The organism is Kribbella sp. NPDC050470, from assembly GCF_044458365.1.
GTDB lineage: Bacteria > Actinomycetota > Actinomycetes > Propionibacteriales > Kribbellaceae > Kribbella.
In genome coordinates this window covers 394992-452662 of the sequence record NZ_JBITHV010000011.1, presented here as the reverse complement: position 1 = coordinate 452662, position 57671 = coordinate 394992, and the positions used below count along the sequence as shown (strand labels likewise).

Here is a 57671-nt window from a genome sequence, read left to right as displayed (position 1 = left end):
TGCGGGACCGGCAACGTGAACGACAGCTGCACCATGCCGTCGCCCGTGGTGTCGCCGTACGGCCGGATGATGGTCACTGGGTCTCCTCCATCAGCTCGATCGCCGGGTTGTAGTACTCCCCCGACTTGCGCGCGACGCCATCCAGGCCGCGGCCCGCGTCGGAGGGGCGCTTCATCAGGCCGAAGGTGCCGTCGCCGATCGCGTTCAGCAGGCCGTCGTCGACGATCTCCTCCAGCAGCTCGACCGACTCGGCCAGCACCTGGCGGGCGCGGGAGGCGATGAACCCGTTCGGCTCCGGCCGGAAGTCCTCGTGAAGGTTGCCGGCGGCACCCAGCACGTAGCGGACGTTCTGCAGCGCGAGGTCGCGGTCGGAGATCCACGGCGTCACCACCGCCTCGGTCATCATGCCGACCAGCAGGATGCCCTGCCCCGTCATCGCCCCGACCAGGTTGAAGAACCCGTCCAGCAGGTAGCCGCGGAACACGTCGCCGGTCATGTACCGGGTCGGCGGCATCCACTTCAGCGGCGCGGCCGGGAACAGCTGCCGGGCCAGCATCGCGTGCGCGAGCTCGAGCCGGAACGAGTCCGGCAGGTCCGGGTTGATCTCGAACGCGTGCCCGAGCCCGAGCTGCCAGTCCTCGAGCCCGGCCTCCTTGGCGAAGTACTCGTTCAGCAGCTGCGACACGGTCACGGTGTGCGCGGCCTCGACCGCGTCCGCGGTGGTCAGGTAGTTGTCCTCGCCGGTGTTGATGATGATCCCGGCGCGGGCGTGGATCTGTCGGCTGAACCGTTGGTCGACGAAAGTGCGGATCGGGTTGATGTCGCGGAACAGGATCCCGTACATCGAGTCGTTCAGCATCATGTCCAGCCGCTCCAGCCCGGCCAGCGTCGCGATCTCTGGCATGCACAGCCCGGACGCGTAGTTGGTCAGCCGGACGTACCGCCCCAGCTCGCGCGAGGACTCGTCCAGCGCGGCCCGCATCAGCCGGAAGTTCTCCTGCGTCGCGTAGGTCCCGGCGAACCCCTCCCGGGTGGCCCCTTCGGGCACGTAGTCGAGCAGGGACTGCCCGGTCGACCGGATCACCGCGATGATGTCCGCGCCCTCGCGCGCGGCCGCCTGCGCCTGCGGGATGTCCTCGTAGATGTCGCCGGTGGCAACGATCAGGTAGATCCACGGCCGCTGCTCCGGATCCCCGTGCCGCTTGATCAGCCGGTCCCGCTCCCGCCGCCGCGCGTCGATCCGCTTCAGCCCGGCCGCCGCCGCCTTCCGCGCCGCGGACCGCGCCCGTACGGCGTCCCGCCCTTCAGGCAACCGGAACGTCACGGACCCCGAGGCCGCCTTCTGCGCAAGGACACTCAGGTCCTCGGCGTCACCACGCACCAGCGCGTCCCACACCGGGAGCGCGATACCGTGCTCGAGCCCTACATCTGCACGGACCGTGTCCGCGAGCCGGTTGACCCACGGGATGCCTTCGGAGTCGGCGCCGGCCAGCCCGGCCAGCCGCAGGACCGCCCGCTCGACAGACACCGTGGTGTGCTGCCGCGCCAGGTTGACGATCGGCCGCCCGGCCTTGCGCGCCAGGCTGCGCGCCTTCCGGACGGTGACCGGATCCAGGTCGAGCTTCTTCACTGTGACCACTTCTGGGACCATCCCTCGGCTTCGTAGACGACACGGCCACCGACGACCGTCCGCAGGCAAGTCGGAATTCCCGCAGTCAGGTCCGGGAGCACCGGCACGCCCGCCCGCGGATCAGTCGACCAGGCCGCGACCCGCGAGTCGGGTGTCTGGACGACCAGCTCTGCATCGCTCTCCCAGATCGCGTACGTCGCCGCGGTGCTGGGCGCGAGTACGCCGGCATCGTCGATACCGGCCGCCCGCCAACCCCCACGGGTGTGCGCCTGGAATGCCGCCCGCACGGTGATCCGCTCACTCTGCTCGTGGTGGAACGCGGCCGCCCGCACAGCCTCCCAGCCGCCGAGCTCGGTCACCGGCGCGTCCGACCCGAAGGCCAGTACGACGCCCGCGCGGGCCAGCGACCCGAACGGGTTCATCCCCTGCCACCGGTCCCCCACGCGCTCGGCGTACATGTCGTCCGGCCCACCCCAGTGCGCGTCGAACATCGGCTGCACGCTCGCGACGACACTACAGCGCGCGAGCGTCGCGATCACGTCCGCGCTGGGCATCTCGACATGTTCGAGCCGGTGCCGCGCGGCGACGAGAGCCTGCACGCCCACCTTCTCCGCGGCGAGCTCGAAGCCGCGCGCGATGTTGTCGAGGGCCTGGTCGCCGATGCAGTGGAAGCCCGCCTGCACGTTCCGTTCGGTCGCCGCGATGACGTGCTCGGCGATCTCCTCGGCCGTCAGGTAGGCATGCCCGCGGTGGTCGGCGCGATCGGCGTACGTCTCGCGAAGGGCCGCCGTACGTGATCCGAGGGCTCCGTCCGCGTTGAGGTCGCCGGCGAGACCGGCCAGGCCGTACGTCGCCACGTGCTCGAAGGCACCCGGCTCGCCCCAGTACAGGGTCGCCGACAGGCCGACCTCGTCGGCCACCTCGCGAATGATCGGCAGCTCCCACAGCGGCCCGATGTGCGGCGCGGCCATCTCGTGGAATGCCCCGATGCCGCGGGACGCCATCACCTGCAGCGCCGCCTTCACATCGGCACGCCGCTGGTCGGGCCCGATCAGCTCGCTCAGCAGATCACGAACGGCGTGATGCGCGTCGCGCTCCACGCGGCCGGTCGTGTCGTACCCAACTCCTGTTGCGGCGGGCACCAGAGCCGACGAGATCACGCCGGAGTGGCCGTCGACTCGGGAGACGTAGACGCGGCGACCGCCGGCCGCCCGGTCCAGCTCCTCCGCCGTCGGCGGGCGGCCCTCGGGCCAGTTGGTCTCGTCCCAGCCGGCGCCGTCGATCACCGCGTCGGCCGGCAGGTTGGCCGCGAACGCCGAGAGCTTGTCGAGCGCTTCGGTGAGCGACGCCGTACCGGTGAGGTCGAGGCCGGTCAGCAGCGCGCCGGTCTGGGCGGTGTGGACGTGGGCGTCGACGAAGGCCGGCGTGACCAGCTTGCCGTCGAGGTCGATCACCTCGTCCGCGCCGTCGGCGTACGACGAGGCGCCGGTGTCGTCACCGAGCCAGGTGACCACACCGTCGTCGAACGCGATCGCGGTCGCGTGCGGGTCGGCGGGAGAGTAGACGGAACCGTTCGTCAGAAGTGTGCGCACGGCTCAATCCTCCGCCAGCCTGCTTTCGAACAGTTCGCGGACACCCGGCTCACTGCGCAAGAGCTCCATCGCGTAGTCCGCATGCCCCGGCACATACCCGTTGCCGACCAGCATGGTCACGTCCGCGGCCAGGCCCTCCGCACCGAGCGCAGCGGCGGAGAACGACGTCGCCATCGAGAAGAAGATCACAGTGCCGCCGGCCGCAGTGGCCAGTATGGCGCCGTGCTCGCACCCTGGTACGTCGACGCACACCACGGTGATGTCCGCCGGTCCCCCGGCCTGCTCAACCGCTGCAGCGAGGGCCACCGGATCACGCGCGTCGGCAAGCGCGACCACGTCGGCCAGCCCTGCTGCGTTCAGCTTCTCGGCCTCGTGCTGGACCGGCACGATCCCGATAGTCCGGGCCGCACCCGCGTGCCGCGCTGCAGCAAGCGACAGCGACCCACTTTTACCTGCGCCGCCAATTACTGACACGACAGGCTTTGTGCCTTTGTCGACATACTGGCGCACCACGCGGGCGGTCAACGCCGGTGCGCCGCATACGTCCATGACAGCCAGCGACAGCTCCGGCTTCAGGTCGTCCGGGAGCTTCGCGACGATCGACCGGGCGAACAGAATCGCGTGTCCCTGGGCCGGCACCTGCTCGCTCTTGCCGTCCCAGCTCGCCAGTGCGTCGGTGATCTGCAGCGGCGTCAGCGTGAGCGAGACCAAGGTCGCGACGCGGTCACCGGGCGCGACGCCGAGCGGCGACTCCGGGCCGACCTCGTCGACCACTCCGACGAGCATGCCGCCGGACCCGGTGACCGGGTTCTGCATCTTGCCGCGCGCCTCGACGATGTCGAGCACCGCCTGGCGGACCGCCGTACCGTCGCCGCCGTGCGCCTCGGCGAGCTGGCGGTACGACGCGGCGTCCAGGTTCAGCCGCTCGACCGCGATGCGGACCTCGTCCGGCCAGATCTCGGGACGCGCGTCGAGTTTCTCCGCCGCCTGCGGCAACACGCCGGACGGGGTGATCACACGGTGCAGTCCTACCGGGCTAGACGACACGGGGCCTCCTTCACGAGTCAGGCAAAATACTACTCAGATCGCGGTATGACGAGAATTCTTGCGGCGTACTGTTGGATCTGAGGGAAGTTCTATCGCTATCCTCACACTAGACCGCATCGCCCCTGAAGCCCCGGAGGCCTCTGTGACCGACCTGATCAGCCCCGCCGTGCTGCCCGAGGGTGGCGCCGTACCGCAGCCGGACGACCTCGCCGGCCAGCCGTACGCGTACCGGCGAGCCGAGCTGGTGGAGCCGGACTGGACTCGCATCCCGGGATGGAAGGACGTGACCACCGAGGAGTGGCGGTCGGTGCAGTGGCAGCGCGCGCACTGCGTGAAGAACGTCAAGCAGCTGCGCGACGTGATGGGCGACCTGCTCGAGGAGCGGCTCTACGAGGACCTCGCCCGGGACCAGGCCGAGCGGGCGACGATGTCGATGCTGCTGCCGCCGCAGATGCTCAACACGATCGTTCCCGACGACGACTACGCGGGGACCTTCACCGACGCGTTCTACGCCGACCCGGTCCGCCGCTACATGCTTCCGGTGTTCAGTGACCGTCGTACCGACTGGCCGTCGCACCCGCACGCGACTCGGGACTCGCTGCACGAGCACGAGATGTGGGCCACGGAGGGGTTGACCCACCGCTACCCGACGAAGGTGCTGGCGGAGGTCCTGCCGACCTGTCCGCAGTACTGCGGTCACTGCACCCGGATGGACCTGGTCGGCAACTCCACGCCGGTCATCGACAAGCTGAAGTTCGTCGCCAAGCCGCAGGCCCGGCTCGACGCGATGCTCGACTACCTGCGCCGTACGCCGGGAGTCCGCGACGTCGTCGTGTCCGGCGGTGACGTGGCGAACATGCCGTGGCCGCGGCTGGAGGCGTTCCTCAGCAGCCTGCTGGAGATCGAGAACATCCGTGACATCCGGCTGGCCACCAAGGCGCTGATGGGGATGCCGCAGCACTGGCTGTCGGACGACGTCCGGGCCGGTGTCGAGCGGGTCAGCCGGACGGCGCGCGAGCGCGGCGTGATGATGGCCATCCACACCCACGTGAACGCGGCGCAGTCGGTGACGCCGTTGGTGGCCGAGGCAACGAAGGCGATGTTCGAGGCCGGCATCCGGGACGTACGCAACCAGGGCGTGCTGATGCGCGGCGTCAACGACTCGGTGCCGCAACTGCTCGACCTGTGCTTCGCGCTGCTCGATGGCGCGACGATCACGCCGTACTACTTCTACATGTGCGACATGATCCCGTTCTCGGAGCACTGGCGGGTGTCGGTGCGCGACGCGCAGCGCCTGCAGCACGGCATGCTCGGGTACCTGCCCGGGTTCGCGACCCCGCGCATCGTGTGTGACGTCCCGTACGTCGGCAAGCGCTGGGTGCACCAACTGTCCGAGTACGACGAGGTCCGCGGCATCTCGTACTGGAAGAAGAACTACCGCACCGGGATCGAGCACCAGGACCCGGAGGCACTGAACCGCACCTACGAGTACTACGACCCGATCGACTCCCTGCCCGCCGCCGGCCAGGAGTGGTGGAAGCAGCACGCCGGCACCTCCCTCGCCGAAGCCGAGAAGCGCGCCGCCGCCTCCCGCGAGGCCGCCGAGTCCCAGAAGCTCCTGCAGATCAACTAACCCGATCCCGTCTTCGGTGCCACCAATGCAGGGGGTGGCACCGGAGGCGTTCCGCTGGGCGCGGCAACTTCCGGCGACCCGAGACCCGAACCGCTCCAGTGCCCTGCACAACCGCTAGCATCGCGGCTGGTCAACCGTCCGGCCGGCCTGGGGCTTGCCGCGATCTCGGGAGTTCGTGTGCGGGTAGTCCGCTCTGTTCTTGGTGTCCTATTCGCCCTGCTCGGCCTGATCATCGGTGCCGCCGGAGCTGTTGCCGCCTTCTGGCTGGTCGGTCCGGACGACACGATCTACTCCGGTGAACAGCACCTCACCAGCAAGGGCCTGGCCATCGCCTCCGCTCCCTCGCTGCTGGACCGGCACGGTCCCACACTGCACGTCAACGCACGGTCGACCGACGGCAAACCGGTGTTCGTCGGCGTGGCTCGCGACTTCGACGCCGCCAGCTACCTCAAGGGGCGCGCCCACACCGAATTGGTGCAGGTCGAGTACCCGATCTCGCTCTCCACCCAGGACGTCAAAGGCGCCGCCGGTCCGCTGGCGGCCCCCGACACTCTCGACTGGTGGGTCGCCAAGGCCTCGGGCGCCGGCACCCAGGAGCTCACCTGGCCGATCGCCGACGGACCGTACTCCTTGGTGATCATGAGCGCCGACGGGAAGACCGCACCCGACGTCCAGGCCGACCTGGGCATCGAGATCCCGGACGCGTTCCTGACCTCCCTGGTCGTGTTCGCGGTCGGGCTGGTGCTGCTTGCCCTGGGCATCTTCCTGATCCTGTTCCGCGGCCGCCGTACCTCCACCCCGAACCCGGTCCCCGCCGCGCCGGGCGGCTACGGCCCGCCGCAGCACGGCCCGCAGTCGCCCGGTCCTTGGTCCTCCGGCCCGCAGCACCCCGGCCCGCAGCACCCCGGCCCGCAGCACCCCGGTCCGCAGCACCCCGGCCCGCAGCACCCCGGTCCGCAGTACCCCGGCCCGCAGCACCCCGGTCCGCAGTACCCCGGCCCGCAGTACCCCGGTCCGCAGCCTCCGCCTCAGCAGTCGCCGGCCGGTCCCCTCCGCCGGGGTGTGGCGCTGACGGCGGTGTTCGCATTGGTCAGTGGTTGCGCGGCGATCCCGGAGCCGAACACCGTCCGGACGCTGACCCGCCCGGCGGTCACCGACGAGACCGCAACTGCCGTCATCGAGCACTACAACGAGGTCAACAACGCCGCCAGCAGCAAGCGCGACGGCAAGCTGATCGCCACCGTCGAAGGCGGCAACGTGCTCCGCCAGAGCCAGGCCAGCTTCACGATCAGCCGGGCCCTCGACAAGGCCGGCAAGGAGCTGACCACGCCGTACCCCTACACCGAGCCGGTGGTCGGTGCGCCGTCCTTCGGCAGCTACCCGATGCGGTTCGTCTCCTCGGCCGAGATGTCCGGCACCTCGGAGTACAGGCACCTGGGTGTCTGGGAACGCGAGACCGCCGGCAGCCCCTGGCTGCTCACGTTCTCCGCGGGCCCGAAGAAGGCCGTCCAGCTACCCGACCTCGCCGGCGTCCGGCCGGCAACGAAGTCCGACGACGCCACACTCGTCGCCGCTCCACAAGCAGCCGCAAAGGCCCTCGCCGAGTACCTGACCGCCGGCGCCAAGTCCGCCCGCGCCGCGTCGTTCGCACCCTCCACGGAGATCACCGAATACCTCGCAAATGTCGCGCGGGACAAGGCCGAGGCGCTCGACGAGCCGCAGTACTTCCGCACCGCCACCGTCACCACCACCGTCAGCGAACCGCCGACGTCCTTCGTGACCAAGTCCGGCACCGCGCTGGTCTTCGTCTATCTCACCAGGGACTACCTCGCGACGGCTCAACCGAACTCCTGGCTCAGGTGGGTGAGCGGGCCGGTCGTCGCGTTCAGCCCGAGCACGGTGCGGCACGACAACGCCTTGACGAAGAAGTCCCTCGTCGATGCCGCGCTGCTGATCCCGCCGAAGGGCGGCGGCAAGATCCGGCTCGTCTCCCTCGAGTCCCAGCTGATCGACGCCGGCGGCTACTGACGGTCCGCCCCGTGGGACGACGTGAAGCCGGGCGAACTGGGTGAGAACATCACCACCCGCGGCATCGACCTCCTCGGACTCCCCCAGGGCACGCGGCTGCGCATCGGCCCCGCGGCAGTCCTCGAAGTCAGCGGCCTCCGCAGCCCGTGTCAGCAGATCAACACCTTCACCCCCGGCCTGCTCAAGGAGCTCATCCACACCGACCCCGACGGCGCCGTCGTGCGCAAAACCGGCATCATGTCCGTCGTGGTGACCGATGGAGTCATCCACCCCGACGACCCGATCGTGGTGGACCTACCCGCCGCCCCGCACGTGCCGCTCGACGTGGTCTATCAGCCGACTCGTTCCAGTGCAGCCTTGAGGGCCGTGTCGAGTGCGTGGTCGGCTGGGACGGGAACATCGGGGATCACTCCGACGCCTTCCCAGTTGGTGCCGGTCACGCTGTTGATGGTCCGGGCAGTCGGCACGGTCACGAGGATGTGTTCGGTCACCGCGTGGCGGGCCGTCGGATGCGCGCCGCCGCGTGTCGTCTCACCAACGATGACGGCTCGGCCGTGCGCTTGAAGGGTGTACGCCACGTCCTCGCCCCCAGAGAACGTGATCTCGCTGGTGAGGACATAGACCGGGCGGTCCACATAGCGCGGCGCAGGAAGGTGCGCGCTCGTCCAGTACTGGCGGGTGGTGCCGGTGGACCGCTCGTAGATGTCGTTGAGGTGCACCTGGTCGTCGCGGAAGAAGTAGCTGCACCACATCGCTGCCCCTTCCGGCGCACCGCCGTGACATGCGCGCAGGTCCAGGATGAGTGCAGCGCTGTGGGCGACCAGCTGCATCGCCGCGCCGATCGCGCCGGCGCCCTCGTCGGCGAACGCGATGCGCCTGACGTCGATGAGCCCGACGTTCCCGTCCAACTGCTCGACCCGGCGGATCCCCTGGTTCTCTGCCCTGAGGAGCGCAAGGAACGCGGCTCGCCCTTCATCTGCGTCCGCCGGATCCAGTGACTGCGGCTCGTCCACCCAGAGCAGCCGCAGATGCTTGTCCGGGCGCACCTCCTGAAGGTGCGTGGTCACCAGCTCGCAGAGCACCTGTCCGTCCAGGTTGTCGTACTCCCCAGCCGCGAGACGGTGCCGGATCGCGGCGTCGATGTCCGCGGTCAGCTCAGGAAAGACATACCCAGCCTCGATTCTGTCCAGAGCCTGTCCGACGATCTGTTCGTTTGTTAGCACGGCGAGCCACGCTAGACCGCGAACAAGCCGTGCAGCCACCGAATTTCCTTGAAGGTCAGGCAGGTGCGCCGATCAGGCTGGGCAACTCGGTGAAGGACCTGATGGTGGGTCCGGTCCAGGCCGGGTCGCTGTTGGAGTGTTCGGTGGTGCGGATCGCGTGCATACCGAGGGCCGCGGCGCCGGGGAGTTCCTTGTCGTTGCCGTCGCCGATGTAGATGCAGTCGGTCGGCTCGACTTCGAGGGCGTTGCAGGCGGCCAGGTAGATCTTGGGCTCCGGCTTGGCGGCGCCGACCTCGGCGGAGAAGGCGGTGGTCTCGAAGTACGGCGGGAGTGGACTGTGGGCCCACTGGAGCTGGGTCTCCGACGTGATGTTGCTGACCAGACCGAGCCGCCAACCCGCTGAACGCAAAGCCTCCAACGCAGCCAGGGTGCCCGCAGGGGCGGCGCTGAGCAGGCGCCGGGACAGGTCGCGGCGCATGGCGGTGGCGTCGAGCACCTGCTTGTCCGACGGATCGGCGCCAGTGCGGCGGGCGATCACGCGCAACGTGCTCGGCAGGTCGCCGTACGCGCCGATGAAACGCTCGTACGACGTCGCGGCGAACTCCCGCGTGAACGCCTCGGCGTCCACCCCGAGCACCTCACACATCGCCTGGTTCACCACCTCGCGCTCGGCGTCCCCACCAGGCACGAGCGTGCTGAACAGATCGACCAGCAGCGCCTTCACAGCGCCGGGGGACGGCGTTCGTACGGCGTGCTGAGGACGATTGTGGTTGTGGTGGAGACGTTCGCGCGGGCGCGGATGACGGCCAGCAGGTTCTCCAGGGCGGCCGGTGAGGCGACCCGGACGACCAGGATGTAGCTGGAGTCGCCGGCCACCGAGTAGCAGGACTCGATCTCGCGGACCTCGCGGAGCCGCTCGGGCGAGTCGTCGGGCTGGGAGGGGTCGATCGGCCGGATCGAGATCAGCGCGGTGAGCGGCAGGTCGAGAGCGGTGTGGTCGACCGTTGCCGCGTACCCCTGGATGATGCCGCGCTGCTCCAGCCGCTTGACCCGCTGGTGCACGGCCGAGGTGGACAGGCCGGTCGCCTTGCCCAGGTCGGTGAAACTCATCCGGCCGTCGGTCGCCAGCAACCCCACGATCTTGCGGTCCAGGTCCTCCACGGTGATGACCTTACTGGAGCAAGGCGCCCGCCCGCAGACGTTCTCACCGGGACAGGGTCAGCACCACCCCGGCGTGGTCCGATGGCCAGAGCCCGGTGACCGGATCCTTGGCCGCGCTGGTGGCCCCGGTGACCTCCCCGGCGACGACCCGGACCTGTTCGCCGGGCGCCGGGCGGGCGAAGATCATGTCGATCCGGTGGTCGAACGACGGTGGCGCCGGTTCGTCGACGGTCTCGTTCAGGCCGGACGTCCACCCCTGCTCCGCAGGTCGCCAGGTCAGCCAGAGATCGGTGAACCCGCCCGGTCCGGTGATGAAGTTGTACGGCCCGTTGTGTGGCGTGCCGAGCGGATCGGTCGGTTTGACGGTGCTGTTCAGGGGATCGGAGTTGCAGTCGCAGCCGATGATCGTGGTCCGTCCGCGGTCGCCCGCCGGACCGCTCAGCATCTCCATCGCCTGGGCCAGGGCCAGGTCGGAGCTGAAGGCCTCCAGATGGGTGTTGACGAACCGGAACGACCGGCCCGACCCGTGCGCGACGTCGACCCAGTTGAAACCACGAATGGTCGTGGCCGGCAGACCCGCGACGTCGAGCACGAGCCGGGCGTCGTACTGTCCGCTGCCCGAGTCGATGACGCGGAGATTGCTGGAGGCCCGGAGCAGCACGACATCGCTGACCGTGAGTCGCACATCGCGCCCCTGGGTCGCCATACCTGTGAACGGGTTGCCGACGAAGGCGGGCGCCTCCACGTCGGACTCCCGCTGTACGACGACAGCCTTGTAAGGTACGCCGGCCTGGCGGAGATCCTGGAGGAGGATCGCCAGGAAGTCGTAGTCGACCGTTGTGGCGTTGAGCGCCCCCGGGCTTCCCGCGCCCGGCAGTTCGAGCGGCCCGTGCCGCCACAGCGCGACCTCCTGGACGCCGATCAGGTCCGGCTTCGCGCCGGCGATCTCCGCCGCGAGCAACTCGCTGCGGCGCGGGAAGTTCGTGCGGTCGACGATCTGCCGGGTGACGTGGTTCGCGTTGCCGAGCGCGACGAACGCCGCGGCCCCGGTGAGTCCGGCGGTGGCCCGGATCGGCCGCTGGATGTCCGCACCCAGGTAGATGTTGCGGGTCATCACGGTGACCGGCTTGTTCGGCTCGGCCAGGGCGGGAGCGGCGTGCAGCGGTACGGCGAGCAACGCCAACGCCGACGCGAGCCCGATCAATCTGGACGGCAACGACCTGTGCATGCGATCCCCTCCCCGGACACCCTGAACTGATCCTTGGGGCGTCGCGGCGTTCTGGCAAGGGCTCGTGGCGGTGATCGCGGTCTGTCGGAGGGCTGTGAAAGCATCACCCCATGGCTGAGACGGCGCAGCGCCTGATGCTGCTGGACACCGCGTCGCTGTACTTCCGCGCGTTCTTCGGCGTGCCGGACACGATGAAGGCCGCCGACGGGACGCCGACCAACGCGGTCCGCGGCCTGCTCGACTTCATCGCCCGGCTGACCGAGAACCACCGGCCGACCCACCTGGTCGCCTGCTGGGACGACAACTGGCGGCCGTCCTGGCGGGTCGCGCTGATCCCGTCGTACAAGGCGCAGCGGGTCGAGTTCGTCACCGCGAAGGGTGAGCAGGTCGAGGACGTGCCGGACCGGCTCGAGGTCCAGGTGCCCTACATCCGGGCCTGCTTGGAGGCGCTCGGGATCGCGGTCGTCGGCGCCGCGGACCACGAGGCGGACGACGTGATCGGCACGCTGTGCCACCAGGCGACCATGCCGGTGGACGTGGTCACCGGTGACCGCGACCTGTTCCAGCTCATCGACGACAGCCGCGGCATCCGCGTCGTCTACACCGCCGCACGCGGCGTCGGCCGGGCGGACGTGTACGACGAGAAGGCGCTGCTCGCCAAGTACGAGATCCCCGCCAACCGGTACGCCGACTTCGCCACGCTCCGCGGCGACGCCTCGGACGGCCTGCCCGGCGTCAAGGGCGTCGGTGAGAAGACGGCCGCCTCCCTCGTCACCGCGTACGGCGACCTGGACGGCATCCGCGCGGCGGCCGCCGACCCGAGCACACCGATGGCGCCGTCGGTGAAACGGAAGATCCTGGACGCGAGCGACTACCTCGATGTCGCCACGAAGGTCGTCGCGGTGGCCAAGGACGCCCCGGTCGGGACGTTCGACGCGACCATTCCGCACGAGGTGAAGGACCCCGAGCGCTGGCTCGACCTGGTCGAGCTCCTCGAGCTCGGCAGCAGCGCGCAACGCGTGATGTCCGCGCTGAAGCTGGGTCCCAAGGCATGACTGTGCTGATGCCGCGACTCCGTCGCGGCGGGTCATGGGGCTGGAACTCCCGGCCTTCCCTCGTCTCTCCGGTCGCTTCGCTCCCTCCGTTCCTCAGTCCAGGCCGGGAGGCCCCATGACCAGGCGCCAGCTCGCCGAGCAGTTCCGCGGTGAGATCGTCGAGTTGCGTCGTGCCCTGCATCAGGTCCCGGAGTACGACCTCGACCTGCCCAAGACGCAGCAGCTGGTCCTGAACGCGCTCGAGGGCCTGCCGCTCGAGATCACTCTCGGCAAGGAGCTGTCCTCGGTGACGGCCGTGCTGCGCGGCGGAGGTGGGCCAGGGCCGGTGGTGCTGCTGCGAGGCGACATGGACGCGCTCCCGGTCACCGAGCGGACCGCCGTTCCGTACATCTCCCAGCACCCCGGGATGATGCATGCCTGCGGCCACGACCTGCACGTTGCCGGCCTGGTCGGCGCGGCGAAGATACTGTCCGCGTTGAAGGACGAGCTCCCCGGCGACGTCGTGTTCATGTTCCAGCCTGGTGAAGAGACCAGCGGCGGCGCGCCGATCATGATCCGCGAAGGTGTCCTCGACGCGGCCGGACGGCGTGCGGACGCGGCGTACGGGCTGCATGTCGGGTCCGCCAACCAGCCGCTGGGGATGTGGAGCAGCAGGCCCGGCCCGTTCATGGCCGCGGCCGACCAGTTGCACGTCCGCGTCGTCGGCGCCGGCACGCACGGCGCGACGCCGTACCGCGGCAAGGACCCGATCCCGGTGCTCTGCGAGATCGTCGGCGCCTTGCAGGCCATGGTGACGCGGCAGTTCGACGTGTTCGACCCGGTCGTGCTCACCGTCGGGCGGATCGCGGGCGGGACGAAGGAGAACATCATCCCGGACGACGCGTTCTTCGACGCGACGGTCCGGACCTTCTCCGAGGCGGCCCGGACCAAGGTCCAGCAAGCCGCGACCCAGCTGGTCGAGGGGATGGCGGCCGCGCACGGGCTGACAGCCGAGGTGAAGTACCAGCTCGGCTACCCGGTGACGGTCAACAACGCCGCGGAGTACGAGTTCGCCCGGAGCACGATCGTCGACCTCTTCGGCGCCGACCGGTTCCGCGAGCGTCCCAATCCGCGGTGCGGCGCCGAGGACATGTCGTACGTCCTGCAAGAGGTCCCCGGCGTCTACCTCAACATCAGCGCCTGCCGGTCCGCCGACCCGGACGCCGCTCCCGACAACCACTCGCCGCTGGCCGACTTCGACGACTCGATCCTCCCGGACGCGTCCGCCCTGCTGGCCGAGCTCGCCGTACGACGCCTCGCCCGCGGCTAACCCGCCTTCGCGCGAGTCCAGGCCAGCGCGGACAGGCCGATGCCCAGCACCGTGGTCAGCGCCGCGGCGAGGTAGACCGTCGACAGCCCTGGCCCGCCGATCACGCGTCCGCCGAGCCACCCGGCGAAGGCGGCCGCGACCTGGTACGCCGAGGCGTTGACGGCAATCGCCAGCGTCGGCGCCGCGACTGCGGTGGCGAGGACGCGTGTCTGCATGCCCGGGATCACGGAGAAGCCGACCGCCCCCGCGGCGAAGACCAGGACCGCCGTCATCGTCGTGCCGGTGGTCATCCACAGCCCGAGGAAGATCGCGACGAGCACGGTCAAGGCACCGAGTTGTGACGGCAGCAGAGCACGATCGGCCAGCCAGCCGCCGACCAGGTTGCCGACCGTGGCGCCGACGCCGTACAGCAGCAGCATGGGAGCGATCGCGCCGGCGCCGAACGAGCTGACCTCGGTCAGCAGCGGCGAGAGGTAGGTGAACACCATCAAGAGCCCGATGTTGGCAACCGCGGTCACCGCGATCGCCAACTGCAGATCGCGGTGGCGGAAGGCAGCGAGCTCGGTGAGTGCACCACCTCGCGTCCCGGGCTGATCCGACGGCACGAGCCTGCTGACCAGCAACAGGCCGACCGCGCAGACGAGAGTGATCCCTCCGAAGGTGGCTCGCCAGCCGAAGGCGGCACCGATCCACGTGCCGAGCGGCGCACCGAGGATCATGGCCAGGTTCATGCCGAAGGCAAGCTTCGCGACTGTGGTGCCTTGCTTCTCCGGGGGTGCGGCGGAGACGGCGATCACGATGGCGTTGGCGAAGAAGGTCGAGGTGACCAGCGCGGTCACGATCCGCGCCGCGAACAGGACGCCGTACCCGGGAGCGAGCGCCGAGAGCAGGTTGCCGGCGACCGCGACGGCCAGCAGGGCGAGCACCACCGGCTTGCGTGGCCGACCTGCAGTGAGGGCCGTGAGCAACGGTCCCCCGACGATCATGCCGAGCGCGTACGCCGTCACGAGCAAGCCGGCGGCGGGGATCGACACCGCCAGGTCGTCGGCGACCGCGGGCAGGATCCCGGCCAGGACGAACTCGCCGGTGGTGACGCCGAAGACGCAGACCAGCAGTGCCGGCAGCGGGCCGCGCATCAGAGCGCTGCGACGGTGCCGTCGACCACGTCGAGCAGCGCCTGCCGGTCGTCGGTGACCTTGGCCAGCACGCGCAGGCCGTAGTACGCGCTCTGGAACATGCGAGCGACCTGCGTCGGCGACCGGTCCGCCGACAGCTCACCGGACTCCTGCCCGATCGTGATCAGGGCGACAAGTGCCTCCTCGAGGTCCTTGAACTGTCGATGGACCAGCCCGGCGACCTCGCCGGTCCGGCCGCTGGTCTCGGTCGCGGCGTTGAGGGCGAGGCAGCCACGCCGACCGGGATCGTTCAGGTCGAGCTCGACCATGCTGAGCATCAGGCTCCGCAGCCGGTCGCGAACCGAGCCGTCGGTGGGCGCCAGCTCGTCCAGCTGCTGTGCTGCGCGCGTGGCGGCGTACCGCTTGATCGCCTCTTCGTAGATCGCGTGCTTGCTCGCGTAGGCGTTGTAGAGACTCCCCCGCTGCAACCCGGTGCGCTCACACAGGTCCTGGGTCGTGGTCGCTTCGTACCCCTTCTCCCAGAACACGTCCATCGCCGCGTCGAGGACGGCACTGTCACTGAACTTCCGAGGTCTGGCCATGGCCCGACGCTAACCCATTCTTGACTGCTCAGTCAAAAACTCACCGAGTAGCCGCGATGAACGAGGTGATGGCCGCGGCGAACTCGGCCGGCCGGTCTTCCTGCACGAAGTGCGCGGCGTTCGGGATGGCGACGTGCGGCTGGCCCTGCGCCCCTGGGATGCGGCCGGACAACGCTTCATGGTTGCCGCGGCTCACGTGGTCCTGCGCGCTGAAGGCGCACAGGAACGGTGTCCGCAGCTTCTCCAGCACCTTCCACGCGTCCACGATCAGCGAGTTCGATTCGTCCTGGGCCGTGATCGGGATGAGTACGGCGAACCGGCGTACGCCGTGCAGGTACTCGTCGCCCGGGTACGGCGCGTCGTACGCCGCCCGCACGGCCGGTGCCAGCGCGGTCTGCGCGAAGCCGTCGACGATCAGGCCCGGCTGCAAGTCCCTGGTGCGCTGGGTGTACTGCAGCCACTCGGCGACGGACCGCCAGCCCGGGCCGAGGTCGCCGCCGCCGGCCCGGAGACCGGTGTTCGACGCGACCACACGACGGAAGCGGGTCGGGTTCTGCGCGAGCAGGAGCAGTCCGAGCGTCCCGCCCCAGTCGTGGCACACCAGGGTCACGTCTCGCAGCCCGAGGTGGTCGAACAGGGCCTCGCGCAGCCAGCGGACGTGGTTCGCGTAGGTGTAGGCGAACCGGTCGACCACCTTGTCCGACTTGCCGAAGCCGATCAGGTCGACGGCTACACAGCGATGCCCGGCCGCGACCAGGGGCGGGATGACGTGCCGGTACAGGTAGCTCCACGACGGGTTGCCGTGCAGCAGCACCACGGTCTCGCCCGATGCCTCTGCCGGATCGCTCGGGCGCTCGTCGACGTAATGCATCCGCACCACGTCGCCGGACCCATTGCCGAGCCTCACCTCTGCGTAGTGCGGCTCGAACGGGTAGTCCGGCAATTCCGCGAACCGCTCTTCAGGTGTACGCACCACCGTCATCATTTCGCTTCCCTTCTCTCAGTTGACGCGTCCTGAGAGGGAAAACGGCGGCCCGGTGTGACATCGCCGGGCCGGCTTGTGACGCAGCTCGCACCTAAGGTTGTCGTCAGCAACCCTTCAGTGACCCAGTCCAGCGTCGCGGGCCCGGATGATGGCCTCGGCGCGGTCGGCGACGTGCAGTTTGGCGAAGATGTTCGACACGTTGTTGCGGACCGTCTTCGGCGACAGGTAGAGCTCGGCGGCGATCTGAGCGTTGGAGCGGCCGGCCGCGACGAGGGCGAGGATCTCATGCTCGCGTGCGGTCAGCTGCGGGAACGGACTGCCGGGCGTCGCGGCCGGGGCGGCCGAGAAGAACTCGGCGACCCGGCGGGCGATGGCCGGGCCGAAAATCGCCTCGCCCTGCGCGACCGCGGTGATCGCGCGGACGATCTCGGCCTGGTTCGCGCCCTTCAGCAAGTAGCCGCGGGCCCCGGCGCGCATGGCGGCGAACAGGGTCTGGTCCTCCTCGGCCATCGTGAGTACGACGATGCCGATGTGCGGACTGTCCGCCGTGATGGCACGGGTCGCCTCGATCCCGTCCAGCCGCGGCATCTGCACGTCCATCACCACGACATCGGGCTGCAGCTCGCGCGCCCGATCCACGGCCTCCACGCCGTCGGCCGCCGTACCGACGACCTCGACGCCGTCCAGCGAGCCGAGCAACGCGGCCAGCCCGTCGCGGTAGACGGGATGGTCGTCGGCCAGCAGCACCCGCACCGGCTCAGCCATGGACGACCTCCGGTACGGCGTCCAACGGCAAGGTCACCTGGACGACGGTGCCACCACTCGCCGGGCACGTGACGCTGCAGACTCCGCCGAGCTCGGCGGCCCGTTCCCGCACCGACAGCATCCCCACGCCCGCCGCCACCTCCGCACCGATCCCGACTCCGTCATCGCTCACCGACAACTCCAACGCCGTCCCGTCCACCCGCAGCGTGATGTCACACCGGCTCGCTTCGGCGTGGCGGGCAACGTTCGTCAACGCCTCCGAGGCGATCCGGTACGCCGCCACCTCGACGCCGGCCGGCAACGGGCCGAGCGCATCCGCGTCGACCGACACAGCCAACCCGCCGAGCCGGAAGCGCTCTGCCTGCTGCTCGATCGCGCGTACCAGCCCGAGCTCGTCCAACGACGGCGGACGCAGGTCGTAGACCAGCCGCCGTACGTCGGCCAACGCGGCCGCAACCTCGGTCGTCGCCTGGTCGAGCATCCGATCGGCCTCCTCCGGCGCGGACTTCGCCAGGTTGCGGGCGGTCTCGATCCGCAGCGCGACCGCGCCGAGGCTCGGCCCCAGGCTGTCGTGCAGATCGCGGCGCAGCCGGCGGCGTTCCTCCTCGCGGGCGGCGACCAGGCGACTCCGGCTCTGCTGGAGCTCGGTGCTCAACTCACTGGCTCGCGCCGCCGCGGCCGCCTGCCTGACCAGATCACCGAGCAGTCGTTGGTCCCGCTCGGACAACGCCGTACCGCCGCCGGGAGAGAACACCAGCCGCCCGACCGGCTCACCGCGATAACCGACCGGCAGCGCGTGCAGCGGTTCCGACTCCCGTCCGTGCTCCACGATGGCGAACCCTTCGATCTCCACGCGGACGTACGGCAGCCGGAACGCCTCGGCCAGCGTGCGGGCGACCGCGCGGAGCTGCTCGTCCGGGTCGGCGGCCGACTCCAGCCGCTCGGCCAGCGTGGACATCGTGGCGTACGGGTCATCGCGTGAGCCCCGGACGAGGCGCCGTACCCATCGCCAGAGCCGGCTCCGCAGCGGTGCATAGACCACGGCAACGACCGCGATTGCGACCAGGGCGGCATCCCGCTCGCCGAGGACCCCACCGGCGATCGCGAACACAGCCAGGTCGACGCCGACCACGAGCACCGCGAGGACGCCGTACAGGAACGTCGCCGAGAGCAACCGATCCACGTCGTACAGGCGGTGCTTGGTGACCGCGACGACGATCGCGGCCGAGGTGAGCGCGATCGCCAGGCCGAACATGATCGCCGGGACCGCGGGCGGGTTCTCGAACGGGACGAGCAGCACGATCATGTCGACCAGCGCGGCCCACATCAGCCAGCGGATCTGCGCCCGCCGCTCCCGCGCGGCCGCCCGGTAGCGGTGCACGGTCACGGCGAACGGTACGACGAGACTCACGAGCACGGCCGTGTAGGCGACCTGCAGCAGCGGCTCCCAGACACCGTACGGCAGGTCGATGCTGAACGGGTCCAGTGACAGCTGGGTGATTTCGGGCGGTAGCGCGGCGTTGTGGTAGCGCTCCAAGGTCTCCATGGGCGCGACCAGCAGCAGAAGCGGGAGCAGCACGGTCAGCGCGAGGCTGACGATCGACAGCCACCGCCAGAGCCGAGCGGTGGGCAGCCTTCCATCCGGGAAGAGCAGGATCAGCAACGGCAACCCAAGCAGCAGGAACGCACCGAAGCGCGAGTAGAACCAGTACGCCGCCGACGCGCCGGGCAGCCCTGGAGACGTGTAGATCGCGTACGTCGCCCAGCTCGAGGCGAACCCGTCGATGATCCACAACAGGCCGGAGCCGGTCAGGATCCAGGCGATCGGGTGCCGCGGGAGACGCTGCAGGAGCAACAGACCGGGTATGAGCTGCGCGAGCCCGGACAGGGCGGCGGTCCAGCCCGCGTCCAGCTCGGCCGCGGGCGGAGGATCGGCGTTCCGGAGGTCGAGCGCCACCGTGGCAGCGACCAGCAGAAGCGCGGCTGCCCCGAGTACAGCCGGCCCCCATCCCCTCCGTGTGTCCTCCCCCACCGCTGCATTGTCACCCAGAGTGTGTCCCGCCGTCGCGGGTCAGCTGTCCCGTCCCGACTCGGGACACCGCCGGGGACCGCAGGCCCTGCCTCCCGGGTCGGCCGGCCCCGAAGACTCGTTGGCAAGACAAACCTCAGGGGGAGGAACTGCAATGACTACCACGCCTGCCAGGGCTCGCACCGACGTAGCACCGACGCTGCGCTCGACCACCGGCCCAGCAGAACGGTCGATCCGGCGACTGGGTCTGGGACTGACCGCGGGGACGCTGACGTGGGCCGCGAGCATCTTCGCGTTCACCACGGTGAACGACGGGGTGCCCGAGCGGATCGGGGACCTGACCGGGCTGGCGTTCCAGCTCGGCGTGTTCTGCCTGCTGGCGATCCAGTTCAAAACGCGCGCCACCGGCCGCTCACTCGTCCTGCTCAAGGTTGAGGCCGTCATCCTCGGGATCGCGAGCGTCTGGTCGCTGCTCCACGGGGTGCTGCCCGAGCCGCACCAGGACGCGGCCTGGCTGGTGCCGCTGGACATCTGCTGGCCGCTCTCGATGCTCGGAATGGCGGTGATCGCCGTGAAGATCGCCTTCGCCGGCCGCTGGCGCGGCGTACTCCGGTGGTGGCCCCTGATCGCCGAGAGCTGGGCGGTCGTGACGGTCCCGTCCATGATCCTCTTCGGCGACCAGGCCTCCCGCTGGGTAGGCGGTACGCACCTGCTGATCGGCTACGCCACCCTCGGCATCCTGATCGCCCTGAAGCCCCACCTCGTCGTCCCGAAGTAAGCCGAAGGGGGTGCCACTCGGTGGCACCCCCTTCAGCCATCAGACCCGGACTGCGCCGCCGGGTGGGGCGGCGGGCGCGGGGGCTTCCTGGTCGATGTCGACGACCGCTCCGCTGAACTGCGCGTTGTAGAGGCGGGCGTAGGCGCCGTCCACTGTGAGGAGCTCCTGATGGTTGCCCTGCTCGACGATCGCGCCGTCCTCCATGACCAGGATCAGGTCCGCGTCGCGGATCGTGGACAGGCGGTGGGCGATCACGAAGCTGGTCCGATCTGAGCGCAGGGCGGCCATCGCCCGTTGCACCAGCACCTCGGTGCGGGTGTCGACCGAGCTGGTCGCCTCGTCCAGGATCAGCAGCTGCGGGTCGGCCAGGAACGCCCTGGCGATGGTCAGCAGCTGCTTCTCACCGGCGCTGACGTTGCTGCCCTCCTCGTCGATCACCGTGTCGTACCCGTCCGGCAGGCTGTGGACGAACCGGTCGACGTACGTCGCCTTGGCCGCAGCGAGCATGTCCTCCTCGGTCGCGTTCAGGTTGCCGTACAGCAGGTTGTCCCGGATCGTGCCACCGAACAGCCAGGTGTCCTGCAGCACCATGCCGATCCGCGACCGCAGGTCGTACCGGGTCAGCTCGGTGATGTCGACGCCGTCCAGCGTGATCCGGCCGCCGTTCAGCTCGTAGAACCGCATGATCAGGTTGACCAGCGTGGTCTTGCCGGCCCCGGTCGGGCCGACGATCGCAACCGTCTGGCCGGGTTCGGCGACCAGGCTCAGGTCGGTGATCAGCGGCTTGTCCGGGTCGTACGAGAACGAGACGTGCTCGAACTCGACCCGGCCACGGGCGTCGGTGACCTTCTCCGGCGTCTCGTCGTCCGGCACCTGCTCCTTCGCGTCCAGCACCTCGAAGACCCGCTCGGCCGACGCCACCCCGGACTGCAGGAGGTTCGCCATCGAGGCCACCTGGGTGAGCGGCTGGGTGAACTGGCGCGAGTACTGGATGAACGCCTGGACGTCGCCCAGCGACATCGTGCCGGAGGCGACCCGCAGACCGCCGACCACCGCGATCACCACGTAGTTCAGGTTCCCGATGAACATCATCAGCGGCATGATCAGGCCGGAGATGAACTGCGCGCCGAACGCGGCCTGGTACAGCTCCTCGTTCTTCTTCGCGAAGTCCGCCTCGATCTCCTTCTGCCGGCCGAACACCTTGACCAGCTCGTGCCCGGTGAACGCCTCCTCGATCTGGCCGTTCAGCGCGCCGGTGTGCCGCCACTGCGCCACGAACCGGGTCTGCGACCGCTTCGCGATCGCCGCGGTCACGATCATCGAGATCGGGATCGTGACGAGCGCGATCAGCGCCAGCAGCGGCGAGACCACGAACATCATCGTCACCACGCCGATCACCGTCAGCAGCGAGGTGAGGAGCTGGCTCAACGTCTGCTGCAGGCTGGTCGAGATGTTGTCGATGTCGTTGGTCACCCGGCTCAGCAGCTCACCGCGCGGCGCGCCGTCGAAGTAGCTCAGCGGCAGCCGGTTGAGCTTGTCCTCCACCTCGGATCGCAGGTCGAAGATGGTGCGCTGGACGATCCCGTTCAGGATGTAGCCCTGCATCCAGGACAGCACGAACGACCCGGCGTACAGGCACAGCACCAGCAGCAGGACATTGCGCAGGGCATCGAAGTCGATGCCGACGCCGGGGATCAGGTCGATCCCCTGCAGCAGGTCGGCGAGCCGGCCGTTGCCGGAGGCCCGGGTCTGCTCGATCACCTGCTCCTTGCTCATTCCGCTCGGCAGCCCCTTGCCGATCGCGCCGGCGAAGATGATGTCGGTCGCCCGGCCGAGGATCTTCGGGCCGAGCACCGACAGCGTGACGCTGCCGATCGCGAGCAGGATGACGCCGAACACCTGGGTCCGGTGCGGGCGCAGCCGGGCCAGCAGCCGCTTCGCCGACGGCAGGAAGTCCAGCGACTTGTCCCCCGGGATCCCGCCGGGCGGCCCGAACGCCCGCCCGGTCGTCGGCCGCTCGGTCGCCTTCACCGTGGCCGGCCCCTGCCCATTGGGAGACGGCGGTGTCGTCTTCTCCTCGCTCATCGACGTCCTCGCTTCGCTCCGGGCGCCGATGAGGCTCGAGGCGCACTGTGCTCAATGGTGAACTCGCTCCGCTCCTTCACGCCGCCTCCTCCGCGGATCGCTGGGACTCGACGATCTCGACGTACGTCGGGCAGCTCTCGAGCAGCTCGTCATGCGTGCCGGTGCCGACGATCGCGCCGTCCTCGATCACGACGATCTGGTCGGCGTCCACGATCGTCGACACGCGTTGCGCCACGATCACCACGCATGCCTCGGCCGTGACCGGTCGCAGCGCTGCCCGCAACCGGGCGTCGGTGGCCAGGTCGAGAGCGGAGAACGAGTCGTCGAACAGGTAGATTTCCGGTTTGCGGACCAGCGCCCGGGCGATCGCGAGCCGCTGCCGCTGACCGCCGGACACGTTCGTGCCGCCCTGCGCGATCGGCGCGTCCAGCCCCTCCGCCATCGCCTCGACGAAGTCCTTGCCCTGGGCAATCTCCAGCGCCGTCCAGAGCTCCTCGTCTCCTGCGTCCGGGTTGCCGTAGCGCAGGTTGCTGGCGACGGTCCCAGAGAACAGGTACGGGCGTTGCGGCACCAGGCCGATCCGCTCCCACAGGGCCTCCGGCTCGATGTCGCGGACATCGATTCCATCCACCAGGACCCGGCCCGCGGTCGCGTCGAACAACCGGGGAACCAGCGACAGCAGCGTGGTCTTGCCGGCGCCGGTGCTGCCGATGATCGCAGTCGTCCGGCCCGGCGAGGCGACGAAGCTGATGTCGCGCAGCACCGGCTCGGCCGCGCCCGGATACTGGAACGAGGCGTTCTCGAAGACCAGCTGCCCGCGACCGGTGAAGGTCCGGATCGGGGTGACCGGCGGCCGCACCGAGGACTCGGTGTCGAGCACCTCGCCGATCCGGTCCGCGCACACCGAGGCGCGCGGCACCATGATCATCACGAACGTCGCCATCATCACCGAGAACAGGATCTGGATCAGGTAGCTCAGGAACGCGGTCAGCGCGCCGACCTCCATCGTCCCGTTCTCCACCCGGGAGGCGCCGAACCACAGCACCGCGATGCTGGACAGGTTCAGGATCAGCATCACCACCGGGAAGACCAGCGCCATCAGCCGGCCGGCCTTGATCGCGGTGTCGGTGAGGTTCTCGTTCGCCTCGCCGAACCGCTCCACCTCGTGCGGCTCGCGGACGAACGCGCGGACCACCCGGATCCCGGTGATCTGCTCGCGCAGCACCCGGTTCACGCCGTCGACGTTCTTCTGCATCCGGCGGAACTGCGGGACCATCCGGCTGGCGATGAAGCCGACCGACGCCGCCAGCAACGGCACCGCGACCGCCACCAGCCAGGACAGGCCGACGTCCTCGCGGACCGCCATCACCACGCCGCCGACCATCGTGATCGGCGCGGCCACCAACAGCGTGCAGGTGGTCACCACCAGCATCTGGATCTGGGTGACGTCGTTGGTGCTGCGGGAGATCAGCGTCGGCGCGCCGAACTGGTTCACCTCACGGGCGGAGAACTCCCCGACCCGGTGGAACACCGCGGAGCGCAGGTCCCGGCCCAGCAGCGCGGCCGTCTTGGCGCCGAAGTAGACGGCGAACACCGTGCAGATGATCTGCACCAGGCTGACGGCAAGCATCCAGCCGCCGGTCTCCATGATGTAGCCGGTGTCGCCCTTGGCCACGCCGTTGTCGATGATGTCGGCGTTCAGGCTGGGCAGGTAGAGGGAGGCGATCGTCCCGATCAGTTGCAGGACGACCACCATGGTCAGGTTTCCCGCGTACGGCCGCAGGTGCGTACGCAAGAGTCGCAATAACATCAGGCATCCCCAGAGTCGTTGGTGCGAGGGCCGTCGAGTGCGAGCTCGGCGACCTCACGGGCGGCCGGCCGGTCGCTGTCGCGCTGCCGAAGACCGTCGAGGGCGAAGTCGACGATCTCCTCGGCGGACAGCACCGTGCCGCCCGAAATCATTGGGTGGGTTGCCGAGAAGGTGATCAGCCCGATCCGGCGGACCACCTCCTCGGGCGGGAAGCGCAACTGGTCCGCGTCCGGCCGGAGCAGGTCGGCGAAGGCCAGGTTGGCCAGGTCGGACTGCCGTTTGCGGCGAGCCTCGTCGAACGCCGAGCCCTTGAACTCCGGCGGGCGCCGCATCCGCAGCGCGAACAACAGCTTGAAGACACTCCGCAGCCGGTTCTGGCTGATCTCGACGGCGGCAACCATCCGCTCCCGCAACGGCAGCGAGCGGTCGACCTGCTCCAGCGCGGTGATCAGGTCGGAGCTGTCGAACGCGGTCGCCATCGCCGCGTCGACGAGCGCGTCCTTGCTGCCGAAGGCACGGAAGATGGTGCCCTCGGCGATCCCGGCCGCCTCGGCGATCTGCTTGGTGCTCACCTCCACGCCGAACTCCTCGAGCAACGGCAGCGCAGCTTTGACGATGGCCGCGCGTCGCTCGTCCGGTGGCAGTGGGGTCGCTCGTGGTGTCACGCGTTCGAGGTTAACTGAGTGAGTACTCACTCACAACTACAATTACTCTTTCGGCCCAGACCGGTTCTCCACCAGCGCGGATACGCCGTCCAGGAGCCGCGCCAGACCGTACTCGAACGCATGATCGGAGTCGTACGGCGCCTCGAACTCATTCCCGACCGCGGTCCCGACCCGCGACGCGAGCGGGAACTTCTGCGCGTCGCCGATCTTGTCCAGGTGCGGCACGTGCGCCAGCCACCACTCCTTGTCGGTCATCCCCGACCGCTGGATCACCTGCCGCGCCTCCACCGCGGTCCGTACGGCGCCATGCACGTACCCGTTGACCAGGGCGACCGTGTCGTCCATCTCGATGTCGGTCAGGCCGATCCCCTCGACGACCGACAACTCGTACTCGTACTTCGCCATCACGTGCGGGCCGAGCGGTGGCCGGCTGATCGCGACCTGGAGCAGCCACGGGTGACGCAGGTACAGCTCGCGGTTCTCCCGGGCGACCTCGTCGAGCTTGGCGCGCCAGTCGCCGTCCACGTCGCGTCGCGGCAGCTCGCCGTACACGGTGTCGAGCATGACGTCGAGGAGCTCGGCCTTGCCCGGGACGTAGCGGTACAGCGTCATCGCGCCGACGCCGAGCTCGTCCGCGACCCGGCGCATCGACATGCCGCCGATCCCCTCGGCGTCGGCTATGCGCAGCGCGGCCTCGACGATGCCCTCGACGGTGAGCGCCGGCTTGGGTCCGCGGGTCGGCTGCCGGCGGCGGCGCCAGAGCAGCTCGAGGCTCCTCGCCGGGTCGCCGCTGCCGCTGTGCTCGGTATTCATGTGCGTGGCTCTCCCGGACCGGCTACAGTTACTTCGTACAGTGTACCCAGTTAGGTCCCGAGTTGACCTCAAGGATTATTGAGGTTCTAGCGTCGGAAACTGTCGGTGGTCCGCGAGATCATCGGCACTCCCCCGACCACCGAGCTGCCGGAGTCTCGCCGTGAGTATGGAAATGACCGCGTGGACGTCGATGTACCACGCGATGCACCGACAGGACGAGAAGCGACCCTTCTCGCGCGCGACGCTGAAACGGATCCTCGCGTTCGCGCGGCCGCACCGGCGCGCGCTGGTCATGTTCCTGCTGCTGAGTGTCGGCGCGGCGGTCCTCGCGGTCGCCACGCCGGTGCTGGCTGGGCGGGTGGTCGACGCGATCGTCGGTGGGGAGGCCGTCAGCACGGTGCTGTGGCTGGCCGTCCTGATCGCGATCATCGCCGTCGCCGAGGCCGGGCTGGGCCTGCTGACCCGGTGGCTGTCCGCGCGGATCGGTGAAGGGCTGATCCTCGACCTGCGCACCGCGGTGTTCGACCACATCCAGCGGATGCCGATCGCCTTCTTCACCCGCACCCGGACCGGTGCGCTGGTGTCGCGGCTCAACAACGACGTGATCGGCGCACAGCGCGCGTTCAGCGACACGCTCTCGGGCGTGGTCAGCAACCTCGTGATGCTGGTGCTGACGCTGGTCGTGATGCTGCGCGTGTCGTGGCAGATCACTCTGCTGGCGCTGGTGATCCTGCCGATCTTCGTCGTACCGGCGCGCCGGATCGGGAACCGGCTGGCCGCGCTGGAGCGCGAGGCCGCGAACTACAACGCCACGATGAGCACGCAGATGACCGAGCGGTTCTCCGCGCCGGGCGCGACGCTGGTCAAGCTGTTCGGCCGGCCGGCGCGGGAGTCGGCAGAGTTCGCGATCCGGGCGCGGCGGGTGCGGGACATCGGCGTGCGGACGGCGATGGTGCAGTGGGTCTTCGTGACCTCGCTGACGCTGGTGTCGGCGCTCGCGCTGGCCGTGGTCTACGGGCTGGGCGGGTTCTACGCGTTGCGCGACCAACTGGACGCGGGCGCCGTGGTGTCGATGGCGCTGCTTCTGACCCGGCTGTACTCACCGCTGACCGCGCTGGCGAGTGCGCGACTCGAGGTGATGACCGCGCTGGTCAGCTTCGAGCGGGTCTTCGAGGTGCTCGACCTCGAGCCGCTGATCAAGGACAAGCCGGACGCCGGGAAGGTGCCTGCCGGCCCGGTCTCGGTCGAGTTCTCGCACGTGCGCTTCGCGTACCCGTCGGCCGACAAGGTCTCGCTGGCGTCGCTCGAGGAGGTCGCGAAGCTCGACACCCGCGGTGGTGTCGAGGTGCTGCACGACGTATCGTTCCGCGCCGAGCCCGGTCAGGTGGTCGCGCTGGTCGGCTCGTCCGGCGCCGGCAAGTCGACGATCGCTCAGCTCATTCCGCGGTTGTACGACGTTGACTCCGGGTCGGTGAAGCTGGCAGGCGTCGACGTACGGGACGTGAGCGCGGAGTCGTTGCGGGAAACGCTCGGCATGGTGACTCAGGACGGGCACCTGTTCCACGACAGCATCCGGGAGAACCTGCTGCTCGCACGGCCGGAGGCAGCCGAGGACGAGCTGTGGGACGCGCTGTCTCGGGCCCGGTTGGGTGACCTGATCAGGTCGTTGCCGGATCAGCTGGACACGGTCGTCGGCGAGCGCGGGTACCGGTTGTCCGGTGGTGAGCGGCAGCGCTTGACGATCGCGCGGCTCCTGCTGGCGCAGCCGCGGGTCGTGATTCTCGACGAGGCGACCGCGGCGCTCGACTCGACCAACGAGGCTGCTGTCCAGGCGGCGCTCACCGAGGCGCTGGAAGGCCGGACCGCGGTGGTCATCGCGCACCGGCTGTCCACGATCCGTGCCGCAGACCAGATCCTCGTGATCGAGGCCGGGCAGATCGTGGAGCAGGGCACGCATGCGGATCTGCTGGCTGCGGGCGGTCGGTACGAGGAGCTGTACCGCACCCAGTTCGACCAGCCGGGCGCCGGTCCGACCGACGCGGAGGTGCTCACGGTCTGAGGTACGGCGGGATCCGGTGTCAGGAGTGCCATGAGCTAGGAGGGTGTTGGGGTTGGCGGTAGCGGGACAGCAGGAGCTGGCGGGTTGTGCGGTGGTCTTCAAACCGGCCGACCCGCCACGAGAAGGCCGAGTGTGCTTCTGGGACCCGGACGGCGGTGAGCTCCCACTCGGTGTCGGCGAGCAGACCCACCTCCAACTGGTCGTCGACTCCGAGCTGCGCTCGGTCCGCGCGATCGAGCTCCCGGTAGCGGAAGCCGTCCCGGTCCTCGGCCGCTGTCGCCAAGCCAGCGCCGCCCATCCCTCAGCAGCCTTCTGGGGCGGCGCCGCCCTGATCGCCCTCCAACTCGTCGCCCGAGGCAAGCTCCTCCCCGGCATCTCCCCCACCGGCCACGACGCCTGGCGAGTAGGCCCCCTCGACACCACCGACATCAACCGCGTGCTGTCGCTGGCCGAAGCCATGCCTCCTACTGCCCGATCCCTCCCCCTGGAACCACATCCCGGCCCGCCTGTCGGCAGCTCGACCGCAGGCGGCGCTCCCACCTCCCACCGGGTTGCTGGTGCCGCAGCCACCGAACCCGGTGCGTCCCCGACGGGCGGTGTCACCCGTGCTGCAACTGGCGATGCTTCCACGACGAGCGGTGTCGCCGGTGCTTCCACGACGGGCGGTGTCGCCGGTGCGGCGACCGGCGAGGTCGGTGGTTCGGGCTCCGGCGGGGTTGCTGGGGTGCGGTTGCCGGTGGCTGAGGAGTTGGTTCGCAGTTTTCTGGATGCCGTGGCGGATGGGATGCCTCGGTCGCCGGCTGCAGCCAAGGCTCACAAGACTCAGCTGTTCACCAGCACCAAGCCTCAGCGAGCCGATCGACTGCGGTCGTGGGCTGATGAGGTGGCAGTCGGGCTGGACAGTGGGGTTCGGATCTCGTTGCGGGTGGAGTTGCCGGAGACGATGGCGTTCCGGGCGGTTGTGCAGCTGCATAGCTTGCAGGATCCGACGCTGGTGCGGGATGCGGATGACGTGTGGGCGGAGGACGTCGCCGGGTTCGGGCCGCGGGCGCGGATCGACGCGACGCTCGCGATTCGGCGGGCCGGGCGGGTGTGGGCGCCGTTGGCCCGGCTGCTGGATTCCGCCGTACCGGATCGGATGGAGTTGTCCGACGAAGAGGTCGCTGACCTGCTCGCGGGCGGGGCGCAGCGCCTCGCCGCGGCCGGGGTCGACCTGCACTGGCCGCGCAGCCTGGGGCGAGCCCTCACCGCGCGCGCCGCGATCACCTCGTCGGACGGTCCGCCCAGCGATCTCCCGAGATTCTTCGGCGGCGACGCAACCCTCGACTTCAGCTGGCAGGTTGCGCTCGGCAACGACCCCCTGACCGCGGCCGAGATGGACCAGCTGGCCGAGGCGACCCGCCCGGTGGTCCGGCTGCGCGACCAGTGGATGCTGATCGACCCCGACCTGGCCCGCAAGGCCCGCGAGCGGATCCTCAAACCGGTGACCGCGATCGACGCACTCGGCGCCGCGCTCACCGGCAGCACCGAGATCGACGGCCGCCAGATCGCGGTCAAGCCGACCCAATGGCTCGAGGAGCTCCGCGCCCGGATCGCCGACCCCGACCGCGCCGACGAGCTCATCGAAGCGCCGGACAACCTGCGGGCCACCCTGCGCGACTACCAGCTCCGCGGCCTCCGCTGGCTGGCCCGGATGACTTCGCTCGGCCTCGGCGGCTGCCTCGCCGACGACATGGGTCTGGGCAAGACGATCACCCTCATCTCACTCCACCTCCACCGCCAGAACTCCCCCGACACCGCCGGCCCGACGCTCGTCGTCTGCCCGGCCTCGCTGCTCGGCAACTGGGAGCGCGAGGTCCAACGCTTCGCGCCGGGCACACCGGTACGCCGCTTCCACGGGTCGGCTCGGTCCCTCGACGGCGCCGATGACGGCTTCGTGCTGACGACGTACGGCACCTTGCGGCGAGACGCCGTACGGCTCGCTGCTCACCCCTGGGCGCTCGTCGTCGCGGACGAGGCGCAGCACGTAAAGAATCCATCGTCCAGTACGGCGAAGGCGCTGCGGACGGTGCCGTCGCAAGCACGAGTGGCTCTGACCGGTACGCCGGTGGAGAACAACCTCTCCGAGTTGTGGGCGATCCTCGACTGGACCACGCCCGGGCTGCTCGGCCGGCTCGGCACGTTCCGGAACCAGTGGGCCACGCCGATCGAAGCCGACAAGGACGAAGAGGTCGCCGAGCGGCTGGCCAAGCTCGTCCGCCCGTTCCTGCTCCGCCGGCGCAAGTCCGACCCGGGCATCGCGCCGGAGCTGCCGCCGAAGACCGAGACGGATCAGCCGGTCTCGCTCACCCGTGAGCAGGCTGTGTTGTACGAGGCAACGGTTCGCGAGCTGATGGCCGAGGTGCAGGCCAGCGACCGGATGGCGCGGCGCGGGCTGATCGTGAAGCTGCTGACCGGGCTGAAGCAGATCTGCAACCACCCGGCGCAGTACCTGAAGGAGAACGTCGAAGCCCGGCTGACCGGCCGCTCCGGCAAGCTCGAGCTGCTCGACGAGCTGCTCGAGACGATCGTGGCGGAGGACGGCGCCGTCCTCGTCTTCACGCAGTACGTCGCGATGGCGAGACTGCTCGAGCGGCATCTGGCCGACCGTGGCATCGGCACGCAGTTGCTGCACGGCGGGACGCCGGTGCCGAAGCGCGAGGAGATGGTCGAGCGGTTCCAGGCGGGCGACGTACCGGTGTTCCTGCTGTCGCTGAAGGCGGCCGGGACGGGGCTCAACCTGACCCGGGCCGATCACGTCGTGCACTACGACCGGTGGTGGAATCCGGCGGTCGAGGACCAGGCGACCGACCGGGCGTACCGGATCGGTCAGACCAAGCCGGTCCAGGTGCACCGGTTGATTGCCGAGGGCACCATCGAGGACCGGATCGCGGCCATGCTGGCGAGCAAACGCGAGCTGGCCGAGGCCGTCCTCGCGGGTGGCGAGGCTGCGCTGACCGAGCTGTCCGATGCCGAGCTGGCCGACCTGGTCGAGCTGCGAGGTGGGCTGCGATGACTGAGGCACGAGGGTTCCCGCCGTTCGAGGCGCAGCGGCGGAGCACGCGCGGACGGTCGTGGTGGGCGCGGGCGTGGGTGCAGGCGCTGGAGGACACATCGCTGGACTCGGACCAGCTGCGGAAGGGCCGGCGGTACGCGAACTCCGGGCAGGTCGGGACGATCACGATCAGCCCGGGGCGGATCGCGGCGACGGTCTACGCGCCCGAGGACACCTATGAAGCCGTCGTGACGGTCGACGAGTTGAGCGCGGACGAGTGGAGCCGCTTCCTCGACCAGGTCGCCGAACGCGCCGGTCACATCGCGGCGTTGCTGGACGGCGAGATGCCGCACGACCTGGTCGAGGCGGCGGCCGATGCCGGGGTGCCGCTGCTGCCGGGCATCGGGGATCTCGACTCCAACTGCACGTGTGACGGCTGGGAGCTGCCCTGCCAGCACGCCGCCGGCCTCTCCTACCAGGCGGCCTGGCTCCTCGACTCCGACCCCTTCGTCCTACTCCTCCTCCGCGGCCGCTCCCGAGAATCCCTCCTGAACCAACTCCAGAGCCGGAGTCAACCACCGGCCGCCGAGGTCCAGCAGCCGGGGCTGTCACCGGATCAGGTGCTTGGCACGTCGGTTGGTGCTTTGCCTGAGGTGCCTGGGTTGCCGGGGAAGGTGACGGTGGATGAGTTGGCGGTGAGTGGGATCGAGGTGCCGCAGGGGATGCCGCCGGGCACGTTGGCACTGCTGGTGCTTGATGCGTCTCGGCGAGCGCGGGCGCTGCTCAACGCGCTGCTGCACGGGACGCCGGAGCCGCAGGTGCTCGACGAGTGGCAGGACGGCGTACGCCTGGCCGCCGACTTCCCCGAGCTCGCCGACGCGCTCGCCGACGAGAAACTTGCTCTGGGCATCCAAGCCTGGAGGTACGGCGGCGCACCCGGCCTCGACGTGCTCGAACACACCTGGACCCCGGACCCGGCAGAGCTGGCCCGCGCCCGCACCGAGCTCACCGCCGCCGAGCTCACCGTCGAAATCCGCGACAACCGCATCACCGTCGGCGCCAACACCCAACTCCGACTGGACCACCACGGCCGCTGGCACCCCTACCACCGCATCGACAACACCTGGACCCCCACAGCCCCACCATCCACCGACCCACTGGCTGCGCTGACGGATTGGTAAAACCACGTGCACAGAACCACCCCGACCAGCTAACTTGTCCCCGACTTCGGAGTCTCGAGGAGGTGGGTTGATGACCGTGTCAGCGGGCGCTGTCGCGTGCGCGGCAGCCATTCCGGTCATCCAACTCACCTAGGGCCCCGTGACGCGGGGCCCCTTGCCCGAAAGGGATTCCGTTGTCCTTCATGTGGAAGACCCGAGCCGAGACGAGCGCGGAGATCGAGACCATCCGGGAGCTGACCCGGCAGGCGTTCGGGCGGCAGTTCGAGGTTGACTTCCTCGACGCGTTGCGTGCCGACCCGATCGCCTGGATCGACGGGCTGTCGTTCGTCGCGACGCACGACGACCGGCCGGTTGCGCATGCGTTGCTGACTCGCTGTCACGTCGGTGACGCACCGGTGCTGTCACTCGGGCCGGTGGCAGTGCTGCCGCCGTACCAGCGCAAAGGGGCCGGCAGCGCGGCCATCCGAGCGGCGCTCGACACGGCGCGTGATCGTGGTGAGCAGTCCGTGGTCGTGCTCGGGCACGCCGAGTACTACCCGCGGTTCGGCTTCCGGCAGGCCACCGAGTTCGGCATCCATCACCCCGAGTACGACGGGCCGAACCTGATGGCCCTGTCGCTCACCGGCGCCCCGCTGCCGCAAGGCGAGCTCCGCTATCCGGTGAACGCCTAGCCAACCCGCCCAGCCAACCCCTGGGGCCGCGAGACGGCCGCCGCGAGGGCGTGAACCACCCTCCGGCGGCCCGTCGGCGGTCGGCACTTGAACGTTCAGAACGAAGTACGGCCGGAACCGGTAAAAGGTTCACACAAACTCGCCGTTTCACTTGCGCACGTGCCTTGTATACATGAAACAGTCGACGAGACCGCCTACTCAGGAGCACTTGATGACTACTCGCCGACTTCTGTCCTTGCTGAACCGCTCCAGCTGGAGCCGTGGCCCGCGGTACGCCGGAGCGGCAGTCGGGGTGATCGCCCTGGCCCTGATCGGGACCGCCTGCTCCCCCGTCGAGCCGGCCGGGAGCGACTCAGGGGGCAGTGCCCAGCCGTCCACCGGGCAGGACGTCTTCGGCGACCCGGCGGACCCGGCGAAGGTGAAGCCGGGCGGCACGCTGACCGTTGCCCTGTCCGCGGACCCGGACAAGCTGGACCCGACGCTGTCGCGCAGCCTGTACTCGCGCTACGTCTTCCACACGATGTGCGAGAAGCTGTACGACCTCGGCCCGGACGCGAAGATCGTGCCCCAGCTCGCGACGGCGCTGCCGACCATCTCCCCCGACGGCCTGAGCCTCACGATCCCGCTCAAGCAGGGCGTGAAGTTCGCCGACGGCGGCACCATGGACTCGAACGCGGTGAAGGTCTCGATCGAGCGTGGCCTGACCCTGGCCGGTTCCGGCCGCAAGAGCGAGCTCGGCCCGATCGACAAGGTCGAGACGCCCGACCCGAACACCGTGGTGATCAAGCTGTCCAAGCCGTTCGCGCCGCTGACCGCCGCGCTGGCCGACCGGGCCGGCATGGTGCTCAGCCCGGCCGCGGTGTCCAAGCTGGGCGCGAACTTCTCCACCGCGCCGGTCTGCGCCGGCCCGTTCAAGTTCGCCAGCCGGGTGGCGCAGAACTCGATCAAGGTGGTCAAGGATCCGCTGTACTACGACGCCGCGAAGGTGCACCTGGACGCGATCGAGTATCGGATCATCACCGACTCGAGCATCCGCTCGGCGAACCTGAAGTCCGGTGACGCCCAGGTCGCCGACTCGCTGTCGACCCAGGACGCGCCGTCGCTGCAGGGCGACAGCAGCATGACCGTGCTGCAGTCGCAGTCGCTCGGCTACCAGGGCCTGACGGTCAACATCGCCAACGCGAACGGCATCGGGAACCCGCTCAAGCAGCTAGACACCCCGATCGCGAAGGAGCCGAAGGTCCGGCAGGCGCTCGCGCTGTCGATCGACCGCGAGGCGCTGGTGAAGTCGATCTTCAACAACCTGAACACGGTCGCCTGCTCACCGGTCTCGCCGAAGAGCGAGTTCACCTCGGAGGCGGCCCAGGTCTGCCCGCCGCATGACCCGGCGAAGGCGAAGCAACTGCTGTCCGAGGCCGGCGTCACGACGCCGTACAAGGTCACGATGATCACCTCGAACAACCCCGACAGCCTGCGGCTCGCGCAGGCCCTGCAGGCGATGGTCAAGGAGGGTGGGTTCGACCTGGTGATCAAGCCGGTCGAGTACGCCTCACTGCTCGACCAGCAGGACCGCGGTGACTTCGAACTGCTCCAGCTCGGCTGGTCCGGCCGGGTCGACCCGGACGCGAACATCTACAACTTCGTCGGTTCCGAGGGCAGCCAGAACGTGGCCGGCTACAGCAGCCCCGAGATCGACAAGCTGCTCACCGACGCCCGCCAGTCGACCGACAAGGCCGAGCGGATCAAGCTGTACGGCGACGTCGTCACCAAGCTGCAGCAGGACGACCCGCTGATCTACATGTACCGCCAGCGCAACCTGACCGGCGTCTCGAAGAAGATCCTCGGCATCCAGGTCTACCCCGACGGTGTCCTCCGGGCAGCCTTCGCAGGGTTCGCCCAGTGAATCGGTATCTCCTCGGCCGGTTGTGGCAGTCGATCGTCACGTTGATCCTGGCAACGATCGTGGTGTTCGCCGGAGTCCGCGCGCTGCCGGGTGACCCGGCCCTCGCCCTGGCCGGCGAGGACCGGGACCCGGAGTCGCTGCGGGCGATCCGGGAGCAGTACGGGCTGGACGACTCGATGCTGGTGCAGTTCTGGCAGTTCGTCAGCCACGCCGCGCGCGGCGACCTCGGCCAGTCGATCCGCACCGGCGAGTCGGTCACCACGATGATCGCGAGCGCCCTGCCGGTGACGATCGAGCTGTCCATCCTGGCGATCCTGATCGCCAGCGTGATCGGGGTCGGCGCGGGCGTCGTCGCCGCCGTACGGCGCGGCCGCCCGGCCGAGTGGGCCGCCAACGCGCTCGCCCTGCTCGGCCTGTCGGTGCCGAACTTCTGGCTCGGCCTGATGGCGATCCTCTACCTGTCCGTCGCGCTCGGCCTGTTCCCGGCGTCGGGGTTCGTGCCGTTCTTCAGCAACCCGATCGACAACCTGCACCACCTGATCCTGCCGGCGCTGATCCTCGGCACCGGCCTGGCCGCGGTGATCATGCGCCAGACCCGGTCGTCGATGCTGGACGCGCTGAGCGCCGATTACATCCGTACGGCGGAGGCGAAAGGGCTCTCGCCGCGCGCGGTGATCGGCCGGCACGCGCTGCGCAACAGCCTGATCGTGGTGATCACGATCGTCGGCCTGCAACTCGGCGCACTGATCTCGGGCGCCGTGGTGACCGAGCGGATCTTCGCGCTGCCCGGTTTCGGCAAGCTGACAGTGGACGCGGTCTTCCAGCGCGACTACCCGGTCATCCAGGCCGTCGTCCTGGTGACCGCGACGGCGTACATCGTGATCAACCTGCTCGTCGACCTGCTGTACTCGGTGATCGACCCGCGGATCCGGGTCCGGGGTGATGCCTGATGGCCATCACCGACGTCACCGTCACCGCAGGCACGCCGCTGCGCAGCAACCGGCGCCGAGTGGTACGGCGGATGCTCCGCAACCCGCTCGCGATCACGGGCCTCGTCGGCCTCGGGATCGCGGTGATCCTCGCGGTGTTCGCGCCGTGGCTCGCACCGCACGAGCCGACCCAGACCCAGCTCGACCGTGCGTTCGCACCTCCCGGAACGCCCGGTTACATCCTCGGCACCGACGACCTCGGCCGGGACGTGCTCGCGCGAATCATGTACGGACTGCGGGCGTCGCTGCACGTCGGCGTACTCGCGGTCGCCACGTCGCTGGTGGTCGGCGTGCCACTGGGACTGATGGCCGGGTACTTCCGGGCGATCGACGCGCTGATCTCGCGGTTCACCGACCTGGTGCTCGCGTTCCCATTCCTGATTCTCGCGGTCGGGCTGGCCGCGATCCGCGGCGCCAGCCTCGGCAACGCGGCGATCGCGATCGGCATCGCCCAGATCCCCGGCGTGATCCGGATCGTCCGGTCCGAGACGCTGCGGCTGAAGTCGCTCGACTTCGTCGCCGCCGCGATCGTCGAGGGCGCCGGCGACCTGTGGGTGCTGGGCCGGCACATCCTGCCGAACGCCGCCTCGGTCATCATCGTCCAGGCCACGGTCGCGATCCCGGCCGCGATCCTCGGCGAGGCGGTGCTGTCCTTCCTCGGCCTCGGCATCCAGCCGCCGGCGCCGAGCCTGGGCACGATGCTGTCCGACGCCCAGCAGTTCGCCGCCCGCGCACCCTGGGCCGCCGTGATGCCCGGCCTCGCGATCATGCTGCTGACGCTGGCGTTCAACATCGTCGGCGACAGCCTGCGCGACGCGCTCGACCCGAAAGCGAGCCGCCGTTGAACAGCTCGATGAACAAGGACCGGATGCGGACGGTTCTCGAGGTCACGGACCTGTCCGTCAGCTTCCGGACCGAGGACGGCACGTTGTCGGCCGTCGACCGGGCCGGCTTCCAGGTCGGCGAGAGCGAAGTGCTGGCCGTGGTCGGCGAGTCCGGCTGCGGCAAGAGCGTCACAGCGATGAGCCTGGCCGGCCTGCTCCCCCGGACGGCGACGGTCGACGGGTCAGTGAAGCTCGACGGTCTTGAGCTGATCGGCGCCGACAAGCGGACGCTGCGCTCGATCCGCGGCCGTGAGGTGGCGTACATCTTCCAGGAGCCGATGACGTCGCTGAACCCGGTCTTCACCGTCGGCCACCAGATCGGCGAAGTCCTGCGGACGCACGTCGGCCTCAGCCGCCAGGCCGCGCGGGACCGGTCGATCGAGTTGCTCAGACTGGTCGGGATCCCGTCCGCCGAGCGCCGCGTCGGCGACTACCCGCACCAACTGTCCGGCGGCATGCGGCAGCGCGTGATGATCGCGATGGCCGTTGCCTGCGACCCCAAGGTGCTGATCGCCGACGAGCCGACCACGGCCCTCGACGTCACGATCCAGGCAGGCATCCTCGACGTACTGCGGGAACTGCGCGAGCGGCTCGGGACCAGCATCGTCCTGATCACGCACGACCTCGGCGTCGTCGCCGACCTGGCCGACCGAGTCGCCGTCATGTACGCCGGCCGCGTCGTCGAGACCGCGGAGGTGCATGAACTGTTCGCCCACCCGCAGCACCCGTACACGGCCGGCCTCCTCGGCGCGTCACCGGCCGCCGGTCGGCACGCCGAGACGCACCGCCTCAACGAGATCCCCGGCCTCGTGCCGGTCCTGTCCGAACAGCCCGACGCCTGCACCTTCGCCGACCGCTGCCCAAGAGCAACAGACACCTGTACGGCGTCCCAACCCCAACTGACACCCGGTCACCACCGAGTCGCCTGCTGGAACCCGGTCCGAGAGCCCGTCGAGGTGGTGTCATGACCGAGCTCGCTCTCGAGGTCGAGGACCTCGTCATGCACTTCGGGCCGGTGCGGGCCGTGGACGGCGTGACGCTACGGATCCGGCAGGGGTCTGTGGTCGCGCTGGTCGGTGAGAGCGGGTCTGGCAAGTCCACAGTCGGCCGGTGCATCGTCCGGCTGCTGGAGCCGACCGACGGGACCGTACGGCTCGCCGGTGCGGACATCACGCACCTCAACCGCCGGCAACTGCGTCCGCACCGGCGCGACGTGTCCATCGTGTTCCAGGACCCCGCGGGCTCACTCGACCCGCGGCTGTCGGTCGGCGACATCGTCGGCGAGCCGCTACGGCTCATGCGTCGTAGGGACATCGCAGCAAAGGTTTCCGAGTCGCTGCGCCGAGTCGGGCTGCGACCAGAGGTCGCACAGCGTTCTCCGCACGAGCTGTCGGGCGGTCAGCGCCAGCGAGTGAGCATTGCACGCGCGCTGATCTCGGAGCCGCGTCTGCTCGTGGCGGACGAGCCCACGAGTGCGCTGGACGTGTCAGTGCAGGCCGCAGTACTCAATCTGCTGGCTGACCTTCAGAGGGACCTCGGCTTTGCCTGTCTGTTCATCACGCATGACCTGTCAGCGGTGGAGTACCTGGCCGACGAGGTTGCCGTGATGTACCTGGGGCAACTGGTCGAGCACGGCCCGCGTGCACGCATCTTCGGTGCGCCTTCCCACCCCTACACCCAGGCTTTGCTCTCGGCAGCGCCCGTACCAAACCCGGCCGAGCAGCGGGGGCGCAAGCCGGTGCTGCTCGGTGACGACCTGCCCTCGGCGATCGACCCGCCGTCCGGGTGCCGCTTCCACACCAGGTGCCCGGTCGCGATCGACACATGCCGGACAGTGGTGCCGGAGCAACGCGTGATCGGAGAAGGTGGACACCAGGTCGCCTGTCATCTGGTCCGCGACGACGGCACCGGCCCCGACGTACGCACAGTAGAAGGAGTTGCCCCATGACCTTCACCACCCGGCCCACGCTGCGCGGCACGTTCGGGATGGTTTCGTCCACGCACTGGCTGGCGTCGCAGTCGGCGATGCGGATCCTGGAGCTCGGCGGGAACGCGTTCGACGCCGGGGCTGCTGCCGGGTTCGTCCTGCACGTGGTGGAGCCGCACCTCAACGGGCCGGGCGGTGAGGTGCCGGCAATCATCGCCACCGCCGACGACCCGACCCCGCGCGTGCTGTGCGGTCAGGGTGTCGCGCCGGCCGGTGCGACGATCGAGCACTTCCGGTCCCTCGGCCTGTCTCTCGTCCCCGGCTCCGGACCGCTCGCGGCGGCTGTGCCCGGTGCGGTCGACGCGTGGCTGCTCCTGCTGCGTGACCACGGCAGCATGCCGCTGCGCGTCGTACTGGAGCCTGCGATCGACTATGCCCGCAACGGGCACCCGCTCGTGCCGCGGGTCGGCGAGACGGTGGGGACGGTGCAGGGACTGTTCGAAGAGCACTGGCCGACGTCGGCCGCGCTGTGGCTGCAGGGTGGGCGTCCGCCGAGCGGGATGTTCCGCAACGAGGCGTACGCCGCCACGCTCGAGCGACTCGTCTCGGAGGCCGAGGCGGCCGGTGCGGATCGCGTGCAGCAGGTCGAACGAGCTCGGACGGCGTGGCGGGAGGGCTTCGTCGCCGAGGCGGTCGACAAGTTCTCGCGGCTGCCGCACCGGGACTCCAGCGGCGCGGACCACGCTGGGCTGATCACCGGCGACGACATGGCTGGCTTCGAAGCGAGCTGGGAGGAGCCGGCCACACTCGACTGGAACGGGTACACGGTCGCCAAAACCGGACCGTGGGGCCAGGGGCCGGGACTACTGCAGTCGCTCGCCGTACTGAACGAGCTCGGTGACGTCGACCTGGACAGCGCGGAGGGCGTGCACACCACGGTCGAGGTGATGAAGCTGTCCTACGCCGACCGCGAGGCCTGGTACGGCGACGGCGCCGACGTACCGCTGAAGACCCTGCTCTCCCGCGCGTACGCCGCCGAACGGGCCAAGCTCGTCGGTCCGGACGCCTCGAAGGAGCTGAGGCCCGGCCGGCCGGACGGTCGCGAGCCGATCTTGCCGTCGATTGCTGTGAGCAACGACCTCGGCGACGCAACGACCGGCGAGCCGACCGTCTCCTCGGAGGGGGTGACCCGAGGCGACACCTGTCACGTCGACGTGATCGACCGGTGGGGCAACGTCATCTCGGCGACGCCGAGCGGCGGCTGGCTGCAATCCTCGCCGACGATTCCCGAGCTCGGTTTCTGCCTCGGGAGCCGGCTGCAGATGTTCTGGCTGGAAGAGGGTCTGGCGTCCTCGCTCGCACCTGGCCGGCGGCCACGGACCACGCTCACGCCGACGCTGGTGCTGCGTGACGGACAGCCGGTCCTCGCCTGTGGTTCGCCCGGCGGCGACCAGCAAGACCAGTGGCAGCTGCTCTTCCTGCTCCGCCACCTCGGCTCCGGCATGGACCTCCAGGAAGCCATCGACGCCCCGGCCTGGCACACCACCGGCTTCCCGTCCTCCTTCTACCCTCGCGCAACCGAGCCAGGCGGCCTGGTGATCGAAAGCCGCCTAGGCTCCGGCATCCGCGATGAGCTCATCCGACGCGGCCACGTCGTCACCGAAAGCGACGCGTGGAGCCTCGGCCGCCTATGCGCCGTACGCAAGGAAGCTGACGGCGTCCTGGCCGCGGCCGCCAACCCGCGCGGTATGCAGGGCTACGCGGTCGGCCGGTAAGTCTGGCCGTTGAGGGCTGCCTTGGCGGCGGCTTCGACGTGGAGGCGGGCGGCCCCGCTGGCGGCTTCGCGGTCGCCGGCGGCAATGGCATCGACCAGGCGGATGTGTTCTTCCCAGGAGTGCGGGGCACGTTGGGCTGCGCCGACGCGGAAGACCCAGTGGACGTGGTGGTACATCGCGGCCGACATCGACAGCAGCCAGCGGTTGCCACTGACCGTGATGACGGCGCGGTGGAAGGCGCTGTTCAGCTCGGCGACCCGGTCGAAGTCCTTGGCCTCGGTCGCCTCGCTGGCCTCGGCGAGCAATCGCCTCAGTCGCTCCACGTCCCGCGGCGTCGCCCGCTCGGCCGCGAGCCCGGCGGCCAGCGTCTCCAACTGCTCCCGTACGGCGAACAGGTCCCGGACCGCGACCTCGTCCAGCGTCACCACCACGGCTCCCCGCCGGGGCAGGATCCGGACGAACCCCTCGGCCTCGACCACCCGCAGGGCCTCGCGGACCGGGTTCCGGGAGACACCGAAGTCGTCGGCCAGCCGGGTCTCGGTCAACCGCTCGCCCTGGGCGTAGTCGCCGTCCACGATCCGCCGGCGCAACTCGGCGAGCACCTGCTCGCGCAACGCGACATGGTCGGCGCCGATCGTCCGTACCTCGCCCGTGTGGTCCACCCCACCGTCTCCTCTCCCCCGCTCGCCGTGTTCGCAGCACGCTAACCGATCCGGCGCCGGACCGGCACGTGCTCCCGGGGCGGCGTTATGTTGGCGGCTTGAGCATCCGACTGACGCCCCTGACCGATCCCGACTTCCGGCCGTTCAGCCGCCGGATCGGCTGGCTTGCCGCCGACCCCGACGGCAACCCGGTCGGCTCGGCGTTCCTCCGGCTGAACAGCCGCAAGTCCCAGGAGCACCTGGCCGAGCTCGAGGTCAACGTGCACCCGGCCGAGCGCCGGCGCGGCGTCGGCTCGCAGTTGCTCGACGCAGCCGTCGCCGCGGCTCGCGACCATGACGTCCGCCTGGTCCTCGCCGACGCCCGAGCCGACTCACCGGCCGACCACTTCCTCGAGCACCACGGGTTCACGATCGGGATGACGCTGATCTACGCGCGACTGCGGCTGACCGACGCGCAGCCCGCCGTACCCGCGGCTCCGGGTTATCGGTTGGTGTCGTGGGTGGGCGTCGTACCGGACGAGTGGGCGCAGACGTTCACCGATGCGCGGGCCGGGATGGACGACGCGCCGACGGGCGGGATCGAGTACGGCGAGGACGCGTGGGACGTGGAGCGGACCCGGTACGCCGCCCAGGTGATCGAGCAGCGCGGTGAGCACCTGACCACGGTCGCGGCCGTCGACGAGTCCACCGGCGCGTTCGCCGGCTTCTCCGAGCTCGTCGTACCCGCCGACGGCAGCGGCGACGCCCAGCACTACGGCACCGCCGTACTCCCTGCCCATCGCGGCCACGGCCTCGCCCTGTGGATGAAGGCCGAGCAGATCCGCCAGACGCGCGACCGCTTCCCCGCCCTCGACGGCCTGCTGACCGACACCGTCAGCACCAACACTCCGATGCAACGCATCAACAAACGCCTCGGCTACGAGCCCACCCACACCGACCATCGCCGTCGGCTCGACCTATAGCAGGCCGGACAGGCGATAGAGGACCAGCGAGCCGGCGACGGCCACGTTGAGGCTGGCGCCCGTGCCGATCATCGGGATCTCGACGACGAGGTCGAGCTGGTCAAGGGCTTCGGGTGGGATGCCGGTGCGTTCGTGGCCGAGGACGGCGATCGTGCGGTTGCGGGCCGGCGGCAGGTCGGCCAGGCGGACCGATTCCTCGGCGAGCTCGACCCCGACGATCGTGGTCCCGTCGCGAGCCTTCTGGTCGATCAGCCAGCGAACCGGGTCGTGGCCGGTCCAGTGCACACAGGTGCGCCGTTTGAGCGTGTTGCCGCGGGCGAGTGCATCCGGCACCCACGGCAGCTTGGGTACGGCGAGACATGCGCCGACCGCATCGCACGTGCGCAGCAGCGTGCCGAGGTTGACGTCGTGCTTGGGCCACAGTGGCGCGATCAGCAGGTGATCCCAGCAGGAGTGGGACCTGGTGCGGCGTTGGCGTCTGAGGTCCTTCGGGCTCCGCACCCGGACCTGCGGGCCGCTCATCGAGCGGCCGGGACGACCCTCCCGACAGAGATCTCGTTCATCCGGTCAGGATACGCGACTACTGGCCCAGGATCTTCTGCACCGCGGCGGTCGTGATCGGGTGGTACCCGGGCCGCGCCTTCGCGAACACCTCCGCCGCGAACGCCCGGTCCGTCCCGGCCAGTGCCCGGTAGACCGGCAGCACCAGCTTCATCCGGCCGACCCGAGTGAGGAACGACGCCAGATCGGCGTACGACGCCTCATAGCTGCTGGCGGCAACGATCTGGTACCAGCGCCGGGCGATCTCGCCGTTCGCCGTACCGGTCAGCTGGAAGGCGCGGTCGAGCTGCTGCAGCTGGTTCGCGCCGAGCACGTCCGGCGCCGCGTCCAGGAAGCGCAGCCACTCCTGCGTCGTCCAGCCTCCCGCGGCCGGCAGCTCACCGGTCGCGAGCCAGCGGTCGCGCGCCTCGTCGACGGCCTCGAACCGTTCCGACACCGCGCGGCGCGCGAACGCCGGGATCCCGGGCTCATCCAGCCAGGCCGCCAGCTCGGCATCCGTCACCACACCGGGATTCGGGCTCAGCAAATGCGCGCGCAGGTGCGCGACGAAGTCCCCGGAGTTGATGCTCCGGAACGCGAAGCGGTCGAAGTACCCGCGCAGGAACGGGTCGAACACCTCCCGGGAGAACCGCTCCTCCAGCCAGGACAGGAACCACGACCCCTTCAGCGGACCGCACGACGTCGTCCCGTGGTACTCCGTGCCGTGGTTCAGCCCGGGCAGCTCCACCGCCAGCTCGGCCGGGGTCAGCGGGTCCAGCTTGACCACGGTCGCGTGCTCCTTGATCGCCGTCTCCATCACCGCGAACTCGGTGCCGTAGACCGCCTCGACGATCCGGTTCTCGACGTACGACGTGAAGCCCTCGTTCAGCCAGATGTCGTCCCAGCTGTCCTGGGTGACCAGGTTGCCCGACCAACTGTGCGCCAGCTCGTGCGCGACAACGCTGACGAGCGACTTGTCCCCGATCACCACGGTCGGCGTCGCGAACGTCATCCGCGGGTTCTCCATCCCGCCGTACGGGAAGGACGGCGGCAGCACGAGCAGGTCGTAACGCCCCCAGCGGTACGGGCCGAACAGCGCCTCGGTGACCCGCATCATCTCCTCGGTGTCGGCGAACTCGGTCGCCGCCCGCTTGGCCATCTCCGGCTCGGCCCACACGCCCGACCGCTCACCGATCGGCTCGAACACCAGATCTCCCGCGGCGATGGCCAGCAGGTACGACGGGATCGGCTCGGGCATCACCACGTCGTATGAGCCGGTACGGCGGGATATCGTGCCGTTGTCCGCACTCATCAGCACCATCAGCTCCGGCGGAGCGGTGACGTTCGCGGCGTAGCTGAACCGGACGCCCGGAGTGTCCTGCACCGGCACCCAGCTGCGCGCGTGGATCGCCTGCGACTGGCTGAACATGAACGGCATCACGCCGCCCGCGGTCATCGACGGCTCCAGCCACTGCAGGCCGGTCGCGGTCGGCGCGGTGCGGTAGCTGACCCGCACCCGCTCGTGCCGGTCGGTGCGGATGTTCAGCGCCGACCCGAGCTCCGGGTCGGGCACCGCCAGGCTGTACTCGAGCGGCTCCCAGCCATCCGCCGTCGCACCCTCGACCGCGAGCACTGTGAGGTCACGGGTGTCGAGCACGAACCGGTCACCGGCTCCGGTCCAGGCCAGGGTGTGCGTGGCAGAGCCGGCCAGCACCTTCTGCTCGAAGTCCAGCGTCAGGTCCAGCTCCAGGTGCGTGGTCCGAACCAGCGCAGGTTCGGCGTAGGAGTGGCGGTCGTGCGTCACGGATTGCTCCCCGAGTCAGGTGGTCCGACGAACAGTACCCACGGCGAGCCGGGTTCCGGCGGCCAATCTGAGCCATCCGCACCACCGTGCCAAAAGGCCCAGTTTTGATCAGACAGGCACCATGGAGGCATGTGGGCCGCCACCCGGCCACTGGCCGCCGTCCTCACCCTGCTGGCCACCGCCGCGTGCACCAGCCCGACCACCACGCGCGACCCGACCCCGTCGACCGCGCCACCTCCCACCACCGCCGCTCCACCCCCGCCAACCACCGCCGCTCCGCCCCCGCCAACCACCGCTGCGGCGCCGCCTCCGACCTCCGCCACCGCGCCCCCGTCACCGCGGCCCACGGCCTTCAACAGCGCCGCCGCCATGAGCACAGTGCGCTACCTGGCGGGCCTCGGCCCTCGCGAAGCCACGAGTCCCGCCTACCTGCAAGCCCTGACCTGGCTGGAGCAACGCTTCCGCGCCGCCGGCTACCAGACCCGCCGCCAAGCCCTGCGCGTCCCAGCCGGCATCTCCTGGGGCGTCCCGGTCCGCGCAGGCACCACCTGGAACCTGATCGCCACCAAACCCGGCTTCAACCCCGCCGCACCCCACCGAATCGTCGGCGCCCACCTCGACACCGTCCCGCAGGCCCCCGGCGCCGAGGACAACGCTTCCGGCGTCGCAGTACTCCTCGGCACCGCCCAGTTGTCGCCACGCTCTCCCACCGTGTTCGTTGCCTTCGGCGCCGAAGAACCCCGCGGCGACGGCGACAACCGCCACCACTACGGCTCCCGCGCGTACGTCGCCTCGCTACCGCCCGCGCAGCGCAACGCCCTCCGCGGCATGGTCTCGCTCGATCGCGTCGGCGTCGGCACCGTCGTACCGATCTGCTCCGCACAAGCCGACGACGTCGCCCTGCGCAACGAAGTCCGTGCGGTGGCCGCTCGGGCCGGCGTACCAAGCAGGGCGTGTGTGAACCGGTCGAGTGATCACTGGTCGTTCGTCCGCTCCGGACTGCCAGGAGTCCGGCTCGGCAGCACGCCGTACGCCGAGTACCACTCCGCCCGCGACCTGCCCCGCGTCGTGTCACCGGCCCAGCTCGGCCGGATGGGGCGAGTGGTGAGCGCCTGGCTCGCCGGCTAGCGGATGTCGGCCAGGATCTGCTCGGCCCGCGTACCGGTCACGACCCGCGGGCTGAAGTCGCTCCCGATCACGTACGGCGTCAGCCGGGCAGCCTTCAGCGTCTTGCCCCAGTAGGTGAGCTCAAGCAGCACGCCCTCCTGCGTCTGCTGCATGAAGTCCATGTCGAACACCAGGTTCCCCAGCGAGTGCGCCACCACCTTGCCCGGCGGGAACAGCACGCTCTGCACCCAGTGCGGGTGCCCACCGATCACCAGGTCCGCTCCGGCCTGGGTGAGCGCAGTCGCGACGGTGTGCTGTGCCGGCACCGGCGTGTGCGTGTACTGCTGACCCCAGTGCGGCAGTACGACGACCACGTCGACGGCAGCCTTCAGCGTACGAATGGCCCGCGTCATCGTGGCCAGGTCACTGGTGTTCAGCGGACCGGTCCGCGGCGGCATGCGGATGCTGAACGCTCCGGCGCTCGTTGCGGTCGCTCGCGGAGTCTCGCCGATCGCGTTGAACGCCAGGAAGCCGAAGCGGACACCGTCGCGCTCGACGATCGCCGGGCGGGCCGCTCCGGTGAGGTTGCTCCCGGCCCCTACCGGCTGGATGCCACCCGCCCGCACCAGCCGGACGGTCTCGAGCAGGGCACGCTGCTGGAAGTCACCGGTGTGGTTGTTGGCCAGCGAGAGTACGTCGACGCCGGCGTCCCGCAGCCCGGCCACAACACCGGGTGGGGCTGCGAAGGAGTCGCCTCCCTGTTGTGGTGCACCGGCTCGGGACAGTGTGCTCTCCAGGTTGAGCACGGTCAGATCCGCGGCGGCCAGGCGGGGGCCGATGGCACGCAGTGGATGGGAGACGTCGCCGGACTGCGCAGCGGCGGTCGCTACTCGGCGGCCGAGCATGACGTCGCCACCGACAGTCAGGTCGATGACGGGCGCCCTCGGTTGGGCGCCAGGCGTTCGGATCGGGTAGCGGGCGGGGTCTTTGAACGGGTCCGTCCCGGCCACCGTGAGCGGGCGGACGGACGGGCCGGCCGCGGAGGCGGGGACCAGGGCGAGGGTGGTAGTCGAGCGTTGCGCCTGACGCAATGAGCCGACCTGAAAGCCCCGCCAGGACTTCAAGGAGCCCCGGGCGATGGACCGGGCGATGGTCAGGGGAACGTCCTGCGCAGCGCGAGTCGGGTGGACCGCGAGCACCAGCGGCTGAGTCGGCACCGGGGTGGTGGCTGGAGTCGTCCGGGACAAGGGCGGACTGGTGGCAGACGGCGTGCTCGGCTGCGTCGGGCTGGCAGGCGCTTGGCTGGACGCGGGGCTGGCTGGCGTAGGGCCGGCCGTCGTACCCGGTGATGGCTGGGCAGAGCCGCTCTCGGAGCAGGCGACCAGCACCGCCGCCGCAAGAGCAGCCAGCGGGATCTGCCACCGAGCAGCCATGGCGCCACGGTAGCTCTCAACTGGTAAGCCGGCTGCACGATGTGGGGCCATTGCTAGCAGACTGTGAACATGCTGCCCGAGGGAAAGCCTGAGCTGGTGCTCAAGCAGCGTCCGTTCGGGTCTTGGCTGCTTGGGCCTGCCGACCAGAGTCCGCGGCTGCTTCGGGTGCGGCTTCGGGTGCTGATGACAACTTTCTCGATCGGGACGAACCTGATCGGGGCCGTGGTCGTGTTCGTGCTGGCGGTGTTCGTGCTGCCGGGGCCGCCGCTCGTCGACCAGCTCAAGGTTCTCGAGGCGATCTTCATCCCCTCGTACTTCCTGGTCGCCGTGGTGATCGGCTGCTGGTCGAGCGTGCGGCTCACCAAGCGGGTGACCCGCTGGGTGGACGAGGACCGGCCGGCCACCCGCAAGGAGCAGATCGCCACTCTGCAGCTGCCACTGCGGCTGACCCTCATCGAGGTGTTCCTGTGGATGCTGGCGTGCCTGATCTTCACCGTGATGACGCTGGCGCTGCAGCCTGAGAACGCGCTGCGGATCGCGGTCACCATCGTCGACGGCACAATCATCACGTGCTCGGTGTCCTACCTGCTGACCGAGTTCGCCCTCCGACCGGTCGCCGCGCGGGCGCTCGCCGACTCACCGCCCCCGAGGCGTCTGCTGTCGGCCGGGCTGAAGGCGCGGACCGTGTTCTTCTGGGCCGTCGGCTCGGGCGTCCCGGTGGCCGGGCTGATGCTGGCCGCCGTACTCGCGCTGATCGAGCAGGACGTCTCCCCTACCCGGCTCTCGGTGATGATCCTTGCCCTGGGCATGGTCGTGCTGCTCAACGGCTGGCTGCTCACCATGTTGTCGGCCAAGTCGGTGGTCGCGCCGGTCCGCTCGGTGCGGAACGCGCTGACGCTGATCGGCGACGGGCAGCTGGACGTCCGGATCCCGGTGTTCGACGGCACCGAGCTCGGGTCGCTGCAGGCCGGGTTCAACAAGATGGCCGAGGGCCTGCGGGAGCGGGAGCGAATCCGGGACGTCTTCGGCCGGTACGTCGGTCCGGAAGTCGTCCAGGAGGCGTTGAGCAGTGACCGGCTCGGCGGCGAGGAGCGATTCGCCGCCGTACTGTTCGTCGACCTGGTCGGCTCGACCCAGCTCGCGGCGGAGCGGCCGCCGGCCGAGGTGGTCCAGCTGCTCAACCGGTTCTTCGCGATCGTGGTCGACGAGGTGGTCCGGCAAGGCGGGTTCGTGAACAAGTTCGCCGGTGACGCCGCGCTGGCCGTCTTCGGTGCGCCGGCCGAGCTTCCGGACGCCGCCGGCAGTGCGCTGCGGGCCGGTCGCGCGCTGGCCCGGCGGCTGGCCGAGGAGTTGCCTGAGGCAACCGCCGGGATCGGGGTCACCGCGGGCATCGTGGTGGCGGGCACGGTGGGCGACGTACGGCGGCACGAGTACACCGTGATCGGGGACCCGGTCAACGAGGCCGCTCGCCTCACCGAGCTTGCCAAGTCCACCCCAGCCCGACTCATCGCGTCCATGGCCGCGGTCAACGAGGCGGCGCCGGCCGAAGCAGCGCACTGGAATCCCGACTCCCAGGTGACGGTGCGCGGCCGCAGCGAGCCGACTCAGCTAGCCGTCCCGCAGTGACCGCTTCTCCTCAATGAGTTGATGCAGAAGCGCGGCGCCGTACAGCATCGCCTTGGTACGGTTGTCGTGCGCAGCCCGGCGTTCCGCGATCGCTGCCCGCAACGCCTCGGTGCTCCCGGTACGGCGAAGTCCGTCGAGCACCGGCTTGATCTGCTCGAAGTAGTAGCGCCCTTGCCGCAGCATGTGGATGATCCGCGCGTCCCGCACCTCCTCCGGCCCGTACCGCCGGTACTTCGTCCCCGGCTCCCGCGTCGGCGTCAGCAACCCGGCCGCCTCCCAGACACGCAGGGCTGACGTGCGCACACCCAACTGGTGCGCTAACTCCCCCACCAGCAACGACGGACCCGCGGCAGCAGGCTCGTCCAGGAACTCCGCAGCAGCCGCACCCAGCGCCTCGCTCATCGCATCGGTCGCCAGCCGCTGCTGATGCAGCCCGGCATGCGACGCGTCCACCAACCGGTAGGCCTGCGCCTCGTCACCGGTGTGCACCGCCTGCATGATCTCCGTCGCGACCTCCGGACCGAACCCCGGCGCGAGCGCCCGGTACGTGAGCAGCGCCGACAGGTGCTCCTCGCCGTACTGGCGGTACCCGGTCGCCGACCGTGGCGCCGGCGGCAGGATCCCGGCCGCCTCGTAGTTGCGCACCAGTTGCGTCGAGATCGAGGCCCGTCGCGCCAGATCCACCGGCCGCAGTCCCACGCCGTACCTCCGTCTTCAGACTCTGACTCCCCGCAAGCCTGCCACTCAGGCGGGCAGGAGGCCGAGAGCCTTGGCGCGGGTCGCGGCGTCGCGTCGGGTCTTGGCGCCCAGTTTGTCCAGGATCGCGGCCACGTGCGTGTCCACCGTGCGCACCGACAGCACCAGGCGGGCGGCGATCTCGGCGTTGGTCAGCCCTTCGGCGAGCAGCCGTACGACGTCGGTCTGCCGCTCGGTGAGTCCGGCCGGGTTGTCCCTGGTCGCCTGCACCCGGCCGCGTGGGATGCGACTGACGCCAAGCTCTCGCAGCCGGCCGCGTACGCGCCGGGCCAGCGGCTCGGCGCCGAGTCCGTCAAGGGTGCTGAGCGCGGACAGCAGATCTGCGGGGTCGGTGCTGTGAGAGAGCGCGAGCGCGTGCTCGTACGGACAACCGGCTTTGTGCCAGGCCTGAGCCGCCTCCTGCCACCGACCCGCCGCGAGCAAGCGGAACGGATGGTCGGACGCGTTCATCGGCACCGGCCGCCCGGCGACGCGCATCCAGTACCCGAACGCGGCCGCCGATGAGGTCCGCCCGAAGCGGTACACGTCCTCGTACGCCGGTTCGACGACGTCGGACGCGTCCTCCTCCCGCAACCACGCGGCCTCGAGCATCGCCGCCCCGGCCGGACCGGTCCGCTGGGCCTCACCGAGACGCTGCGCGATCTGCCACGCCTCGTCGAGCAACCCGTCGTCCGGCTCGCCCCGCCGGGCCCGCACGATCCCGGCGACGACGAGCGCGGGACCGCGGGTGATCACTTCGGAGTCGCCCGCGCACCCGGCCTCCCGCTCGGCCTCGTCCCAGCGCCCGAGGTCCAGGTAGACCATGCTTCGCGTCACTTGCAGGTAGCGCAGGAAGCCGTGGAACTCGGCGTCACCAGCCAGGCAGATGGCGTCCTCCAGCAGGTGCTCGGCCTCCGCGAGCGCGAGCACGTCCATCAGGTGCCAGATGATGTTCACGTACGCGCGGCAGGCATGCTCGAACTCGTTGGCCGCCAGCGCCACCGCGAGGCTCTCCTCCAGGAGCCCCTGCCCCTCGGGCCGGCCGTGGTCCCAGAGCGCCGTACCGACGTTGTTCAGGGCATGCGACAACAGGCCCGCATCGCCGATGTCCCGCGCCATCGCGACGGCCCGCAGCCCGACGTTGACGCAGTCGGTCCAGTGCCCGGCGAGCATGTGCAGCTGAGACTGGTTGCTCAAGGCAAGCGCCAGCGCGCGCCGGTCCCCCGCGTGCTCGAGTACGGCGATCGCGTCCGCCCCACTGACCTCCGCACTGGCCCGGTCACCCGCCCACCACTGCACCCGCGACAGCCACCGCAGACTCAGCCCGAGCTTCCGCGGGTCGCCGAGCTCCCGACGCAGCGCGACAGCCTCCTCCTCGGCATGTACGGCGAGATCGGCCGAACCGACCGTGTAGCACTCGACCGCGAACCCGTCCAGGATGTCGGCCAGCTCCTCCGACGAGAACACGTCCCGCTGATCCAGCAGCAGCCGGTAGTGCGCGACCGCCTCCCGGTGCGACCCGGCCGCGGCCGCCTCCCGCGCCGCTGCGGGACCATGGGCGAGGATCACCTCCGCGGCACCCGCCTCGGCCGCGTGGTGCACGATGCGCGACAGGTCGCATTCGTCGAAGCGCTTGAGCAGAGCGGCCAGCACAGCCTGGTTGCAGTACACCCGACGGGCGGCAGGCATCGAGTCCACAACCGCACGGCGGGCCAGCTCGTGTGTGTACGCGACTCCGGTCGGCGAGACGACGAGGACGCCGCGTCGCTCGGCCGCCGCGAGCGAGGCGAGTCCGCCGGGGACGACTGCCTCGACGAGCCAGCGCTCTGTGCTGGACGGCACCACAGCCAGCAGCTCGAGTGCGTCCCTGGTTGCTCCATCGAGACCGGCCAGCCGGGCACCGACCGCCTCCGCAACCGTGTCCGGTACGGCGTCCAGGTCGCCCGACGCGTAGATCTCCGTGACGAAGAACGGGTTGCCGCCCGTCACCGCGAACACGCGCTCGGTGTCCATCCCAGTGTGCGCACCGAGCTGGTCCACCGCTCCCGCCGACAGCCGCGCCGGCCGCAGCCGTCGCAGCCGCGGTGTGCTCGACGCCAGCCCCAGCAACTGCTGCAGCGGGTGGTCCCTGGTCAGCTCCACGTCCCGGTAGGACAGCACGAGTACGGCGGGCAGACTGGCGATCCGCCGTACGAGGAAGCGCAGTACGTCGAGAGTCGCTTCGTCGGCCCAGTGGATGTCTTCCATGACCAGCACGGCCGGGTCGTCGGGCCGGTCCAGCTCGGCTCTGAGGGCGTCGCTCACCGCGGTCCGGTCGCCTGACTCGAGCGCCCTGCTGAGCGCTCCTCCGACGCTGCCGACCAGGTCCCGGAGCGGCCCTAGGACACGGGGAGTGGCGAGGTCGTCGCAGTACCCGACCAGCAGGCGGGTGTCGGACGGCAAGACCCTCGGCAGGGCGCCGACGAGGCTCGACTTGCCGATGCCGGCCTCACCGGCGATCAGCACCACCGAGCCGTCACCCGCCCTGGCCTCCTCAGCGGCCGCGGCGAGCTCCGCCAGCTCCCGCTCACGTTCGAGCATGCAAACCCACCCCCACCCGATTGTGCACCCGACCTCGGTAGCGCCGGTGGCCGATCTACGTAGTCGTGACGGATCCGCCGGCGTGCGGCGCGGACCTACAAACGAGACATGCAGTCATTCAGTCATCGTCACGACGTCGTGATCGTTGGCGCGCGGGCCGCCGGAGCCGCGACCTCGCTCCTGCTGGCCCGCCAAGGCCACGACGTCGTTGTGGTCGACCGGGACGAGTTCCCGTCCGACACGCTGTCGACGCACCAGCTCGCCCGACCGGGTGTCGTGCAGTTGCACCGCTGGGGTTTGCTGGACGCCGTACTCGAGAGTGGAGCGCCGCCGCTCCGGAAGGTGCACTTCACCGCCGGCGGCGAGTCGGTCGTCCGTCCGGTGAAGGAGAAGGCGGGCGTCGACATGCTGCTCGCGCCGCGGCGACACATCCTCGACGCGCTCGTGATCGAGGCCGCTGTCCGCGCCGGCGCCTCTGTGCAGACCGGCGTCACGATCGACGGCGTCACCGTCGACCAGACCGGTCGCGCCACCGGGGTGCACGGGCATGACCGCACCGGCGCGCCGGTGGAGTTGGCTGCGCGCTTCGTGGTCGGGGCCGACGGACTCGGCTCCCGCGTCGCGCGCTCGCTGGGCGCCGAGATCACCGAGGACCGCGGTGCCTCGGGTGCGGCGCAGTACGCGTACTACGACGGGCTGCCGTGGGACGGGATCGAACTCATCGTCGCCGACCGGGCGCTCACCGGAGTGTTTCCGACCCACAACGGCGAGGCCTGCATCTGGATCTGCAGCCCGATCGCGGACGCGCACCAGTCGCGTCGAGAGGCCGCCACCCGCGAGGACGCGTTCACGTCGTACCTGTGGCGGGTCGCTCCGACGCTGGCCGAGCGGCTTTGGGAGGGACGCCGTACGTCGCCTGTGCGCGGCATGCTCCGGGCTCCGAACGTCATCCGCCAAGCGTCCGGCCCGGGATGGGCGCTGGTCGGGGACGCCGGCTACCACCGGGACCCGGTCACCGGTCACGGCATGTCCGACGCATACCGCGATGCCGAGCTGCTGGCCGACGCCCTCGACCGCGCCCTGTACGGCGACCAATCGGCGCTGGCCGACTACCAGCAGGCACGTGATCGCGCACTGCGGCCGATCTTCGAGCTGACCGTCGCGCTGGCCGCCTATCCGCCGGCTCCTGAATTCGTAGAGCTGCAGAAAGAACTCAGCCGTGCTCTCGACGCCGAAGCGTTCGAGCTCGCTGACCTCAGCCTGCTCGCCGCAGTCTGACCGACACCTCAAGGAGAACCATCATGACCACCACCGACGAGTCGACCCGCAACGGTGTCGACACCGCGACGCTGTTCGCCACCCTCGACGCGGTCAAGGCCGCGCCGGAGGCGGCCAAGTTCCAGTTCCGGGCCCGCAACCAGTGGCTCAGCGGCACCCACAACCGCAGCACCATCCACGGGTACTTCGGGGTCGGCGAGGAGCGCACGCACGAGCGCACGTTCCACTTCGACGCCGACCACCCCGCCGTACTGGTCGGACGCGACAACGGCCCGACCCCGGTCGAGTACATGCTGCACGCGCTCGCCGCCTGCCTGACCGCGGGGCTCGCCAACATCGCCGCCGCCCGCGGCATCCGGCTCACCGAGGTGCACTCGACCGTTGCCGGCGACATCGACCTGAACGGCATCCTCGGCCTCGACCCGGACGTGCGGAACGGCTACCAGCAACTCACCGTCCGCTTCACCGTGAAGGGCGACGCCCCGGCGGAGAAGCTGCGCGAGCTGGTCGCCCAGTCCCAGGCCCGGTCAGCCGTCTACGACGTCATCACCAATCAGGTGCCGGTCAAGATCGAGGTGGAGACCGCATGACCGTCCCAGAAGAGATCGTCCGCCCGGTCACCGAAGACCTGGGCACCGTCCTGGGGGTCTGGGCGCACCCGGACGACGAGGCGTACCTGTCCGCCGGCCTGATGGGCGCCCTGCGCGATGCCGGACACCGGGTCGTCGTGGCGACCGCGACGTTCGGCGAGAACGGAACGCCGGACCCGGTCGAGATGCCGCCGGACCGGCTGGCCGAGATCCGGCAGGACGAGATGGTCAGCAGCCTCGCGATCGTCGGCGTCTGGGAACATCGCTGGCTCGGCTACCACGACGGTGAGTGCGCCGACGCAGTCGGAGGGGTTGCGTCGGTCGCGGAGCTGATCGAAGAAGTCGAGCCGGACACCATCCTGACGTTCGGCCCGGACGGCATGACCGGGCACTCCGACCATCGCACGATCTCGGCCTGGACGACCGAGGCGTGGCGAGCCTCCGGCGCCCGGGCGCGGCTGTTGTACGCGACGCTCACGCAGGGATTCCACGCCGAGTGGGGTCCGCTCAACGACCAGGTCGGCCTGTGGATGTCGGGCAGCCCACCCGAGACGCCCGACGAGGACCTCGCGCTGTACGTCGCCCTCGCCGGAACCGACCTCGAACGCAAGATCGACGCGGTGCGGGCGCACGTCTCCCAGGCCACCGGCCTGGTCGACCTGGTCGGCCTCGACACCTTCCGCCGTTGGTGGTCCGCCGAAGCCTTCGTCGCCGCCACCGCATCGCTTGCCGAGCCCTCGTCCGCGGTTGTGGGACGTGTGCGATGACAGTCCAAGTCGGGAGCACCGCCCGGCGGACGCGGGTCGTGTCGCGGCGCGACATCGAGCTGTTCACCGAGCTGACCGGGGACCGCAATCCGCTGCACTACGACGAGGAGCTCGCAGCCGGCACCCGCTTCGGCGGCCTGATCGTGCAGGGCGGCGTCACGTCCGGCCTGCTGAACGCCGTCGTCGCCGAGGACCTGCCCGGTCCCGGCAGCGTGTTCCTCCGCGTGGCCTGGAACTTCCTGGCGCCGGTCCGGCCGGGTGACGAGATCACCGCCGAGGTCGAGGTGCTCGAAGTCCACGCCAGCAAGCCGGTTTTCCGGATCCGCACGACGATCACCAACGGCGACGGTGTCGTCGTCCTCGACGGCGACGCGCAGGTCTACCAGGTGCCCGTCGGTGCGGGATCCGGCAACGACTCCGGTGCGACCGCACCGGGGAACGATCGACAGACAGGAGTTGTCCGGTGAGCACATTCCCAGCGATCACCCACGTGGCCGTGACCGTGGCCGACCTCGAGCTCAGCGTCCCGTGGTACACGGAGCTGTTCGAGGCCGACCCCGTGCTGGACGAGGACACCGGGCCGTTCCGGCACGTGGTGTACGCGGTCGGCGACAGCCAGCTGTTCGGGCTGCACTTCTTCCCCGACGGCGAGTGGGCCAGTGAGTTCAGCCCGCGTCGGCCTGGTCTCGACCACGTTTCGTTCGCCTGTGCCGACCGTGCCGAGCTCGTGAGCTGGCAGGACCGGCTCGACGACCTGGGCGTCAAGCACGGCGGCATCGTCGACGCCCACTACGGCTCGGGCCTGTCCTTCAAGGACCCCGACGGCATCGCCCTCGAGTTCTTCGCCCCACCAGCGAGCTAGGTCTCACCTGCCACCCACCATCCCCGGGCCCCCACAGCCCGGTGTCCCGCCGATCCGGGTTCCCCACACCCGGCGCACCCCCCAGGCACTCCGCCCCGGCGGGCGGCCGGTCGCTCCTACCGGCCGCCGGACACGTCGAGCGTCGTCCCGGTCATGTAGGACGACCGATCGGAGGCGAGGAACGCGATCAGCGCCGCAACCTCCTCGGGCTTCCCCGGTCGACCGAGCGGCGGAGTCGCACCGAGCCGGTCCAACCGGCCCTCCTCGTGGATGTCGGTCTCGATCAGCCCCGGCCGGACACCCAGCACGCGGACGCCTTCCTTCGCGACCTCGTTGCCGAGCCCGGTGGTGAGCGCGTCCACGGCTGCCTTGCTGGCCGCGTAGTCGACGTACTCACCGGCCGACCCGAGCACCGCGGCCCGGGACGAGACGTTGACGATCACTCCCCCGGAACCGCCGTACGCCGTGGACATCCGCCGGACCGCCGCGCCGGCGACCAGGACAGCGCTGACCGAGTTGATCCGGAACACCCGCTCCAGCCGGGCGGCGTCGTACTCCGCGACCCGGCCGGCCGGTGAAACCACGCCGGCATTGTTGATCACGGCACCGATCGGCCCGAGCTCGGCGGTCACCGTGTCGAACAGCTTCTCGATCTCGTCGGCCTCGGCCACGTCGGCCTGGACGGCAATCGCCCGCCGGCCTAGCTCCTCGCAGGCCTTCACGACCCGCGCGGCCTCGTCGGCCCGGGTCCGGTAGTTCACGCCGACGTCCCACCCGTCGGCCGCCAGCGCGACCGCGGCGGCGGCCCCGATCCCTCGACTCCCACCGGTGACCAGCACGACCCCACGCCGTACGTCTGTCTCAGTCATGTCTCCAACCCTGCCACGTCGTCCGGCGGCAGCGTGATCTGCACCTTCATCTCCGTGTCGGTGAAGCCCAGCGCCCGGTACAGCCGGATCGCGAGGTAGTCCGGATCCGCCACCATCACCAGCTTGGTCGCCCCACCCTCGGTCAGGCCGTACGTCGACGCGTGGTGGACCAGCGTGCTCGCGATCCCACGGTTGCGGTGGTCCGGATGCGTCTGCACGGCCTGGAACCGCGCGAGCCCGTTGCCGTCGAACACCAGCCCCAGCGAGCTCTGCAGGTTGTCACCGTCGAACGCGCCGAACCAGTGCCCGTGCCCGGCGTCCACCAGGGCCCGCCGCGACGCGACCTTGGCCCGGGCGAACCGGATGTAGCCGTCGTCGACCCGCATCGGAGCGGTCGCCAGGTTGAGCTGCAGCGACTGCTCCCAGTCGTCGTCACTGCTCAGGAACCGGTACGTCGAGCGCTCGTTCGGCCGGCGGGGTGGCACGACCTCGCTGGTCGTCATCACCACGTCCCGCTCCAGGTCGTAGCCGGCCAGCTCCTCCTCGGCGCCGATCACCCCGTCGACATTGTCGATGCCGAAGGCAACATGTCCGGCCGCCGGGAACTCGGCGCGGAACGCGGCCAGCCGGTGCTGGAAGTCGCCGGGCGCGAACGGCGTCCGGAACAGCAGGAAGTTGCCCCACCAGTAGCCGGGGTTGTCCGGGGTGCGCACGATGACGTGGTCGCCGACGTCCTCGAGCACGCTGCCGCTGAGCTCGAGGACCAGCAACTCGGTCCGCCATCCCAGGTTCTCGATCTTCACCTGTTCATCGTCCGCGTGCCGTCAACCGCATTGCGGTCCGCTTGACATGCAGCCGCACGGCTGCCTATTGTCGAAATGCAGCCGGTTGGCTGCCTGACTTGATCGGAGGGCGATGGACGACGAGGTGTTCCGCGCACTGGCCGACCCGAGCCGCCGGCAACTGCTCGACATGCTGAACGCGCGCACCGGCCAGACCCTGCGCGAGCTCTGCGCCGGCCTCGACATGGCCCGGCAGTCGGTGAGCAAGCACCTCACCGTCCTGGAGTCCGCGAACCTCGTCACCACCGTGTGGCGCGGCCGGGAGAAGCTGCACTACCTCAACGCCGAGCCGATCAACGCCATCGCCGACCGCTGGATCAACCAGTACGACCGGCGGCGGGTGCAACTGTTCGCCGACCTCAAGACGGCTCTGGAGGCCGAACCCATGAGTGACACCGACTTCGTCTACACCACCTACATCAAGACCACGCCGGAGCGGCTGTGGCAGGCCCTGACCGACCCGAAGTTCACCCAGGAGTACTGGGGTGTCCAGCTCGATACCGACTGGAAGGTCGGCTCCGACATCGTCTGGCGCCACGGCGACGTCGCGGTGGCCGGAGCGGGCCAGGTGGTCCTCGAGCACGACCCGTACCGGCGGCTCGCGTACACGTGGCACCACATCACGCCGGAGTTCGCCAAGTCTGTCGGGCTGGACGACGAGATCTACCAGCGGGCCAGCCGGGAGCCGCTGTCGCAGGCGAGCTTCGACCTCGAGCCCGTCGGCGACAAGGTCAAGCTCACCGTCGTCCACAGCGGCTTCGAACCGGGCAGCGCGATCCGCGAGCTGGTCAGCGAAGGCTGGGTCGAGCTGATCTCCGACCTCAAGTCCTTCGTCGAGTCCACCCCTGAGCTACGGCGGGACGCTTCCTCGGCCAGCTGAGCCCGGCGTCATGGACGTTTGTGGATGAGGAGGGGAAGGACTGCGGCGGCGCCGGACTCGCGGAGCTTGGCGGCGGCGACGGTGATCGGCCACTGCGACGACGACGCGTCGGCCAGCAATAGGACCGTGCGCCCCGCGACCGCCTGGGCGGCTGGACC

Annotated in this window: 50 protein-coding genes and 1 pseudogene (2 of these 51 cut by a window edge); 25 read left to right on the top strand and 26 right to left on the bottom strand. The window is 69.9% G+C overall.

The features are described from left to right. The 4 genes in view from ACIBGM_RS33525 to ACIBGM_RS33510 are tightly spaced (at most 3 nt apart) and all read right to left on the bottom strand, a layout consistent with a single transcriptional unit that may run on beyond the window. Positions 1-77: the 5' end (the start) of an OAM dimerization domain-containing protein gene (locus ACIBGM_RS33525; protein ID WP_360519958.1), read on the bottom strand. 682 nt of this gene lie to the left of the window's left edge; only the first 77 of its 759 coding nucleotides appear in the window; it begins with the start codon at positions 75-77; its stop codon lies beyond the left edge, outside the window. Further along, positions 74-1639 carry a lysine 5,6-aminomutase subunit alpha gene (locus ACIBGM_RS33520; protein WP_396387807.1) on the bottom strand — a complete coding sequence of 522 codons (1566 nt, stop codon included), beginning with the start codon at positions 1637-1639 and terminating at the stop codon, positions 74-76. Before ACIBGM_RS33520 ends, ACIBGM_RS33525 begins: the two co-directional genes overlap by 4 nt. Further along, positions 1627-3222 carry an amidohydrolase gene (locus tag ACIBGM_RS33515; RefSeq protein ID WP_396387806.1) on the bottom strand — a complete coding sequence of 532 codons (1596 nt, stop codon included), beginning with the start codon at positions 3220-3222 and terminating at the stop codon, positions 1627-1629. The genes ACIBGM_RS33520 and ACIBGM_RS33515 overlap by 13 nt, the downstream gene beginning before the upstream one ends. 3 nt (positions 3223-3225) lie before the next feature. Then, complete coding sequence (locus ACIBGM_RS33510) at positions 3226-4269, bottom strand: L-erythro-3,5-diaminohexanoate dehydrogenase (RefSeq protein ID WP_396387805.1); 1044 nt, start codon at positions 4267-4269, stop codon at positions 3226-3228. A gap of 142 nt (positions 4270-4411) precedes the next feature. Here ACIBGM_RS33510 and ACIBGM_RS33505 point away from each other — a divergent pair, with 142 nt between their 5' ends. From ACIBGM_RS33505 to ACIBGM_RS33495, 3 genes and pseudogenes are all read left to right on the top strand, one after another. After that, positions 4412-5902: a KamA family radical SAM protein gene (locus ACIBGM_RS33505; RefSeq protein ID WP_396387804.1), complete on the top strand. Its 1491-nt coding sequence runs from the start codon at positions 4412-4414 to the stop codon at positions 5900-5902. 177 nt (positions 5903-6079) lie between these two features. Further along, positions 6080-7930 carry a hypothetical protein gene (locus tag ACIBGM_RS33500; protein WP_396387803.1) on the top strand — a complete coding sequence of 617 codons (1851 nt, stop codon included), beginning with the start codon at positions 6080-6082 and terminating at the stop codon, positions 7928-7930. 21 nt (positions 7931-7951) lie between these two features. Then, a pseudogene (locus tag ACIBGM_RS33495) lies at positions 7952-8203 on the top strand (MOSC domain-containing protein); the annotation flags it as partial. 59 nt (positions 8204-8262) lie between these two features. Here the strand turns inward: ACIBGM_RS33495 and ACIBGM_RS33490 are convergent. Genes ACIBGM_RS33490 through ACIBGM_RS33475 form a run of 4 tightly spaced genes read right to left on the bottom strand, consistent with a single transcriptional unit; the run spans position 8263 to position 11542 of the window. Beyond that, positions 8263-9153 carry a S41 family peptidase gene (locus ACIBGM_RS33490; protein WP_396387802.1) on the bottom strand — a complete coding sequence of 297 codons (891 nt, stop codon included), beginning with the start codon at positions 9151-9153 and terminating at the stop codon, positions 8263-8265. A gap of 55 nt (positions 9154-9208) precedes the next feature. Continuing rightward, positions 9209-9877: an HAD family hydrolase gene (locus ACIBGM_RS33485; RefSeq protein WP_396387801.1), complete on the bottom strand. Its 669-nt coding sequence runs from the start codon at positions 9875-9877 to the stop codon at positions 9209-9211. Further along, positions 9874-10314, bottom strand: coding sequence for an Lrp/AsnC family transcriptional regulator (locus tag ACIBGM_RS33480; RefSeq protein ID WP_360519944.1), 441 nt, complete (start codon positions 10312-10314; stop codon positions 9874-9876). Before ACIBGM_RS33480 ends, ACIBGM_RS33485 begins: the two co-directional genes overlap by 4 nt. 43 nt (positions 10315-10357) lie before the next feature. Next, on the bottom strand, positions 10358-11542 hold the full coding sequence (locus tag ACIBGM_RS33475) for an endonuclease/exonuclease/phosphatase family protein (RefSeq protein ID WP_360519942.1): 1185 nt from the start codon (positions 11540-11542) through the stop codon (positions 10358-10360). Between the two features lie 134 nt (positions 11543-11676). Between ACIBGM_RS33475 and ACIBGM_RS33470 the strand changes: the two genes are divergently transcribed. Both ACIBGM_RS33470 and ACIBGM_RS33465 read left to right on the top strand, forming a co-directional pair. Beyond that, a complete protein-coding gene (locus ACIBGM_RS33470; RefSeq protein ID WP_360520193.1) occupies positions 11677-12597 on the top strand; it encodes a 5'-3' exonuclease H3TH domain-containing protein in 921 nt (306 codons plus the stop codon). Positions 12598-12712: 115 nt separating this feature from the next. Beyond that, the gene (locus ACIBGM_RS33465) at positions 12713-13906 is read left to right on the top strand and encodes a M20 family metallopeptidase (protein WP_396387799.1); all 1194 of its coding nucleotides are present in this window, start codon (positions 12713-12715) and stop codon (positions 13904-13906) included. Here ACIBGM_RS33465 and ACIBGM_RS33460 read toward each other — a convergent pair. From ACIBGM_RS33460 to ACIBGM_RS33440, 5 genes are all read right to left on the bottom strand, one after another. Beyond that, on the bottom strand, positions 13903-15042 hold the full coding sequence (locus ACIBGM_RS33460) for an MFS transporter (protein ID WP_360519938.1): 1140 nt from the start codon (positions 15040-15042) through the stop codon (positions 13903-13905). The genes ACIBGM_RS33465 and ACIBGM_RS33460 overlap by 4 nt on opposite strands. Beyond that, positions 15042-15623: a TetR/AcrR family transcriptional regulator gene (locus tag ACIBGM_RS33455; RefSeq protein ID WP_396387798.1), complete on the bottom strand. Its 582-nt coding sequence runs from the start codon at positions 15621-15623 to the stop codon at positions 15042-15044. Before ACIBGM_RS33455 ends, ACIBGM_RS33460 begins: the two co-directional genes overlap by 1 nt. 40 nt (positions 15624-15663) lie before the next feature. Further along, on the bottom strand, positions 15664-16596 hold the full coding sequence (locus tag ACIBGM_RS33450) for a haloalkane dehalogenase (protein WP_396387797.1): 933 nt from the start codon (positions 16594-16596) through the stop codon (positions 15664-15666). Between the two features lie 126 nt (positions 16597-16722). After that, entirely contained in the window at positions 16723-17373 is a 651-nt protein-coding gene (locus ACIBGM_RS33445) for a response regulator transcription factor (RefSeq protein WP_360519932.1), read from the bottom strand. After that, positions 17366-19405, bottom strand: a complete 2040-nt coding sequence (locus ACIBGM_RS33440) for a sensor histidine kinase (RefSeq protein WP_396387796.1) — start codon at positions 19403-19405, stop codon at positions 17366-17368. The genes ACIBGM_RS33445 and ACIBGM_RS33440 overlap by 8 nt, the downstream gene beginning before the upstream one ends. 151 nt (positions 19406-19556) lie before the next feature. Here ACIBGM_RS33440 and ACIBGM_RS33435 point away from each other — a divergent pair, with 151 nt between their 5' ends. Beyond that, the gene (locus ACIBGM_RS33435; protein WP_360519928.1) at positions 19557-20180 is read left to right on the top strand and encodes a hypothetical protein; all 624 of its coding nucleotides are present in this window, start codon (positions 19557-19559) and stop codon (positions 20178-20180) included. A 39-nt stretch (positions 20181-20219) separates the two neighbouring features. Here the strand turns inward: ACIBGM_RS33435 and ACIBGM_RS33430 are convergent, their stop codons facing one another. From ACIBGM_RS33430 to ACIBGM_RS33415, 4 genes are all read right to left on the bottom strand, one after another. Beyond that, positions 20220-22265: an ABC transporter ATP-binding protein gene (locus ACIBGM_RS33430; RefSeq protein ID WP_360519926.1), complete on the bottom strand. Its 2046-nt coding sequence runs from the start codon at positions 22263-22265 to the stop codon at positions 20220-20222. Between the two features lie 76 nt (positions 22266-22341). Beyond that, positions 22342-24075: an ABC transporter ATP-binding protein gene (locus tag ACIBGM_RS33425; RefSeq protein ID WP_396387795.1), complete on the bottom strand. Its 1734-nt coding sequence runs from the start codon at positions 24073-24075 to the stop codon at positions 22342-22344. After that, entirely contained in the window at positions 24075-24740 is a 666-nt protein-coding gene (locus ACIBGM_RS33420) for a helix-turn-helix domain-containing protein (RefSeq protein ID WP_360519922.1), read from the bottom strand. Before ACIBGM_RS33420 ends, ACIBGM_RS33425 begins: the two co-directional genes overlap by 1 nt. Positions 24741-24782: 42 nt before the next feature. Further along, positions 24783-25553 carry a TetR/AcrR family transcriptional regulator gene (locus ACIBGM_RS33415; RefSeq protein ID WP_396387794.1) on the bottom strand — a complete coding sequence of 257 codons (771 nt, stop codon included), beginning with the start codon at positions 25551-25553 and terminating at the stop codon, positions 24783-24785. Positions 25554-25725: 172 nt separating this feature from the next. Between ACIBGM_RS33415 and ACIBGM_RS33410 the strand changes: the two genes are divergently transcribed. The 10 genes from ACIBGM_RS33410 (at position 25726) to ACIBGM_RS33365 (ending at position 39976) form a co-directional block, all read left to right on the top strand. Next, positions 25726-27612, top strand: a complete 1887-nt coding sequence (locus tag ACIBGM_RS33410; protein ID WP_396387816.1) for an ABC transporter ATP-binding protein — start codon at positions 25726-25728, stop codon at positions 27610-27612. 43 nt (positions 27613-27655) lie between these two features. Continuing rightward, positions 27656-30667: a DEAD/DEAH box helicase gene (locus ACIBGM_RS33405; RefSeq protein ID WP_396387793.1), complete on the top strand. Its 3012-nt coding sequence runs from the start codon at positions 27656-27658 to the stop codon at positions 30665-30667. Further along, positions 30664-31827 carry a hypothetical protein gene (locus ACIBGM_RS33400; protein WP_360519916.1) on the top strand — a complete coding sequence of 388 codons (1164 nt, stop codon included), beginning with the start codon at positions 30664-30666 and terminating at the stop codon, positions 31825-31827. The genes ACIBGM_RS33405 and ACIBGM_RS33400 overlap by 4 nt, the downstream gene beginning before the upstream one ends. A gap of 182 nt (positions 31828-32009) precedes the next feature. Next, complete coding sequence (locus tag ACIBGM_RS33395) at positions 32010-32498, top strand: N-acetyltransferase (protein ID WP_360519914.1); 489 nt, start codon at positions 32010-32012, stop codon at positions 32496-32498. A 211-nt stretch (positions 32499-32709) separates the two neighbouring features. Beyond that, positions 32710-34401 carry an ABC transporter substrate-binding protein gene (locus ACIBGM_RS33390; RefSeq protein WP_396387792.1) on the top strand — a complete coding sequence of 564 codons (1692 nt, stop codon included), beginning with the start codon at positions 32710-32712 and terminating at the stop codon, positions 34399-34401. After that, the gene (locus ACIBGM_RS33385) at positions 34398-35351 is read left to right on the top strand and encodes an ABC transporter permease (protein WP_396387791.1); all 954 of its coding nucleotides are present in this window, start codon (positions 34398-34400) and stop codon (positions 35349-35351) included. The genes ACIBGM_RS33390 and ACIBGM_RS33385 overlap by 4 nt, the downstream gene beginning before the upstream one ends. Then, on the top strand, positions 35351-36235 hold the full coding sequence (locus tag ACIBGM_RS33380) for an ABC transporter permease (RefSeq protein WP_396387790.1): 885 nt from the start codon (positions 35351-35353) through the stop codon (positions 36233-36235). The genes ACIBGM_RS33385 and ACIBGM_RS33380 overlap by 1 nt, the downstream gene beginning before the upstream one ends. Beyond that, a complete protein-coding gene (locus tag ACIBGM_RS33375; protein WP_360519906.1) occupies positions 36232-37242 on the top strand; it encodes an ABC transporter ATP-binding protein in 1011 nt (336 codons plus the stop codon). Before ACIBGM_RS33380 ends, ACIBGM_RS33375 begins: the two co-directional genes overlap by 4 nt. Then, complete coding sequence (locus ACIBGM_RS33370; RefSeq protein WP_360519904.1) at positions 37239-38222, top strand: oligopeptide/dipeptide ABC transporter ATP-binding protein; 984 nt, start codon at positions 37239-37241, stop codon at positions 38220-38222. Before ACIBGM_RS33375 ends, ACIBGM_RS33370 begins: the two co-directional genes overlap by 4 nt. After that, positions 38219-39976: a gamma-glutamyltransferase family protein gene (locus tag ACIBGM_RS33365; RefSeq protein WP_396387789.1), complete on the top strand. Its 1758-nt coding sequence runs from the start codon at positions 38219-38221 to the stop codon at positions 39974-39976. Before ACIBGM_RS33370 ends, ACIBGM_RS33365 begins: the two co-directional genes overlap by 4 nt. Here the strand turns inward: ACIBGM_RS33365 and ACIBGM_RS33360 are convergent. Then, positions 39958-40638: a GntR family transcriptional regulator gene (locus tag ACIBGM_RS33360; RefSeq protein WP_360519900.1), complete on the bottom strand. Its 681-nt coding sequence runs from the start codon at positions 40636-40638 to the stop codon at positions 39958-39960. The two genes, ACIBGM_RS33365 and ACIBGM_RS33360, sit on opposite strands and share 19 nt — an antisense overlap. A gap of 98 nt (positions 40639-40736) precedes the next feature. On the opposite strand from ACIBGM_RS33360, the gene ACIBGM_RS33355 reads away from it, so the two are divergent. Further along, entirely contained in the window at positions 40737-41600 is an 864-nt protein-coding gene (locus ACIBGM_RS33355) for a GNAT family N-acetyltransferase (protein ID WP_396387788.1), read from the top strand. Here the strand turns inward: ACIBGM_RS33355 and ACIBGM_RS33350 are convergent. Beyond that, positions 41595-42122: a TrmH family RNA methyltransferase gene (locus ACIBGM_RS33350; protein ID WP_396387787.1), complete on the bottom strand. Its 528-nt coding sequence runs from the start codon at positions 42120-42122 to the stop codon at positions 41595-41597. The genes ACIBGM_RS33355 and ACIBGM_RS33350 overlap by 6 nt on opposite strands. Before the next feature lie 58 nt (positions 42123-42180). Then, the gene (locus tag ACIBGM_RS33345; protein ID WP_360519894.1) at positions 42181-43944 is read right to left on the bottom strand and encodes a M1 family metallopeptidase; all 1764 of its coding nucleotides are present in this window, start codon (positions 43942-43944) and stop codon (positions 42181-42183) included. 369 nt (positions 43945-44313) lie between these two features. Between ACIBGM_RS33345 and ACIBGM_RS33340 the strand changes: the two genes are divergently transcribed. Continuing rightward, on the top strand, positions 44314-45072 hold the full coding sequence (locus tag ACIBGM_RS33340) for a M28 family peptidase (RefSeq protein WP_360519892.1): 759 nt from the start codon (positions 44314-44316) through the stop codon (positions 45070-45072). On the opposite strand, the gene ACIBGM_RS33335 is transcribed toward ACIBGM_RS33340, so the two are convergent. Beyond that, a complete protein-coding gene (locus tag ACIBGM_RS33335; RefSeq protein WP_360519890.1) occupies positions 45069-46484 on the bottom strand; it encodes a CapA family protein in 1416 nt (471 codons plus the stop codon). The genes ACIBGM_RS33340 and ACIBGM_RS33335 overlap by 4 nt on opposite strands. A 69-nt stretch (positions 46485-46553) precedes the next feature. On the opposite strand from ACIBGM_RS33335, the gene ACIBGM_RS33330 reads away from it, so the two are divergent. Continuing rightward, positions 46554-48110: an adenylate/guanylate cyclase domain-containing protein gene (locus ACIBGM_RS33330; RefSeq protein WP_360519888.1), complete on the top strand. Its 1557-nt coding sequence runs from the start codon at positions 46554-46556 to the stop codon at positions 48108-48110. On the opposite strand, the gene ACIBGM_RS33325 is transcribed toward ACIBGM_RS33330, so the two are convergent. Together ACIBGM_RS33325 and ACIBGM_RS33320 are read right to left on the bottom strand one after the other, a co-directional pair. Beyond that, complete coding sequence (locus ACIBGM_RS33325; protein ID WP_360519886.1) at positions 48093-48809, bottom strand: MerR family transcriptional regulator; 717 nt, start codon at positions 48807-48809, stop codon at positions 48093-48095. The two genes, ACIBGM_RS33330 and ACIBGM_RS33325, sit on opposite strands and share 18 nt — an antisense overlap. Positions 48810-48854: 45 nt before the next feature. Next, positions 48855-51425: an AAA family ATPase gene (locus ACIBGM_RS33320; protein ID WP_360519884.1), complete on the bottom strand. Its 2571-nt coding sequence runs from the start codon at positions 51423-51425 to the stop codon at positions 48855-48857. Between the two features lie 108 nt (positions 51426-51533). Here ACIBGM_RS33320 and ACIBGM_RS33315 point away from each other — a divergent pair, with 108 nt between their 5' ends. Genes ACIBGM_RS33315 through ACIBGM_RS33295 form a run of 5 tightly spaced genes read left to right on the top strand, consistent with a single transcriptional unit; the run spans position 51534 to position 54922 of the window. Further along, entirely contained in the window at positions 51534-52703 is a 1170-nt protein-coding gene (locus ACIBGM_RS33315; protein ID WP_360519882.1) for an NAD(P)/FAD-dependent oxidoreductase, read from the top strand. Between the two features lie 23 nt (positions 52704-52726). After that, the gene (locus ACIBGM_RS33310; RefSeq protein WP_360519880.1) at positions 52727-53293 is read left to right on the top strand and encodes an OsmC family protein; all 567 of its coding nucleotides are present in this window, start codon (positions 52727-52729) and stop codon (positions 53291-53293) included. After that, positions 53290-54060, top strand: a complete 771-nt coding sequence (locus ACIBGM_RS33305; protein ID WP_360519878.1) for a PIG-L deacetylase family protein — start codon at positions 53290-53292, stop codon at positions 54058-54060. The genes ACIBGM_RS33310 and ACIBGM_RS33305 overlap by 4 nt, the downstream gene beginning before the upstream one ends. Beyond that, entirely contained in the window at positions 54057-54527 is a 471-nt protein-coding gene (locus ACIBGM_RS33300) for a MaoC family dehydratase (RefSeq protein WP_360519876.1), read from the top strand. The genes ACIBGM_RS33305 and ACIBGM_RS33300 overlap by 4 nt, the downstream gene beginning before the upstream one ends. Then, a complete protein-coding gene (locus ACIBGM_RS33295) occupies positions 54524-54922 on the top strand; it encodes a VOC family protein (protein ID WP_360519874.1) in 399 nt (132 codons plus the stop codon). The genes ACIBGM_RS33300 and ACIBGM_RS33295 overlap by 4 nt, the downstream gene beginning before the upstream one ends. 116 nt (positions 54923-55038) lie before the next feature. On the opposite strand, the gene ACIBGM_RS33290 is transcribed toward ACIBGM_RS33295, so the two are convergent. Further along, a complete protein-coding gene (locus ACIBGM_RS33290) occupies positions 55039-55791 on the bottom strand; it encodes an SDR family oxidoreductase (RefSeq protein WP_360519872.1) in 753 nt (250 codons plus the stop codon). After that, positions 55788-56594, bottom strand: a complete 807-nt coding sequence (locus ACIBGM_RS33285; RefSeq protein ID WP_360519870.1) for a GNAT family N-acetyltransferase — start codon at positions 56592-56594, stop codon at positions 55788-55790. Before ACIBGM_RS33285 ends, ACIBGM_RS33290 begins: the two co-directional genes overlap by 4 nt. 112 nt (positions 56595-56706) lie before the next feature. Between ACIBGM_RS33285 and ACIBGM_RS33280 the strand changes: the two genes are divergently transcribed. Continuing rightward, the gene (locus ACIBGM_RS33280) at positions 56707-57513 is read left to right on the top strand and encodes a metalloregulator ArsR/SmtB family transcription factor (protein ID WP_360519868.1); all 807 of its coding nucleotides are present in this window, start codon (positions 56707-56709) and stop codon (positions 57511-57513) included. Between the two features lie 8 nt (positions 57514-57521). Here the strand turns inward: ACIBGM_RS33280 and ACIBGM_RS33275 are convergent, their stop codons facing one another. Beyond that, positions 57522-57671: the final stretch of a RecQ family ATP-dependent DNA helicase gene (locus tag ACIBGM_RS33275; protein WP_396387786.1), read on the bottom strand. The gene runs 1983 nt beyond the window's last position; the window shows 150 of its 2133 coding nt (coding positions 1984-2133); its start codon lies beyond the right edge, outside the window — the gene reads right to left on this strand; the stop codon is at positions 57522-57524.

Coding starts and splice junctions, on each gene's coding strand:
- ACIBGM_RS33475 (WP_360519942.1), bottom strand. CDS start 11,542: ATGCACAGGTCGTTGCCGTCCAGATTGATCGGGCTCGCGTCGGCGTTG.
- ACIBGM_RS33470 (WP_360520193.1), top strand. CDS start 11,677: ATGCTGCTGGACACCGCGTCGCTGTACTTCCGCGCGTTCTTCGGCGTG.
- ACIBGM_RS33465 (WP_396387799.1), top strand. CDS start 12,713: ATGACCAGGCGCCAGCTCGCCGAGCAGTTCCGCGGTGAGATCGTCGAG.
- ACIBGM_RS33460 (WP_360519938.1), bottom strand. CDS start 15,042: ATGCGCGGCCCGCTGCCGGCACTGCTGGTCTGCGTCTTCGGCGTCACC.
- ACIBGM_RS33455 (WP_396387798.1), bottom strand. CDS start 15,623: ATGGCCAGACCTCGGAAGTTCAGTGACAGTGCCGTCCTCGACGCGGCG.
- ACIBGM_RS33445 (WP_360519932.1), bottom strand. CDS start 17,373: ATGGCTGAGCCGGTGCGGGTGCTGCTGGCCGACGACCATCCCGTCTAC.
- ACIBGM_RS33435 (WP_360519928.1), top strand. CDS start 19,557: ATGACTACCACGCCTGCCAGGGCTCGCACCGACGTAGCACCGACGCTG.
- ACIBGM_RS33430 (WP_360519926.1), bottom strand. CDS start 22,265: ATGAGCGAGGAGAAGACGACACCGCCGTCTCCCAATGGGCAGGGGCCG.
- ACIBGM_RS33425 (WP_396387795.1), bottom strand. CDS start 24,075: ATGTTATTGCGACTCTTGCGTACGCACCTGCGGCCGTACGCGGGAAAC.
- ACIBGM_RS33415 (WP_396387794.1), bottom strand. CDS start 25,553: ATGAATACCGAGCACAGCGGCAGCGGCGACCCGGCGAGGAGCCTCGAG.
- ACIBGM_RS33410 (WP_396387816.1), top strand. CDS start 25,726: ATGACCGCGTGGACGTCGATGTACCACGCGATGCACCGACAGGACGAG.
- ACIBGM_RS33400 (WP_360519916.1), top strand. CDS start 30,664: ATGACTGAGGCACGAGGGTTCCCGCCGTTCGAGGCGCAGCGGCGGAGC.
- ACIBGM_RS33395 (WP_360519914.1), top strand. CDS start 32,010: ATGTGGAAGACCCGAGCCGAGACGAGCGCGGAGATCGAGACCATCCGG.
- ACIBGM_RS33390 (WP_396387792.1), top strand. CDS start 32,710: ATGACTACTCGCCGACTTCTGTCCTTGCTGAACCGCTCCAGCTGGAGC.
- ACIBGM_RS33380 (WP_396387790.1), top strand. CDS start 35,351: ATGGCCATCACCGACGTCACCGTCACCGCAGGCACGCCGCTGCGCAGC.
- ACIBGM_RS33370 (WP_360519904.1), top strand. CDS start 37,239: ATGACCGAGCTCGCTCTCGAGGTCGAGGACCTCGTCATGCACTTCGGG.
- ACIBGM_RS33365 (WP_396387789.1), top strand. CDS start 38,219: ATGACCTTCACCACCCGGCCCACGCTGCGCGGCACGTTCGGGATGGTT.
- ACIBGM_RS33350 (WP_396387787.1), bottom strand. CDS start 42,122: ATGAGCGGCCCGCAGGTCCGGGTGCGGAGCCCGAAGGACCTCAGACGC.
- ACIBGM_RS33340 (WP_360519892.1), top strand. CDS start 44,314: ATGAGCACAGTGCGCTACCTGGCGGGCCTCGGCCCTCGCGAAGCCACG.
- ACIBGM_RS33335 (WP_360519890.1), bottom strand. CDS start 46,484: ATGGCTGCTCGGTGGCAGATCCCGCTGGCTGCTCTTGCGGCGGCGGTG.
- ACIBGM_RS33330 (WP_360519888.1), top strand. CDS start 46,554: ATGCTGCCCGAGGGAAAGCCTGAGCTGGTGCTCAAGCAGCGTCCGTTC.
- ACIBGM_RS33320 (WP_360519884.1), bottom strand. CDS start 51,425: ATGCTCGAACGTGAGCGGGAGCTGGCGGAGCTCGCCGCGGCCGCTGAG.
- ACIBGM_RS33315 (WP_360519882.1), top strand. CDS start 51,534: ATGCAGTCATTCAGTCATCGTCACGACGTCGTGATCGTTGGCGCGCGG.
- ACIBGM_RS33310 (WP_360519880.1), top strand. CDS start 52,727: ATGACCACCACCGACGAGTCGACCCGCAACGGTGTCGACACCGCGACG.
- ACIBGM_RS33305 (WP_360519878.1), top strand. CDS start 53,290: ATGACCGTCCCAGAAGAGATCGTCCGCCCGGTCACCGAAGACCTGGGC.
- ACIBGM_RS33300 (WP_360519876.1), top strand. CDS start 54,057: ATGACAGTCCAAGTCGGGAGCACCGCCCGGCGGACGCGGGTCGTGTCG.
- ACIBGM_RS33290 (WP_360519872.1), bottom strand. CDS start 55,791: ATGACTGAGACAGACGTACGGCGTGGGGTCGTGCTGGTCACCGGTGGG.
- ACIBGM_RS33280 (WP_360519868.1), top strand. CDS start 56,707: ATGGACGACGAGGTGTTCCGCGCACTGGCCGACCCGAGCCGCCGGCAA.